This is a genomic window from Solihabitans fulvus (genome assembly GCF_008386585.1).
Lineage (GTDB): Bacteria > Actinomycetota > Actinomycetes > Mycobacteriales > Pseudonocardiaceae > Solihabitans > Solihabitans fulvus.
The window spans coordinates 114,121-165,246 of sequence record NZ_VUOB01000029.1 but is presented as its reverse complement, the minus strand read 5'-3'; the positions used below and the strand labels follow the sequence as shown (position 1 = coordinate 165,246).

Annotated in this window: 46 protein-coding genes (1 of these 46 only partly in view); 26 read left to right on the top strand and 20 right to left on the bottom strand. The window is 72.2% G+C overall.

The window, feature by feature from the left end; all coding sequences use genetic code 11:
* Positions 1-143: 143 nt before the first annotated feature.
* Together F0L68_RS18030 and F0L68_RS18025 are read right to left on the bottom strand one after the other, a co-directional pair.
* Positions 144-938 carry a hypothetical protein gene (locus F0L68_RS18030; RefSeq protein WP_149850744.1) on the bottom strand — a complete coding sequence of 265 codons (795 nt, stop codon included), beginning with the start codon at positions 936-938 and terminating at the stop codon, positions 144-146.
* Positions 939-1,059: 121 nt separating this feature from the next.
* The gene (locus F0L68_RS18025; protein ID WP_149850743.1) at positions 1,060-1,467 is read right to left on the bottom strand and encodes a PaaI family thioesterase; all 408 of its coding nucleotides are present in this window, start codon (positions 1,465-1,467) and stop codon (positions 1,060-1,062) included.
* Between the two features lie 87 nt (positions 1,468-1,554).
* Here F0L68_RS18025 and F0L68_RS18020 point away from each other — a divergent pair, with 87 nt between their 5' ends.
* Positions 1,555-2,337 carry a helix-turn-helix domain-containing protein gene (locus tag F0L68_RS18020; RefSeq protein ID WP_149850742.1) on the top strand — a complete coding sequence of 261 codons (783 nt, stop codon included), beginning with the start codon at positions 1,555-1,557 and terminating at the stop codon, positions 2,335-2,337.
* 74 nt (positions 2,338-2,411) lie between these two features.
* On the opposite strand, the gene F0L68_RS18015 is transcribed toward F0L68_RS18020, so the two are convergent.
* Complete coding sequence (locus F0L68_RS18015) at positions 2,412-2,975, bottom strand: MOSC domain-containing protein (protein ID WP_149850741.1); 564 nt, start codon at positions 2,973-2,975, stop codon at positions 2,412-2,414.
* A gap of 207 nt (positions 2,976-3,182) precedes the next feature.
* Here F0L68_RS18015 and F0L68_RS18010 point away from each other — a divergent pair, with 207 nt between their 5' ends.
* On the top strand, positions 3,183-4,754 hold the full coding sequence (locus tag F0L68_RS18010) for a beta-N-acetylhexosaminidase (protein WP_149850768.1): 1,572 nt from the start codon (positions 3,183-3,185) through the stop codon (positions 4,752-4,754).
* A gap of 96 nt (positions 4,755-4,850) precedes the next feature.
* On the opposite strand, the gene F0L68_RS18005 is transcribed toward F0L68_RS18010, so the two are convergent.
* The 3 genes from F0L68_RS18005 to F0L68_RS44560 all read right to left on the bottom strand — a co-directional run bounded on the left by F0L68_RS18005 (position 4,851) and on the right by F0L68_RS44560 (position 6,117).
* Positions 4,851-5,045 (bottom strand): DUF397 domain-containing protein, encoded by a 195-nt coding sequence (locus F0L68_RS18005; protein WP_149850740.1) that lies wholly within the window; start codon positions 5,043-5,045, stop codon positions 4,851-4,853.
* A complete protein-coding gene (locus tag F0L68_RS18000; RefSeq protein WP_240542984.1) occupies positions 5,042-5,872 on the bottom strand; it encodes a helix-turn-helix domain-containing protein in 831 nt (276 codons plus the stop codon). Before F0L68_RS18000 ends, F0L68_RS18005 begins: the two co-directional genes overlap by 4 nt.
* A 113-nt stretch (positions 5,873-5,985) precedes the next feature.
* Positions 5,986-6,117: a hypothetical protein gene (locus tag F0L68_RS44560; RefSeq protein ID WP_276313861.1), complete on the bottom strand. Its 132-nt coding sequence runs from the start codon at positions 6,115-6,117 to the stop codon at positions 5,986-5,988.
* A 164-nt stretch (positions 6,118-6,281) separates the two neighbouring features.
* Here F0L68_RS44560 and F0L68_RS17995 point away from each other — a divergent pair, with 164 nt between their 5' ends.
* The 3 genes from F0L68_RS17995 to F0L68_RS17985 all read left to right on the top strand — a co-directional run bounded on the left by F0L68_RS17995 (position 6,282) and on the right by F0L68_RS17985 (position 8,286).
* Complete coding sequence (locus F0L68_RS17995; protein ID WP_149850738.1) at positions 6,282-7,046, top strand: SGNH/GDSL hydrolase family protein; 765 nt, start codon at positions 6,282-6,284, stop codon at positions 7,044-7,046.
* Positions 7,047-7,049: 3 nt separating this feature from the next.
* A complete protein-coding gene (locus tag F0L68_RS17990) occupies positions 7,050-7,673 on the top strand; it encodes a nucleoside/nucleotide kinase family protein (RefSeq protein WP_149850737.1) in 624 nt (207 codons plus the stop codon).
* A gap of 220 nt (positions 7,674-7,893) precedes the next feature.
* The gene (locus F0L68_RS17985; RefSeq protein WP_149850736.1) at positions 7,894-8,286 is read left to right on the top strand and encodes a hypothetical protein; all 393 of its coding nucleotides are present in this window, start codon (positions 7,894-7,896) and stop codon (positions 8,284-8,286) included.
* A gap of 90 nt (positions 8,287-8,376) precedes the next feature.
* Here the strand turns inward: F0L68_RS17985 and F0L68_RS17980 are convergent, their stop codons facing one another.
* Positions 8,377-11,775, bottom strand: coding sequence for a phosphodiester glycosidase family protein (locus F0L68_RS17980; protein WP_149850735.1), 3,399 nt, complete (start codon positions 11,773-11,775; stop codon positions 8,377-8,379).
* Between the two features lie 159 nt (positions 11,776-11,934).
* Here F0L68_RS17980 and F0L68_RS17975 point away from each other — a divergent pair, with 159 nt between their 5' ends.
* Together F0L68_RS17975 and F0L68_RS17970 are read left to right on the top strand one after the other, a co-directional pair.
* Positions 11,935-12,225 carry a DUF6412 domain-containing protein gene (locus F0L68_RS17975; protein ID WP_149850734.1) on the top strand — a complete coding sequence of 97 codons (291 nt, stop codon included), beginning with the start codon at positions 11,935-11,937 and terminating at the stop codon, positions 12,223-12,225.
* Between the two features lie 103 nt (positions 12,226-12,328).
* The gene (locus F0L68_RS17970; RefSeq protein WP_149850767.1) at positions 12,329-13,075 is read left to right on the top strand and encodes a YidC/Oxa1 family membrane protein insertase; all 747 of its coding nucleotides are present in this window, start codon (positions 12,329-12,331) and stop codon (positions 13,073-13,075) included.
* Here F0L68_RS17970 and F0L68_RS17965 read toward each other — a convergent pair.
* Positions 13,017-14,048, bottom strand: a complete 1,032-nt coding sequence (locus F0L68_RS17965) for a fatty acid desaturase family protein (RefSeq protein WP_223198890.1) — start codon at positions 14,046-14,048, stop codon at positions 13,017-13,019. The genes F0L68_RS17970 and F0L68_RS17965 overlap by 59 nt on opposite strands.
* A gap of 118 nt (positions 14,049-14,166) precedes the next feature.
* The gene (locus tag F0L68_RS17960) at positions 14,167-15,813 is read right to left on the bottom strand and encodes a PucR family transcriptional regulator (RefSeq protein ID WP_149850732.1); all 1,647 of its coding nucleotides are present in this window, start codon (positions 15,811-15,813) and stop codon (positions 14,167-14,169) included.
* 123 nt (positions 15,814-15,936) lie between these two features.
* On the opposite strand from F0L68_RS17960, the gene pruA reads away from it, so the two are divergent.
* Together pruA and F0L68_RS17950 are read left to right on the top strand one after the other, a co-directional pair.
* Complete coding sequence (pruA, locus tag F0L68_RS17955; protein WP_149850731.1) at positions 15,937-17,562, top strand: L-glutamate gamma-semialdehyde dehydrogenase; 1,626 nt, start codon at positions 15,937-15,939, stop codon at positions 17,560-17,562.
* Positions 17,563-17,650: 88 nt separating this feature from the next.
* Entirely contained in the window at positions 17,651-18,580 is a 930-nt protein-coding gene (locus F0L68_RS17950; RefSeq protein WP_149850730.1) for a proline dehydrogenase family protein, read from the top strand.
* Here F0L68_RS17950 and F0L68_RS17945 read toward each other — a convergent pair.
* Entirely contained in the window at positions 18,570-19,787 is a 1,218-nt protein-coding gene (locus F0L68_RS17945; RefSeq protein WP_149850729.1) for an MFS transporter, read from the bottom strand. The two genes, F0L68_RS17950 and F0L68_RS17945, sit on opposite strands and share 11 nt — an antisense overlap.
* Positions 19,788-20,162: 375 nt before the next feature.
* Between F0L68_RS17945 and F0L68_RS17940 the strand changes: the two genes are divergently transcribed.
* From F0L68_RS17940 to F0L68_RS17915, 6 genes are read left to right on the top strand one after another with little or no spacing between them, the layout of a single operon-like run.
* Positions 20,163-21,683 (top strand): MFS transporter, encoded by a 1,521-nt coding sequence (locus F0L68_RS17940; protein ID WP_223198889.1) that lies wholly within the window; start codon positions 20,163-20,165, stop codon positions 21,681-21,683.
* Positions 21,684-21,699: 16 nt separating this feature from the next.
* Complete coding sequence (locus F0L68_RS17935) at positions 21,700-22,272, top strand: acyl-CoA-like ligand-binding transcription factor (protein ID WP_149850727.1); 573 nt, start codon at positions 21,700-21,702, stop codon at positions 22,270-22,272.
* Positions 22,273-22,324: 52 nt separating this feature from the next.
* Positions 22,325-23,728 carry a hypothetical protein gene (locus F0L68_RS17930; RefSeq protein ID WP_149850726.1) on the top strand — a complete coding sequence of 468 codons (1,404 nt, stop codon included), beginning with the start codon at positions 22,325-22,327 and terminating at the stop codon, positions 23,726-23,728.
* 39 nt (positions 23,729-23,767) lie between these two features.
* Positions 23,768-25,435: a bifunctional 3'-5' exonuclease/DNA polymerase gene (locus F0L68_RS17925; protein WP_149850725.1), complete on the top strand. Its 1,668-nt coding sequence runs from the start codon at positions 23,768-23,770 to the stop codon at positions 25,433-25,435.
* 60 nt (positions 25,436-25,495) lie between these two features.
* Entirely contained in the window at positions 25,496-26,623 is a 1,128-nt protein-coding gene (locus F0L68_RS17920; protein WP_149850724.1) for a nucleotide disphospho-sugar-binding domain-containing protein, read from the top strand.
* Positions 26,624-26,670: 47 nt separating this feature from the next.
* Positions 26,671-27,387 carry a helix-turn-helix domain-containing protein gene (locus F0L68_RS17915; RefSeq protein ID WP_149850723.1) on the top strand — a complete coding sequence of 239 codons (717 nt, stop codon included), beginning with the start codon at positions 26,671-26,673 and terminating at the stop codon, positions 27,385-27,387.
* A 19-nt stretch (positions 27,388-27,406) separates the two neighbouring features.
* Here F0L68_RS17915 and F0L68_RS17910 read toward each other — a convergent pair whose 3' ends face one another.
* The 5 genes from F0L68_RS17910 to F0L68_RS17890 form a co-directional block, all read right to left on the bottom strand.
* Positions 27,407-28,288: a hypothetical protein gene (locus tag F0L68_RS17910; protein WP_149850722.1), complete on the bottom strand. Its 882-nt coding sequence runs from the start codon at positions 28,286-28,288 to the stop codon at positions 27,407-27,409.
* A gap of 64 nt (positions 28,289-28,352) precedes the next feature.
* A complete protein-coding gene (locus tag F0L68_RS17905) occupies positions 28,353-29,315 on the bottom strand; it encodes a 2-hydroxyacid dehydrogenase (RefSeq protein WP_149850721.1) in 963 nt (320 codons plus the stop codon).
* The gene (locus F0L68_RS17900; RefSeq protein WP_188316644.1) at positions 29,312-30,493 is read right to left on the bottom strand and encodes a lactate 2-monooxygenase; all 1,182 of its coding nucleotides are present in this window, start codon (positions 30,491-30,493) and stop codon (positions 29,312-29,314) included. The genes F0L68_RS17905 and F0L68_RS17900 overlap by 4 nt, the downstream gene beginning before the upstream one ends.
* Before the next feature lie 165 nt (positions 30,494-30,658).
* Entirely contained in the window at positions 30,659-30,925 is a 267-nt protein-coding gene (locus F0L68_RS17895) for a hypothetical protein (RefSeq protein ID WP_188316643.1), read from the bottom strand.
* A 319-nt stretch (positions 30,926-31,244) separates the two neighbouring features.
* A complete protein-coding gene (locus tag F0L68_RS17890; protein WP_149850720.1) occupies positions 31,245-32,297 on the bottom strand; it encodes a tetratricopeptide repeat protein in 1,053 nt (350 codons plus the stop codon).
* A gap of 149 nt (positions 32,298-32,446) precedes the next feature.
* On the opposite strand from F0L68_RS17890, the gene F0L68_RS17885 reads away from it, so the two are divergent.
* Entirely contained in the window at positions 32,447-33,649 is a 1,203-nt protein-coding gene (locus tag F0L68_RS17885; RefSeq protein WP_149850719.1) for an MFS transporter, read from the top strand.
* A gap of 20 nt (positions 33,650-33,669) precedes the next feature.
* Here the strand turns inward: F0L68_RS17885 and F0L68_RS17880 are convergent, their stop codons facing one another.
* Positions 33,670-34,329 (bottom strand): FMN-dependent NADH-azoreductase, encoded by a 660-nt coding sequence (locus F0L68_RS17880; protein ID WP_149850718.1) that lies wholly within the window; start codon positions 34,327-34,329, stop codon positions 33,670-33,672.
* A 121-nt stretch (positions 34,330-34,450) separates the two neighbouring features.
* On the opposite strand from F0L68_RS17880, the gene F0L68_RS17875 reads away from it, so the two are divergent.
* Positions 34,451-34,948, top strand: a complete 498-nt coding sequence (locus F0L68_RS17875) for a MarR family winged helix-turn-helix transcriptional regulator (protein ID WP_149850717.1) — start codon at positions 34,451-34,453, stop codon at positions 34,946-34,948.
* A 100-nt stretch (positions 34,949-35,048) separates the two neighbouring features.
* Here the strand turns inward: F0L68_RS17875 and F0L68_RS17870 are convergent, their stop codons facing one another.
* A complete protein-coding gene (locus F0L68_RS17870; protein WP_149850716.1) occupies positions 35,049-37,067 on the bottom strand; it encodes a sialidase family protein in 2,019 nt (672 codons plus the stop codon).
* Between the two features lie 202 nt (positions 37,068-37,269).
* Between F0L68_RS17870 and F0L68_RS17865 the strand changes: the two genes are divergently transcribed.
* Both F0L68_RS17865 and F0L68_RS17860 read left to right on the top strand, forming a co-directional pair.
* Positions 37,270-37,761, top strand: coding sequence for a GNAT family N-acetyltransferase (locus tag F0L68_RS17865; RefSeq protein WP_223198888.1), 492 nt, complete (start codon positions 37,270-37,272; stop codon positions 37,759-37,761).
* A gap of 95 nt (positions 37,762-37,856) precedes the next feature.
* Entirely contained in the window at positions 37,857-39,131 is a 1,275-nt protein-coding gene (locus F0L68_RS17860) for a Bcr/CflA family multidrug efflux MFS transporter (RefSeq protein ID WP_149850714.1), read from the top strand.
* A gap of 54 nt (positions 39,132-39,185) precedes the next feature.
* Here the strand turns inward: F0L68_RS17860 and F0L68_RS17855 are convergent, their stop codons facing one another.
* Entirely contained in the window at positions 39,186-40,421 is a 1,236-nt protein-coding gene (locus F0L68_RS17855) for an NAD(P)/FAD-dependent oxidoreductase (RefSeq protein WP_149850713.1), read from the bottom strand.
* Positions 40,422-40,614: 193 nt separating this feature from the next.
* Between F0L68_RS17855 and F0L68_RS17850 the strand changes: the two genes are divergently transcribed.
* From F0L68_RS17850 to F0L68_RS43550, 5 genes are all read left to right on the top strand, one after another.
* The gene (locus F0L68_RS17850) at positions 40,615-40,818 is read left to right on the top strand and encodes a hypothetical protein (RefSeq protein ID WP_149850712.1); all 204 of its coding nucleotides are present in this window, start codon (positions 40,615-40,617) and stop codon (positions 40,816-40,818) included.
* The gene (locus F0L68_RS17845; RefSeq protein ID WP_223198887.1) at positions 40,815-41,342 is read left to right on the top strand and encodes a GNAT family N-acetyltransferase; all 528 of its coding nucleotides are present in this window, start codon (positions 40,815-40,817) and stop codon (positions 41,340-41,342) included. Before F0L68_RS17850 ends, F0L68_RS17845 begins: the two co-directional genes overlap by 4 nt.
* A 146-nt stretch (positions 41,343-41,488) precedes the next feature.
* Positions 41,489-43,642: an SDR family NAD(P)-dependent oxidoreductase gene (locus F0L68_RS17840; protein ID WP_149850711.1), complete on the top strand. Its 2,154-nt coding sequence runs from the start codon at positions 41,489-41,491 to the stop codon at positions 43,640-43,642.
* A gap of 76 nt (positions 43,643-43,718) precedes the next feature.
* Entirely contained in the window at positions 43,719-45,356 is a 1,638-nt protein-coding gene (locus tag F0L68_RS17835; protein ID WP_223198886.1) for an AMP-binding protein, read from the top strand.
* Positions 45,357-45,460: 104 nt separating this feature from the next.
* Positions 45,461-46,825, top strand: a complete 1,365-nt coding sequence (locus F0L68_RS43550; RefSeq protein WP_223198885.1) for a helix-turn-helix transcriptional regulator — start codon at positions 45,461-45,463, stop codon at positions 46,823-46,825.
* 275 nt (positions 46,826-47,100) lie between these two features.
* Here F0L68_RS43550 and F0L68_RS17825 read toward each other — a convergent pair whose 3' ends face one another.
* Positions 47,101-48,378, bottom strand: a complete 1,278-nt coding sequence (locus F0L68_RS17825; RefSeq protein WP_149850710.1) for a helix-turn-helix domain-containing protein — start codon at positions 48,376-48,378, stop codon at positions 47,101-47,103.
* 370 nt (positions 48,379-48,748) lie between these two features.
* Here F0L68_RS17825 and F0L68_RS17820 point away from each other — a divergent pair, with 370 nt between their 5' ends.
* Positions 48,749-49,264, top strand: coding sequence for a PH domain-containing protein (locus tag F0L68_RS17820; protein WP_306463156.1), 516 nt, complete (start codon positions 48,749-48,751; stop codon positions 49,262-49,264).
* A complete protein-coding gene (locus F0L68_RS17815) occupies positions 49,261-50,928 on the top strand; it encodes a PH domain-containing protein (RefSeq protein ID WP_149850709.1) in 1,668 nt (555 codons plus the stop codon). Before F0L68_RS17820 ends, F0L68_RS17815 begins: the two co-directional genes overlap by 4 nt.
* Positions 50,929-50,931: 3 nt before the next feature.
* On the opposite strand, the gene F0L68_RS17810 is transcribed toward F0L68_RS17815, so the two are convergent.
* Positions 50,932-51,126 carry the 3' end of a helicase HerA-like domain-containing protein gene (locus F0L68_RS17810; protein WP_149850708.1) on the bottom strand. The gene runs 1,350 nt beyond the window's last position, so only the last 195 of its 1,545 coding nucleotides appear in the window; its start codon lies off the right edge, out of view; it ends in the stop codon at positions 50,932-50,934.

Below are 51,126 nucleotides of genomic sequence, written 5' to 3'. Positions count from 1 at the left end.
GATGGCGTTCGACTGGGAGTGGCGTCCAGGTGGCGCGTCGCAAGGCGGAGGAGCCCCTCATGGCGGAGCCATGTGGGGCGACGACAACGCGGCGAGGCGTCAGCTGGGCGTCACTCCGTCGGACAGTCATCGTGTTAGGAGCTCTAGGGGCGAAGGGCGTGCAGGCGGTCGGCGAGGTCGGCGAACACCTCGCACCTGCGGATCCACGCCGCCGAACCGGACTGGTCGGACGGCCTGTCCCCCAACGGGTTCACCGGATCCGTCACGCCGTACTCGATGCGGTAGGCGAGCAGGTCGGTCGCCGCGTCCAGCCAGCAGGTCGGGTCGGGCGCGGTGATCTCGCCGAGGCCGACGGTGAACCACACCGGCATCCGCTCGTCGACCGCGAGCGCCCTGCCGACCCTGGTCCTGGCGACCTCGACCAGCTCGCCCCGCGCCTTGTCGCCTGCGCGCATGGCCTCCTGCCGCCAGGTCTCCTCGACGGCCTCGCGATCGGCGTCCAACCGGCCCGCCGCCTCCTGCGCCGCGGTCTCCCGCGCGCCGATCTGCCAGTCCAGCTGGTGCACGTCGTGCTCGAACCGGCCGCGCTCGATCCTGGCCACCTTGCCGCTGGCCAGCCGGTCCTGGACGTCGGCCCGCCTGGCGCGCAGGTCCGTCCACTCCTGGACCTGCTGGCGGAGCGTGTCGCGGACGGAGTCGGCCAGCACCTCCTGCTCGGCGTCCCACGCCTGGCGCAGCACCTGGGCGAGCGACCGGAACTCCTCGGCCGACGCGTCGAGGCCGGCGTCCGGACCGGCTCCCGCGCCGGCCAGGCGCCGTTCCAGCACCGCGATCCTCGCGGTGAGCCGGTACAGCTCGGCGACCAGCTCGGCGTGTCCGTCGACCAGCCCGGCGACGATCGGTTCGACCGCGTCGAGCCGCTCGATCTCCGTTGGCACGCGTGCTCCCTCCGCCGGCCGGTGGTTCGGCCGCCAGCGAACCGCACGTCCACGTCATCGCCAACCGCTGCGCAGGCCGACCACACAACCGCGCAGAAATGCCACCCGTTCGGGCAAGGGATCAGGCACGGGGTGTGCGGACCGCCTGGGTCTGGGTGGTCTGGCCGACCCGCCGGTCCGAGTCGTCGTAGAGGTCGGTCTGCACGACGACGGTGCTGCCGCCGACGTGCAGCGGCCGGCTGACGGCGCGCACCTCGCCCGCGCGCACGCCACGGAAGAAGTTCGTCTTCGACTCGATGGTCGAGGTGGTCGCGCCGGCCGGCAGGTTGAGGAAGGCGCACACCGCACCGGTGCTGTCGGCGAGCGCCATCAGCGCGCCGCCGTGCAGCACGCCGCCGACGGTGCACAGGTCGGCGCGCCAGCCGAGCCTGCCGCGCACCTCCGCCGCGTCGGCCGAGGTGAGTTCGACGCCGAGCACGGCGGCCAGCGGCATCGCGGCGGTCAGGGCGGCAAGGTCGTTCTGCTCCATGGCACGCCACTCTCGCGCGTGCGCGAAGGCAAGTCCATTACCTCACTGGTAATGGATCTGCCGCGCGACCGGACCTAGGGTGATCAGGTGATCGCAACCCAGACAGCCGTGCGAGTCGGCCCGTTACTTCGCGACTGGCGGCAGCGCCGCAGGCTCAGCCAGTTGGAGCTGGCGCTGACGGCGGGCACCTCCGCTCGCCACGTCAGCTTCATCGAGACGGGCCGCGCGCAGCCGAGCAGTGACATGGTGCTGCGGCTGGCCGAACACCTCGACGTGCCGGCGCGGCAACGCAACGCGCTGCTGATTGCCGCCGGTCACGCCCCCGTCTATCAGGAGACCCCGTTGGACGCGCCGGAGATGACCGCGGCACGCGAGGCCGTCGACAAGATCCTTGCCGGCCACGAGCCGTATCCGGCGCTGGTGACCGACGGCGCCTGGAACCTGATCGCCGCCAACAACGGCATGGGCAAGCTGCTGGCCAGCGTCGCGCCGGAGCTGGTCGCGCCGCCGGCCAACGTGTTGCGCATCGCGCTGCACCCGGACGGCATGGCGCCCAGGATCGTGAATCTCGGCGAGTGGCGGGCGCACCTGCTTGACCGGCTGCGCCGGCAGTGTCAGGCCTCCGGCAGCGAGACGCTGGCCGCGCTGTACGACGAGGCCCTCGGGTACGGCGGGGAGCACGAGGGGCCGGAGCACAACTCGGCCAGCGACCTCGTGTTGCCGATGCGGCTGCGGCACGGCGACCTGGAGCTCTCGTTCTTCAGCACGGTCGCGACGTTCGGCACGCCGATGGACATCACGCTGACCGAGCTGGCGATCGAGACGTTCTTCCCCGCCGACGAGCAGACGCGGGAGTTCCTCCACAGCTGAGCGACCGTCCCTTGTGGACGGTCACCCGACGGTCAACCGCCAACGATCGGGCGTTGACAGTCGGGCGTTGAAGGTCAGACCCAGTCGAGCGGGACGTGCGGCTCGGCCGGCAGGTCGACGTCGACCCGGTCGCCCGGCCGGACCTCGCCGCCGGCGAGCACGACGGCCATGATGCCCGCCCTGCGGACGATGGTGCCGTGCTCGTCGCGGCCGACCACGGCGGCGAGCATGCCGCGCTGGAAGTTGTCGATCTGCGCGCACGGGTTGCGCAGCCCGGTCACCTCGACCACGGCGTCCTCGCCGAGCCGCAGCACGGTGCCGGTCGGCAGGCCGAGCAGGTCGAGGCCGCGGGTGGTGACGTTCTCGCCGAGTTCGCCAGCGGACACGGTGAACCCGCCCGCGTTCAGCTCGTCGTGCAGTTCGGCGTGGATCAGGTGCACCTGCCGCAGGTTGGGCTGGTTCGGGTCGCGCGCGACCCTGGAGCGGTGCTTGACCTTCTCGCCGAGGTGCGCGTCGCCCTCGACACCGAGCCCGGCGAGCAGCCGGATGCCGTCGGCGTTCGGCTTGCTGAAGGTGTGCGTCGCGCTGCGGCTCACCGCCGTGACGACCCCGCCGTCGGTGTCCCAGATGTCCGTCATCGATCGCCCTCCCGCGCTGATCCGTTGCCTCCGCAGGCATTATCGCTGGTCGCGGGCCTTCCGTAAATTGGTCTACACCCTTGACAGTGCGTGCACCGGCTGTAACCGTAGGTCCGCTCCGCCGCCGCGCCAGGACACTCCGCCCCGCCTTGTTCCGGGAGGAAAGTTCACGTGAGTACACACAGCGAAGCACGGCATCGGCCACGACTGCGACGCACCGCAGGCACTCTCCTGCTCGCCGCCGCCCTCGGGCTCGCGGTCACCACGTTCGGCGGGTCGGCCACCGCGGCGACCCCGAGGTCGGCGTACCTGAACGTGGTGCCGGCCCCGGTCAGCGCCCAGCCCAACGCCGCGGCCGCCTACCCCATCACGGCCAACACCAGAATCTACGTCGACCCGTCGGCCAACCAGGTCGGCGACTACCTTGCCGGGATCCTCCGTCGCTCCACCGGATTTCCGCTCCCGATCACCCCGGCACCAGCCACCCCGACCGACGGCATCGCGCTGCTGCTGACCGGAGCCGGCACGCAGGTCGGCGCCCAGGGCTACCAACTCGACGCCAGCACGGCGAAGGTGGTCATCCGCGCGCAGACCGTCGACGGCCTGCGCGCCGGGGTCCAGACGCTGCGACAGCTCCTGCCGGCCAAGGCGGACAGCCCGACCGTCCAGTCCGGGCCGTGGGCGGTGCCGGGCGGGCACGTGCTCGACTACCCGAGGTTCGCCCAGCGGGGCGCGATGCTGGACGTGGCGCGGCACTTCTTCCCGGTCGGCACGGTGAAGCGCTACATCGACGAGATCGCGCTGTACAAGGTCAACGTGCTGCACCTGCACCTCGCCGACGACCAGGGCTGGCGGATCGAGATCAAGAGCTGGCCGAAGCTCGCGACCTACGGCGGCAGCACCGAGGTCGGCGGCGGGCCCGGCGGGTACTACACCCAGGCCGACTACCAGGGCATCGTCGCCTACGCGCAGTCCAGGGGCGTCACGGTCATTCCCGAGATCGACATGCCCGGCCACACCAACGCGGCGCTCGCCTCCTACGCCGAGCTGAACTGCAACGGCGTCGCCCCGCCGCTGTACACCGGCACCGACGTCGGCTTCAGCTCGCTGTGCATCAGCAAGGACGTCACCTACACGTTCCTCGACGACGTGATCCGCGAGCTGTCCGCGCTGACGCCGAGCCCCTACCTGCACATCGGCGGCGACGAGGCGAAGGTCACCAGCGACCCCGACTACATCGCCTTCGAGCAGAAGGTGTTCCCGATCCTCCAGAAGTACGGCAAGCACGCCGAGGGCTGGCACGACTTCCTCAAGGCGAACCCGCCGACCTCGGCGGTGCCGGAGTTCTGGGGCACCACCAACTCCGACGCGAACGTGACCGCGGCGGCCCAGCGCGGCACCAAGATCCTGTTGGCCCCGGCCAACAAGACCTATCTGGACATGAAGTACAACTCGAGCACGCCGCTCGGCCAGAACTGGGCTGGCTACATCGAGGTGAAGACCGCCTTCAACTGGAACCCCGGCAGCTACCTCCAGGGCGTGCCGGAGTCCGCGATCGCCGGCGTCGAGGCGCCGCTGTGGTCGGAGACGCTGGTGACCACGCGCGACATCGAGTACATGGCCTTCCCAAGGCTGCCAACGATCGCGGAGCTCGGTTGGTCGCCGGCGGCGACGCACAACTGGACGGCGTTCCGGGCGAGGCTCGGCGCGCAGGCCCCGCGCTGGAAGGTGCTCGGCATCAACTACTACCCGTCGAGCCAGATCGTCTGGGCGAAGTAGCCGCCTGGCGCGGCAGGGGCGCGGCCCTCGGGCCACCCAAACGCGACGCCGAGGGAGAGCGGTCCAACGGACCGCCTTCCCTCGGCGTTGTCGTTGTCAGTACTGGAGGTCGAGCCGACCCGACTTGACTGTGCCAAGGAATCGTTCGAAGCCGGCAGCGCCAACGTCAAGCCGGCCGCCGTCTCGATTCTTGGTATCCCGGATCCGGGTCCGGCTCGGGCTGACAGCGAGTTCGACGCACGCGTTCGCGTTGCCGCTGTGGCTACTTTTCCGCCAAGGCTGCTTTGTCATCGTCCCTCTAGTGCACTCAGTACGTTGCCGATCAATACCGCCGAGTGCGTCGGCGGGAGCGCAACGTCGCGGCTCACCTGATCGAAGGTGTCGGAGAACGCCGCGACATCCTCTTCATCCTCCAAGGATTCGCCGCCCGCCGCGTGCTCCAGATAGACGAGATCCTGATCTTCCGGATCTTCGAAACCAAGCAGAATGACCGGCCCCGACATTGCGCCGTACGCGCCCGCACCGAAGGGCACGAGCTGAATCGTCACGTTTTCCCGCGAGCCCGCCGAAAGCAGGTAACGGAGTTGCTCCGCCATCACCGCACGACCACCGACCACTCGGCGGATCACAGCTTCGTCGATAAGGGCGTGCAGTTCGAGGGAACCCGGCGCGCGCAGCAGCTGTTGCCGGGCCTGCCGCTCGACGGCGGCGCGTAACTCCCAGCCGTCCGGGCGCTGCTTGTTGAACAGCGCCGCGCCGTCGGCCACGGCCGAGGCGTAGGCGGCCGTTTGCAGTAGTCCTGGAATGGCAACGGGATCCATGGTCCGCTCCCGAACGGCGTCCGCCTCGTCCCGCCGAAAGGCCTGGTACTTAGGGGTGAAGTGGTCGGCGTGCTCGATGGTCGTGGTGTCGGAGCTGGCGTGTTCCCACAACCGCAGGGCTTCCGCGCGTTCCTCCTCGGTCACGCCGTAGACGCCGAGCAGGGAGCTGAACAGGTGAATGCGCGGCAACACCGTGCCGGCTTCCATCCTGGTCACGGTGGGTCGCGCGCACCGGGCCAACTCCGCGACCCGCTCCGGGATCAGGGTCGGTTGCCTACGTTGCCGCAACGCCTTCATGTACCTGCCGAGCTTGCGCTTACGCCGCGTCGACCCTGCCGCCATGCGATCACCATAGCCACGTCGGCACCGTCGTCGATGCCGTCCGACACATGAAGAATCCGCCAGGTGGGTCAGGAGCGTGCCGCCAACAGCGCTCTGGCGATCGACCGGACGGCGACGGCGGGCTCCGTCGTCTGCGCGCGGACGCGGCTGGCCAGCACGATCCCGGTTTTCGCTGTCGTCAGGGCAAACGGCTCAGCCACTGAGCCGGAGGGCGGACCCTGCCAGTCGGTGCTGGCCGAGCCGGAGCACGGCCGCAAGGGTGGAGGATGCGACGATCGGACCAACGGAGCCCCCCGCGTCGTAGGTCAACAACGCCGCAGCTATCGGGTGATAACGTCGTTTCGTTCGCATCCTTGGAGATCCCATGTCGCTACGCCTGACCCGGCTGGCCCAGCCGGCCGCCCTGTTCCTCCTGCCGCTTCTCGCGGCGCAGGGCTACCGGGTGCGCAGCCGCACGCCCAGGCTGCCCGAGGCGGCGACCACCGCAGGCACGGCACCCGCGAGGGACGAGCGGGACGGCGAACCCGCCCTGCGGCTCGCGGTGCTCGGCGACTCGGTGGCGGCCGGCGTCGGGGTCTCCGACAACGCGGACGGCATCGCCGGGCAGGTCGCCGTCGCACTCGCCGAGCGCACCGGCCGGGCTGTGTCCTGGCGGGTCTCGGCGCGCAGCGGAGCGACCGCCCGCCAGATCACGAAGGACCTCGTCGCCGGCCTGAGCGCGCCGGACTGGCGGCCGGACGCGTTGCTGATCTCGGTCGGCATCAACGATCTGCTGGAGCTCCGGGGCCTGACCGCGTGGCGGGCGGACCTCGCCGAACTCGTGCTGGCCGTGTGGGCACGACTCGGCTCGCGCACCCCGGTGCTGGTGACCGGCATGCCGCCGTTGGCGCTGTTCCCCTCGCTGCCACAACCGTTGCGCGGGGTGTTCGCGGCCAGGGCGCGCCTGATGGACGTCGAGCTGGCGCGGATCGGGCTGGCGCCCGGCGTGCGGCACGTGCCGATGCCGCTCGACCAGATTTCCCTTGCGCCGACCACGTTCTTCGCCAGCGACCGCTTCCACCCCTCCGCCGTCGGCTGCCGGGAGTTGGCGCAGGCGCTCGCCCCGGCGCTCGCCGAGCTGCTCGGGTAGTCCGTGCGCGTGCGACCGCTGTCCCCCGACACCCTTGCCGGCGAGCTCGTCGAGCGGATCGACGCCCTGCCGGGGTCGGACCGGGTCAGGGTGCTGATCGACGGCGCCCCGGCCGCCCACCCGGAGCGGCTGGCCGACGCGCTGGTCGAACCGTTGCGGCTGCTGGGCCGCCCGGTGCTCCGAGTGTCCACAGTGGACTTTCTTCGGCCGGCGTCGCTGCGGTTCGAGCGCGGCCACACCGATCCCGACTCCTACTACGAGGACTGGCTCGACGTCGGCGGCCTGACCAGGGAGGTGCTCGCGCCGCTCGGCCCCGGCGGCAGCGGGCGCGCGCTGCCCGCGCTGTGGAACGCCGCGACCGACCGGGCCAGCCGCGCCGAATACGAGACGCTGCCACCCGGCGGCGTCCTGGTCGTGGACGGCGCGTTGCTGCTCGGGCGCGGCCTGCCGGCCGAGCTCACCGTGCACCTTCGGCTGTCCGCCGCCGCGCTGGCCAGGCGCACGGATCCGGCGCAACACTGGACGCTGCCCGCGTTCGCGCGCTACGACGAACAGGTGGGCCCGGATCGGGCCGCACAGGTCATCGTCCGGTACGACGATCCGCTGCGCCCGGCGCTGGTGATGTGACTGTCCGGGCACACCTATTAGGCCGAGCGGGCAGCGGCGTCCGCCTTCCGAGTGATCATCGCTGCCGGACGGTGCCATCCAGCGCAAACGACTTTACGCTGTGGCCGAAGCACTTCCTGGGCAATGCCGTTGGTATCTGAGGTTCGGCCGCCTGGAAAGCGCGGACCGCTCCGGACCCCGGCGGTGTCGTCCTTCCCCAAGCGTCCGGCAGGGAAAAGCGATGCTCAGACATGACCCCAGCTTCGTCTCGACCTTGACGACGTCCTCGGCATCTCCGTCAGCCGCCTCGGACGAAACAGAGACACTTCGCGAACTTCGCGAGGCCTCGATGGCGTTCCGCGCCGTCACCGCGGCGCATTCCACCACCTGGCATAATTTCCTCGACCGGTTGCCGGCCATTCAGCGCAATGTCCTGATCGTCGTGTGCCTCGAGGGAATCCCGATATCCCGCACCGCCGAAATGCTGACGATGGAACCGATGGCGGTGGCGGCCATTCTGACCCGGGCCATGCGGACGATGATCGAACATTTGCGCGGGGAGGGCTGGTCGGACACCCGGCCGTGCCTGACGGCTCCGCTCCCGGCGGAACCGGAGCCGTCCGACACGCTCTGAGGGCCGCTACCCGGTCACGGTCAACGCCCGGTCGCAGTCAACACGTCCGATCGCAGTCAGCGTCCGGTTGCAGTCAACGTCCTGTCACGGTCAACGCCCGGTCACGGTCAGCGTGACGGAACCGGTCACACCGCCACTGGCGACCCGGACCGTCGCGCTGCCCGTCCGGTGCGTGGTGGCCTTGCCGGTCACCGCGTCCACCGACAGCACACCGGGATCGCTCGACGTCCACACGTGCGAGGCTGGTGTCGCGACGGGCAGCGTGAGCGCCGGCAGGTTGTCCCCGCCGACCGCCGTGCCGGTCGCGGCGAGCGCGACGGACTGTCCCGGCGTCAGCGGGCCGCCCGGCGCGGCCACCGCGATCGAGGACAGCACCGGCTCGACGGAGAACGAGACGTCGCCGCCCCTGGCCACGTTGACCAGCCCGAAGTGGTAGAAGCCGCCCTGGTCCGCCGGCGCGTAGGCGGGCATGCCGAGGTCGGCGAACGTCAACTGCGGCACGCCGTCGCCCGGCAGCCCCGGCGTGCCGTCCGGGTTGAGGACCTGCTCGGCGAAGCCGCGCGCGTGCCCGTAGAGCATCGCCACGTGCCGGCCGGGATGCGTCTGCTGGAAGCGCTGCGCGAGCCGCACGTACATCCGCGCCTCCCAGCGGTCGCTGAACTGGCTGTCCGCCAACGGATGCGGGTCGTAGGCCGGCATGTGCGTCACCAGCAGCACGGTCGGCGACGTGCTGTTGGTGAGCTCGTCGACCAACCACGGGTACTGCGGGCGGGCCGGCGACTGGAACGGGTCGGAGGACAGCAGCGAGCCGTGCGCGCTGTCGGTCACCACCACCCTGGCCGCGCCCTGGGTGTAGGCGTACTGCGTGTCGCCGAAGGTGGCGCGGAAGTTCTGGTTCTCCGGCGTCGCGCCCTGCCCGATCTCGTGGTTGCCGACCGCGTCGTGGAATGGCACGCCGAGCGCCGCCAGCTTCCCCTTGGCGAAGTCGAGGTTCGCGGCGTCGCCGTTGTCGGACATGTCGCCGAGCGCCTGCGTCACGACGGGTTTCGCCTGCGGCGCAAGGGTCGCGATCCGCCGCCCCACCGCGTCGAGGACGTGGCTGCCGGCGGACTCGGGGTCGCCGGCGAGCAGGTGCGCGTCGTCGCCGACCAGCAGCGTGGCGCCGCCTGGCCGGAACGCGGCCGCGTCCTGCGAGTAGTGCAGCCATGGCGGGTTCGCCGGGATCGGCACATAGGTCGGGGCCACGATCGGCCTCGGCGAGTACAGCGCCTGCAACGCGCTGACGTTCAGCGTGCCGGTGGTCGTGCGGCTCGGGCTGATGCTCAGGAAGTCGAGGAAGCTGAGCCGCAGCGGGTACTTCAGGCCCGGCGGCAGGTCGGCGACGACGAACCGCCAGTCCTGCCAGGTGACCTTGGTCGGGTACATGGTGACGGCGGCCCCGTCGACCTGGAGGTAGGACTCGGCGAGCTGGATGCCGCTGCGGTCGCCGCGCACCCACAGCCCGATCCCGGTCGGGTTCTGGCCGTTGTCCGCGCGGGGCAGCTCGATGGGTTTGGTCGAGGACAGCACGAGCTGCTTCACGCCAGCGCCCGCCGGCATCGTGTAGTCCAGCCGCAGCGAACCCGGCGCCTGCACGCCCGGCGGCAGCGCCCCGGTGTCCAGGCTCAGCGCGGCGGGGACCCCGGTGGTGTTGCGCAGCCTCCAGGTCGCGACGTCGCTGAGGTCGTCGGCCAGCTTGGCCTGCTTGCCAACGGCGACGGTGGCGGTCGCGCTGGCCCCGCCGACCGTGGCGGTCACCGTCACCAGGCCGGATCCGGTGTCGGCGGCGACGAACTTCCCGGTCGCGTCGACGCCGCCGAGCGCGGGCTGGTCGACGGTCCAGCTGGCCGCGTCCGGCGGGATCTCCACCGGGGTGTGCCACCAGGAACCGGTGCCACGCAAGGTCAACTGGACGTTCCCGCCGTTGTTGACGTCGGGGGCGGCCGGGTCGACGGTCAGCGAGTCGAGCCGGTCGACCACGGTCAGCGGTTGCGCGCCGAAGGCAAACCCGTTGCGGGCCACCAGCATGCCGTGGCCCGCGTGGTTGAGCGTCAGCCTGCCGTCCGCCCAGCTGCCGAGGTCGGGCGGCAGCACCCTGACGTCGGTGCCCCCGGTCGCCGGGTTGGCCAGCCGGTCGGTGGCGCGCACGGGCACCGGGATCGTGCCGCCGGCCACGGTGGTCACCGGGCGGCCGTCGTTGACGACGACCGAGCTGGCCGGGCCGGCGGACTGCGCGGTGCTGTAGACGAAGATCCCGTTGGCCACCGGGCGTTCCGTGCCGTCGGACGGGGAGTTCTGCACGGACACCGCCGCGTCGCCGGGCCTGCGGGCGACCAGCTCGGTCGAGCCGCCGCCGTCCAGCAGGATCGCGGAGTGCGCGCCGTGCGCGATGAGGTAGCCCGCGACCTCGTGCGGCGACACTCCGGTCGCGGTCGCCTGGCCGGCGCGCCCGTCCAGCACCGCGAACACGGCGTGCCGGCCGTCCTCGCTGATGCCGACGGCGGTCTCCGGGTTGATGCCGCCCGGCGGGGTGCCGGTCGGGTCGTCGTAGGGCTTGCCGTCCCGCACCAGCATGGTCGCGCCGCTGATCAGCTCGCGCAGCGCGCCGTCCGGCGCGACCCGCTCCGCCAGCGACACCGACGCGCCCGGCGCGAGGTGGCCGGTCAGCCACGCGCCGCCGTCGCCGGAGCCGAGCAGGCCCTCCTGGCCGGCGGGCAGCGCGGGCAGCGCGTCGAGGCCGGTGCGGACCTCGTCGACGACCAGCGTGTCGCCGACGCGGTGGCCGAGCGCGAGCACGGCGGTGGCCGGCAGCGCCCCCGCGTCGCCGAGGTCCGGTGTCACGCGGGTGACGGCCCCGTCGGCGAGGTCGTTGACCACGTTCACCGAGCGCAGCTCGTGGCTCGCGCCGCCGACGGTGATCGTGCCGGTGTAGGTCTGCGCGCCGATCACCATGCTGCCGTCGGCCCGCACGCCGAGCTGCGCGTTGTAGTCGGGGCGCGGGCTCTTGCGGAGCTGGCCGCCGGTGATGACGCCGCCGAGCGGGCGGCCGCTGGCGTGGATCTCGAAGTAGTCGCCGTTGACGCCCGCGACGGCGTGCGTGCGGTCGGCCATCGAGGACACGGTCTCGTCGGCGGGATTGCTGAGCACGTCACCGGCCTCGACGACGCCGAGCCGCAGGTTCCGGTCGCTCAGGTCGAGGTCGAGGACGTGGGTGTGCTGCCGTCCGCCGACGGTGTCGTAGGTCTCGGCGTAGGTCTTCGCGCCGCGCGTGACGGTGCGGTCCTCGGTCCTGCTCTGGTCGACCACGACCGGCCAGTTCACCGGGGTGGCTGGCAGCCAGTCGCGCGCCGAGGCCGGGGCGGACCCCGGCGGCGCGGCCTGCGCGACGCCGGCGAACAGCCCGGCGCTCACGAGCAGCGCGACACCAACGGCGAGAATCCGACGACCCATCGCGGCCTCCAGGCAGGGTTGGAGTTCCTGACCCACCATGCCCAATCGCGGGTACGCTCGCGAGGGCACATCGGGCATTTTGGGCCCGGTACACGTCATCGGGTGAAACTCGCGGTGAAGTCGTCGGGTGAAACTCGCGACGAGCGAAGGGGGAATGCCATGTCGCGTCTGCACCTGATCGTCGCGCTGCTGTTCCCCGCCGCCTTCGGCCTCTCCGTGGTCGGCGCCAGCCCGTCCGCGCTGCTCGCCGCGGCGACCGCGCTGACCGTCGCCGTCGCCGCGCTCGTGCTGATCACCAGGCCCTCGGACGACTCGACGGCTCCGGCCGGCGTCCGAGCCATCGCGCTGCGGGAACGCGCGCACCGCACGGCCTTCCTGCGGCTGCGCGATCCCGACGCGGCCGGGCGACCCCGGCCACGGGCACCGGGACGCGGCTACTCGGCCGCGTGAGTTCTTACTAGTTTCGGCACGCGGCCGTTTCCGCCTGTCCTCGTTCGCCTTTCCCTTGTCCCGGAAGGCGATCCTCGCTCGCAGAGACGACGGAGTGCTGCCCATGTTCGGCTTCCTCGACGTGCCCGTGTCCGGCGCGTTCCACCTCGTGACCATCCTCGCCGACCTGCTCGACCCGCTGTTCGGCGCGCTCGCCACCGCCACCGCGATCGTCGCGTTCACCGCGTGCGTGCGGCTGCTGCTGCACCCGCTGAGCCGGGCCGCGGTGCGCGGCGAGCTGGCCAGGTCCGCCCTCGCCCCGCAGGCCAAGCAGCTCCGGGACCGGCACCGCGAGGACCCGCAGCGACTACAACAGGAGCTGTCCGCCCTGTACCGGGCCGAGGGCACCTCGCTGTTCGCCGGCTGCCTGCCGATGCTGGTGCAGCTGCCGTTCTTCTCGGTGATGTACCGGCTGTTCTCGTCCCCGTCGGTCGGCGGAACGCCGAACGCGCTGCTGGGCCACACGCTGTTCGGCGCGCCGCTCGGCGCGCACTGGCTGACCGTGGCCACGACGTGGTCGGGCGCGGTGTTCGTCGGCCTGTTCGCCGCGCTGGCCGCGGTGGCATGGTGCTCGATGCGCTGGCAGGCGAGGCAGGCACCGGACACCGGCGCGGTGCCCGGCGGGAAACTGTTGCGGCTGCTGCCCTTCGGCACGGTGCTGGCCGCCGCGGTGCTCCCGCTCGCCGCCGGGCTCTACCTGCTGACCACGACGACGTGGACGCTCGTGGAACGGGCCGCCCTGCGTCGGCGCGCTACCGCAGCGGCGCGCCGACCGCGTGCAGGTGGCGGAGCACCTGGGCGTACGAGCTGACCAGGCTGCTCTCCTGGTAGGAGATGGTGCGCGCCGCGCAGAAGTCGCGCACCAGCAGCTGCGCGCGGCGCAGGCTCGGGCGGGGCATGCTGGGGAACAGGTGGTGCTCGATCTGGTAGTTCAGGCCACCGAGCAGGAAGTCCACGAACCAGCCGCCCCGCACGTTGCGCGAGGTGAGCACCTGCTTGCGCAGGAAGTCCAGTTCGTCGGCCGCCGACAGCATCGGCATGCCCTTGTGGTTGGGGGCGAAGGAACATCCCATGTAAAGGCCGAACAGCCCCTGGTGCACCGCGATGAACACGACCGCCTTGACCGGCGACATCACCAGGAACACGGCCGCGAGGTAGCCGAGGATGTGCACGCCGATCAGCACCGCCTCCAGCGCGCGCTGGCGGACGTCGCCGCGCACCACCGCGCGCACCCCGGACGCGTGCAGGCTCAGGCCCTCCAGCAGCAACAGCGGGAAGAACAGGAACGCCTGGTACCGCGCCATCATCCTGAGGAAGCCGCGCTTGGTGCTGGACTGGCCGAGCGAGAACGACAACGCCTTGATGTCGACGTCGGGGTCGTGGTCCTCGTGGTTGGGGTTGGCGTGGTGCTTGCTGTGCTTGCCGACCCACCACCCGTAGCTCAGCCCGACGACGAGGCTGTGCGCGAACCCGGTGACGTCGTTGGCCCGCTTGGTGCGGAAGATCTGCCGGTGGCCCGCGTCGTGCCCGACGAACGCGAGCTGCGTGAACAGCACGCCGAACAGCGCGGCGACGGCGAGCTGCCACCAGGAGTCGCCGAGCAGCACGAACGCGGCGCAACCCGCGGCGAACACCGCGGTGTTGACGGCGATCCGCACCAGGTAGTGGCCGCGCCTGCGGTCGAGCAGGCCGGCGAGTTTGATCTCCCTGGACAGTTCGGCGAAATCGCTGCCGCGCGTCTGGCCTGCCTGGCCGACGACCGGCGCCGCGTTCGGTTTGCTCACGATGGCGTCCTCACTTGGGGCTGCGGCACCGGACGGCACCAGTGTTTTGGCCATAGGCCAAAGGCGGCAAGCAAACAGAATCGGAAATCCGCACGCGCGGAGATGGCCGGGAAACGGCCTACCGGTGCTGCGGCAGGCGCAACTGTAGCTGGGCGAACAACCGCTGCTTCGGGTCGTCGAGGTCGAGGCCGCCGACCTCGGCCGCGCGGCGTACCCGGTAGCGCAGGGTGTTGGGGTGCACGTGCAACTCGCGGGCCGCCCCGCGCACGTCGCCGAACGCGTCGAGGTAGGCCAGCAGCGAGCGGGCGAGCTGGCTGCCCTGTTCCGCGTCGTGCGCGAGGATCGCGGTCAGCCTGGGGTCGCGGACCCGCTGGTGTTCGGCGAGCAGCGCGAGGGTCTCGCTGATCAGCACCTCGGCGCGCACGTCGGCGAGCGTGGCGACGTCGGTGTCGAGGTCCCTGGCCATCGCGTCGAGCACCCGGTCGGCCTCCTGCCGCGACTCGGAGACCTCGCCGAGCCAGCGCACCGAGGAGCCGACGGCCGCCTGCACGCTGGCCCCGATGTGCCGGCGGGCGGCGGCGACGATCTCCCTGGTGAGGCCGAGCACGGCGGGCTGCGCCGCGCCGGTCGACAGATCGGGCACGGCCGGCAGGTCGGGCAACAGCACGTAGGTGCGCGTGCCGAGGGGGGTCACCAGCGCGCTGCGCCGGTAGGCGGCGGCGTGCACGGAGATCAGGCCGGTCATCTCGGCGCGGCGCAGTTCGAGCTCGCTGCGGTCGGCGGCCGTGTCGCCCGCGCGCAGCGCGAACACCACCACGGCGGCGGGCTTGGCCGGGTCGGCGCCGATCTGGCCCGCGACGGACTCGGCGTCCATCCGCCCGTCGAGCAGGCCGGCGAGCAGGTTCTCCCGGAACCGCAGGCTCGCGGTCGGCTCGTTGCGGTGCCGGATCAGCCGGAGCGCGGTCACCCTGGCCGCGCCGACGAGCGCCCGCTCGGCCTGCTCGGTCAGCGGCTGGGTGCTTTCCTGCACCCAGATCGCGCCGAGCGGCTGCGCCCCTGCGTGGATGCCGACGGCGATCCGGCGCCGGATGCCCAGCTCGGGGCGTTCGTCGATGCGGACGACGTCCTCGCCGGACCGCAGCCGCTGGTAGATGCCCCATTCGCGGAGCATCGCCATGTACGGCTCAGGGCCCTGCCGGCCGAGGATGGACAGCCTGCGCAGCTCGTCGACCTCGTCGGAGGAGCGGGAGTAGGCGAGCACCCGGTTCGCGGTGTCCTCGATGCTGACGATGCCGCCGGTGAGCGCGGCGATGGTCTGGGCCAGCGAGAACAGGTCGCCCGCGACCTCGCCCGCCTCCGCCTCCGCGGTGACCCGAGCGCTGCTCACCACTCCCCTGGCCAGCGCCTCCAGCTGTTCCCAGCGCACCTCGGGGCGCACCGCGAGCAGCGCGACCCCGGCGTCGACGGCGGCCTCGCGCAGCAGGTCGGCGTGGTCGGTCTCGGCCATCTTGACGGCGACGGCGACGGCTCCCCTGCTGCCTGCGGCGCGCACGGCGGGCAGCGCGGCACGGCCGCGCGCGCCGATCACCAGCACCAGGTCGCCGGGGCGCGGGTCGGGCACGTCGTCGGGGTCCTGGATCACCACGTCGCGGACCTCGGCCTCCAGGCCGCGCGGGGCGACCAGCACCTCGACCAGCGGCTCGCCGAGCGCGATGAGGATCTGGCGCACGCTCGCGCCGACAGGCTCCTCGGCGGCGCCGTCCACACCCGGCCCCCTTTGTTCGATCGGACAAGAGACCTGCCGCAAGCCTAGCGCGCAGAACAACGGGCGTGGTCGTGCGGACACCTAACGTTCACGGCAGACACCCGACCAGCGAAGGAGCTGCCCGTGGACGCCGTGACCAGGGTCCCCAGCCCGGTGAACGAGCCGGTGCTCAACTACGCCCCCGGCAGCCACGAACGGGCCGAGCTGGAGCGCTCGCTGACCGACCTGGCCAAGGAGCCGGTCGAGCTGACCATGACCATCGGCGGCGAGCAGCGGATGGGTGGCGGCGAGCGCGTCGACGTCGTGCAGCCGCACAACCACCGCGCGGTGCTCGGCACGCTGGCCGGGGCGACGCAGGACGACGCGCGCGACGCCGTCGCCGCCGCCCGCCAGGCCGCCCCCGCGTGGCGCGCGCTGTCCTTCGACGACCGCGCCGCGATCCTGCTGCGCGCGGCCGACCTGCTCGCCGGCCCGTGGCGGTCCACGCTGAACGCGGCCACCATGCTCGGCCAGTCCAAGACGGCCATCCAGGCCGAGATCGACGCGGCCTGCGAGCTGATCGACTTCTGGCGCTACAACGTGCACTTCGCGCGCGAGCTACTGGCGCAGCAGCCGGACAGCTCCCGTGGCGTGTGGAACCGCATGGACCACCGCCCGCTCGAGGGCTTCGTCTACGCGATCACGCCGTTCAACTTCACCGCCATCGCCGGCAACCTGCCGACCGCGCCCGCCCTGATGGGCAACACGGTGCTGTGGAAGCCGTCGCCGACGCAGACCTTCGCTGCGCAGCTGACCATGCGGCTGTTGGAGGAGGCCGGCATGCCGCCTGGCGTCATCAACCTGGTGACCGGCGACGGCATCGCCGTGTCCGACGTCGCGCTGAACGCGCCCGACCTGGCCGGCATCCACTTCACCGGGTCCACCAGGACGTTCCAGCACCTGTGGGGCGCGGTCGGCGCGAACATCGCCAACTACCGCAGCTACCCCAGGATCGTCGGCGAGACCGGCGGCAAGGACTTCGTGCTCGCGCACCCGTCCGCCGACGTCGAGGTGCTGCGCACCGCGCTGATCCGCGGCGCGTTCGAGTACCAGGGCCAGAAGTGCTCCGCCGCCTCGCGCGCCTACGTGCCGCGCTCGGTGTGGAACCGGCTGAAGGACGACTTCCTCGCCGAGGTCGAGTCGCTGACCGTCGGCAACGTCACCGACCTGAGCAACTTCATGGGCGCGGTGATCGACCGCCGCTCCTACGACAAGCTCTCCGGTGTGCTGTCGCGGGCCCGCGAAGATGACGCGCTGGAGATCGCCGCCGGCGGCACCGCCGACGACTCCGAGGGCTTCTTCGTGCGGCCGACGGTGCTGCTCGGCTCCAACCCCGAGCACGAGGTGTTCACCACCGAGTACTTCGGCCCGGTGCTCGCCGTGCACGTCTACGAGGACGCCGACTTCGACACCGTGGTGCGGCAGCTGGAAGGCGTGTCGCCGTACGCGCTGACCGGCGCGATCATCGCCCGCGACCGCGCGGTCATCGCCCGCGTGCAGGAGGAGCTGCGGTTCGCCGCCGGCAACTTCTACGTCAACGACAAGCCCACCGGCGCGGTCGTCGGGCAGCAGCCCTTCGGCGGCGGCCGGGCCTCCGGCACCAACGACAAGGCTGGCGCGGTGCACAACCTGCTCCGCTGGGTCAGCCCCCGCTCGATCAAGGAGACCTTCGTGGCTCCTACCTCGGTGCGTTACCCGCACCAGGGCTGAGCTACAGCAGGGCTGAACTAACAGCGCCATCGCGGGGACGCCTGATCCGTCCCCGCGATGGCTCCCACGACCGGCAAGGACTACGCCCATGCTCCGCACCACGCTGCTGGCCGCTTCGCGGTCCCATGGCGCGCGCAAGCTCGTCGAGAGCACGCCGCTGACCCGTCCCGTCGTCGAGCGGTTCGTCGCTGGGTCCACTGTGGACGATGCCATCCGGGTCACCAGCGAGCTGGCCGGCGACGGCCGGTACGTGACGCTGGACCACCTCGGCGAGGACACCGCCGACACCAGCCAGGCCACCGCCACGGTCGACGCCTACCTGCGGCTGCTGCGCAGGCTGGAGACCGCCGGCCTGGCGCCGAAGGCGGAGGTCTCGGTCAAGCTGTCCGCGGTCGGCCAGTTCCTGCCGGCCGACGGCGAGAAGATCGCGCTGCACAACGCGCGGCGCATCTGTTCCGCGGCAGGCGTGGTCGGCACGACCGTGACGCTGGACATGGAGGACCACACCACAACCGACTCGACGCTGGGCATCCTGCGCGAGCTGCGCGCGGACTTCCCGTGGGTCGGCGCGGTGGTGCAGGCCTACCTCAAGCGCACCGAGCAGGACTGCCACGAGCTGGCGAGCCAGGGTTCCCGCGTGCGACTGTGCAAGGGCGCGTACCAGGAGCCCGCTTCCGTTGCGTACCAGAGCAAGGCCGAGGTCGACCTGTCCTACGTGCGCTGCCTCAAGGTGCTGATGGCCGGCGCGGGCTACCCGATGGTGGCCTCGCACGACCCTCGACTGATCGCGATCGCGGCGGAGCTGGCCAATGCGGCCGGCCGCGCTGCGAACAGCTACGAGTTCCAGATGCTGTACGGCATCCGGCCCGAGGAGCAGCGCCGGATCGCCGAGCGCGGCAACACTATGCGCGTCTACGTGCCCTACGGTGACGAGTGGTACGGCTACTTCATGCGCCGGCTGGCTGAGCGTCCTGCCAACGTGGCGTTCTTCCTTCGTTCGCTGGCTACTACGGCGTAGTTGTTGCGGGGTAAGGCGTTGCGGGGTTAGGCGTTACGGATAGGGCGTTGCGGCGTAGCTGTTTTTCGCGACGGTCGAGCAGGCCAGAGAACAGCGCGAGTGCAAGCCCGATTACGGCGAGGGCTGCGCCTACCCAGTTTGGCGAGGTGTAGCCGAAGCCTGCGTCGATCACGACGCCGCCAAGGAACGCGCCGCCCGCGTTGGCGATGTTGAACGCCGAGTGGTTCGCGGCGGCGGCCAGGGTCGGGGCCTCGACCGCCTTGTCCATGATCCGCATCTGCACGGTCGGCGCGGCGACGAAGGCGACGGCCCCGATCAGGAAGATCGTGATCGGGGCGAGCAGCTTGTCGTGCGCGGTGAACACGAACAGCGCGAGCACCACGGCGAGGCCGCCGAGCGAGACGTACAGGCTGGGCATCAGGGCTCGATCGGCGAACCGGCCGCCGAGCACGTTGCCGACCGTGGCACCGAGCCCGAACAGCGCGAGCAGCAGCGTCACACTGCCGGCGTCGAAGCCGGCGACCTGGGTCATCATCGGCGCGATGTAGCTGTAGGCGGCGAACACCCCGCCGAAGCCGAGCATGGCGATGCCGAGCGCGAGCCACACCTGGGGGCGGCGGAACGCGCTCAGCTCGCCGCGCAGGCCGACCTGGTGCTGGCGCGGCTGGTTCGGGACGAGCGCGACGATGGCGGCCATCGCGGCGACGCCGATCGCGGTCACCACCCAGAAGGCGGCTCGCCAGCCGAGTTGTTGGCCTAGCAAGGTGCTCAGCGGCACACCGATGACGTTGGCCAGCGTGAGGCCGAGGAACATCATCGAGATCGCCCTCGCCCGCCTGCCCGGCTCGACCATGCCGGCGGCGACCACCGCGCCGACGCCGAAGAACGCGCCGTGCGGCAGCGCGGTGAGCACCCTGGCGACGAGCAGGAAGCCGTAACCGCTCGCGAGCGCGGACAGCAGGTTGCCGACGGTGAAGACGGCCATCATGCCTAGCAGCATCGTCTTGCGGGACAACCGGACCGCAGCGGCGGTCAGCAGCGGCGCGCCGATCACGACGCCGAGCGCGTAGCCGGAGATCAGGTGCCCCGCGGTCGGGATCGACACGCCGAGGTCGCCGGCCACCTCGGGCAGCACGCCCATGATGACGAACTCGGTCGTACCGATGCCGAAGGCACCGATCGCAAGCGCCAGGAGCGCGATGGGCACGTGTTCTCCCTGGGTGGTTGATCGGGGGGTTCTTTATCGATCAACTGCATCAGAGCAGCGTGTCTTCCGGGTTACTACGTGAACAACGCCACTGGCCGTTTGGCAGGCGAGGGCGGTTTGGGCCGTTTGACGGGTGGGGGCGCTGGGGCCGTATGGCAGGTAGGACGCTCCGGCCGGCGACTCGCTTCGCTCGCTGCCCGGTTTCTGGGCTACCTGTGTTTTTTGGGCCTCGCTTCGCTCGGCCGGCGCGCACCGCGCCGTCACGAAGTGAAAAAGCGGGGCGCTGGGCGCTGGGCGTGGATGGCGGTCTTGACAGTTGGTATGTTTTGAGGGCTACCCTCACTTCAACGTAACTGTCTAATGGGGGTGGCTATCGTGGGTGACGTTGGGGCGCGGCGGTGGTGGGGGCTGGGGGCGCTGGCGCTTAGTGCGCTGGCTATTGGGCTGGATCTGACGGTGTTGAACGTGGCGCTGCCTACGCTGGCTACGCAGCTGCACGCTGATACCGCTGGGCTTCAGTGGATCGCCAACGGGTACACGCTGGTGTTGGCCGCGGTGTTGTTGCCGGCTGGTCTACTTGGTGACCGGCTTGGGCGGAAGCGGTTGATGATCGGCGCGTTGGTCGTGTTCGGGGTGGCGTCGGCGGGGTGCGCCTATGCCTCGACCACGGGGCAGCTCATCGCCGCGCGGGCACTGCTTGGCCTTGGTGGGGCGTTTCTGCTGCCGCTGTGCCTGTCCATGGTGTCGGTGTTGTTCACGGCGGATGAGCGGCAGCGCGCGCTCACGGTCTTCCTGACCGCCAACGCCATCGGCATCCCGCTCGGTCCGCTGGTCGGCGGGTGGCTGTTGGACCACTTCTGGTGGGGTTCGGTGTTCCTGATCAACGTGCCGATGGTCGTGATCGCCCTCGCCGCGGTGGCTTTGCTGCTGCCGGAGTCCCGTAGCGCGGTGCCGCCGACGCTGGACCTGCCGAGCGTGCTGCTGTCCAGCGTTGGGCTCGTCGCGTTCACCTACGGCGTGATCAGGGCGGGCCAGCACGGCTGGGGCGAGGCGCTCACGCTGACCACGCTGCTCGGCGGCGCGGCCGTGCTCACGGCGTTCGTGCTGCGGCAGCGCGGCAGGACGCGGCGCGGGACCGGCGCGCTGATCGACCTCGCGCTGTTCCGCTCGGCCAGCTTCAGCTGGGGCACCGCCCTGGCCACCATGACCTCGTTCGGGATGTTCGGCGTGCTGTTCACCGTGCCGCAGTACTTCCAAGCGGTGGGTGGAGCGGACGCGTTGGGCACCGGCCTGCGGCTGCTGCCCGTCATCGGCGGGCTGCTGGTCGGCGCGCGGGTGGCCAGCAGGTTCGCGGCACGGATCGGCGCCAAGATCACCGTCGCCGTCGGGTTCGCCGTGCAGGCCGGCGGGCTGATGCTCGGCGCGACCACCGAGGTGACCAGCGGCGAGGCGTTCTCGGCCACCTGGCTCGCCCTGGTCGGCGTCGGCCTCGGCTTCGCCATGCCGACCACCATGGACGCCGCGCTCGGCGAGCTGTCCCCGGAGCACAGCGGCGTCGGCTCCGCACTCATCCAGGCGCTGCGGCAGGTCGGCGGCGCGATCGGCGTCGCGCTGCTCGGCACCGTGCTCAGCGCCACCTACCGGAACGGACTGGACCTGACCGGCGTGCCCGCGACGGCCGCCGACACCGTGCGGGACAGCGCGGCGGGCGGGATCGCGGTGGCGCACCGGCTCGGCTCGACACCGCTGCTGGACTCCGTGCGCGGCGCGTTCACCAACGGCATGGATGTCATGCTGTGGGTGTGCGGCGGGGTCTCCGTGCTCGGCGTCGCGTTCGCGCTGGCGTTCCTGCCGGTGCGGGCGGCTCGGGCCGAACCTGAGCCGGCGGTCGTCTGAGGAGGGTGCACGTTCGATGGTTGGCCTGCGGGAGCGGAAGAAGGCACGGACGCGGTCGGCGATCCAGCAGCACGCGCTGCGGTTGTTCCTCGACCAGGGCTACGCCGCCACGACCATCGACCAGATCGCCGAGGCCGCCGAGATCTCGCAGAGCACGTTCTTCCGCTACTTCCCCACCAAGGAAGACCTGGTGCTGCACGACGACTACGACCAGCTGATCTTCGAGGCGATGGTCGCCCAGCCCAAGGACGTTCGGCCGATCCAGGCTCTGCGCAACGCCATCCGCGCGGTCTACGAGGAAAGCCCGCCGGACGAGCTGGAACTGGCACGGCAGGCGCTGGTCATGTCGGTGCCCGAGCTGCGGTCCGCGCTGCTCAACCAGTTCACCGAGCTGATCAGGATGGTCTCGGAGGTCCTGGCCGAACGGCTTGGCCGCCGCCCGGACGAGCTGGAGGTGCGGACGATGGCCGGCGCGCTGATGGGCGTGGCGCTGTCCACCATGATCGTCGCCGCCGAGCGGCCCGGCGAGGACCTGCTGGCCCTGTTCGACGCCAGCCTCGCGCAGCTCGATGCCGGACTGCCGCTGTAGTTGAGTAGTTCCACCGTGGTTCGCCGCTGGACGCGACGCTTAGGTTCTGCCGGTGATCAACGAACCTCCGTTAGCTGAACCGCCGAAGCCTGCCGCGCCGTGGATCCTGTCGTTGCTCGGCGCGGTTGCCGGGTGCGCGACGCTCGTGCCGGTCGGCGGCATTCTGGGGAGCAGCGGGCCGCTGTGGCTCAAGTCGATCGACTCGGTCGGGCGTGTCTCGGGGACCGACTACCTGCTGGTCGGTGTGCTCGCCACGGTGCTGGCCACCGTCGTCGCACTGCTGACCGTCCGGTGGTGGCCGTGGCTGCTCACGGTCGGGGCCGCGACGGCGATGGGCGGGGTTGGCGGCGTGATCGCGGCCACGGCCGGGCAGCCGACGATGAACCCTGCGGACACGGCGACGCCGAACCTGCTGCTGTTGGCCGGGGTCGCCGCTGCGGGTTTCGCGCTGGCGTTGATCGGCGTGCTCGGGGCGGCTCAGCAGCTGGTCGCCTCGGGCCGGGCCGGGCTCGGCGCGTTGGTCGCTGGTCTCGCCGTGAGCGTCCGGTTCTTCGGGTTCGGGCTGACGACCACCACCGGCGGTGACGCGCAACAGCGGCAGTTGTTGGTCTTTCTGGGGGTGGGGTTGGCCGGCGGGATCATCGCGACGATCGGCTCGCTGTTCGGCCGGGGGACCGCCCGACCCGGCACGGTCGGGGGTCGCCACGTCGCGCTGGCCGGCGGCGTGGCGGCGCTGCTGCCGCTCGTGCCGGTGCTGATCGGCTTCACGAACTCGGTCCACCCGACCACCGGCTGGGTCGTCGACGTGGCGGGGCTGCTGGTGCTCGGCGGCACGATCGCGCTCGCCGTGTGGTCGGGGCGCGGGGCGCTGCCCGCCGCGCTCGTCGCCAGCCTGACGATCATCGGCCTCACCGGCCCCCTGCTGCTGACGACGATCACCGTCGGCATGAAGGGAATCGACACCGGGGCACGAAGCGCGCCGATCTGGCCCGCCTTCGCCGGCGGCCTCGTCGTGGGCGGCCTGCTCGCCCTGCCCCGCAGGCGCGCCTGGCTCGCCGCCGGAGGCTGCGTCCTCGCGGGCGGCTTCGTCCTGGTCGCGTTGACCGGCATGCAGGCCACATGGCTGAAGCACATCCCGGTGCAGCTCACGGTGGGTGTGTTGGTCGCGGTGCCGACCCTCGCGGTGGCCTCGGCCGCGGGCAGCGCCGGGGCGCGGGGCCGGCTCGTCGTCGCGCTCGGTCCGCTGTTCGGCGGGTTCATGGTGGCCGGGGACCTGCTGGAACGGAGGGCCTCCGGCGGCGGCGTCGCGCACGACCTCCAGTACACCTTCGCCGGGTTCTCCTTCGGCCTGTCGACGCTGATGGTGCTCGCCGGGCTGGTGCTGCTCGTGGCCGCCGTCCTGCTCGGCACCTTGATCGCGGACCGGCGAGAGGTGGCGGCCGTCCAGCCGGACTGACCGGCCGACACTGTCGGTCGGACGGAGCACAATCAGCCCGTGTTGGCAGCGGTGGTGCCCCAAGGCGAGAACGGCGGCCGGTTGCGGCTGCTCGCCGACGACGGCACCCCGGCCGGCGACGTCGGCGTGGTCGGCGACCTGGCCGCCGCCGTGGCCGAGACGGAACGGCAGCACCGGCCCCGCTGGCTGTGGTCGAGCACCGCCGAGGTCTACCCCGGCCTGCTGCGCGCCGGGGTGCGGGTGGAGCGCTGCCAGGACCTGTGGATCGCCGAGGGGCTGCTGCTCGGCCACCAGGGCCGGCATCGCGAGCCGCGCGGGCTGCCCGCCGCCCTGGCGCGGGCGCTTGGCCTGCCGGTGCCGGCCGACGTCGCGCCGCGCAAGCGGGAGAACCAGCCGACGCTGTTCGAGCCGGAGCGGGAACCGCTGCCTGGCAACGCCGATCCGCTCGACGCGCTGGCCGCCGTGCACGCCGCGCAGCAGCGCACCCTGGCCGGCCTTGACCGCCCCGACCTGCTGCGGCTGCTGCTCGCCGCCGACTCGGCCAGCTCGCTCGCCGCCGCCGAGATGACCCAGCACGGCCTGCCGTGGCGGGTCGACGTACACCTGGCGCTGCTGACCGAACTGCTCGGTCCCCGGCCCGCGCCGGGCGCCCGCCCGCGCAGGCTCGCGGAACTCGCCGACGAGATCACGGCGGCGTTCGGCGGCAGGCAGGTCAACCCCGACCACCCGCCGGGCCTGGTGAAGGCGTTCGCCCGCGAGGGCATCGACATCCCGTCGGCCAGGGCGTGGGTGCTGCGCGAGGTGGACCATCCCGCGGTCGCGCCGCTGTTGGAGTACAAGGAACTGGCCAGGCTGTACGTGGCGCACGGCTGGTCCTGGCTGGACTCCTGGGTTCGCGACGGCCGGTTCCGCCCCGAGTACGTGGTCGGCGGGGTGGTGTCCGGGCGGTGGGCGACCAACGGCGGCGCGGCGCTGCAACTGCCGAGGGTGCTGCGCACGGCGGTGCGCGCCGACCCTGGCTGGACGCTGGTCGCGGCGGACGCCTCGCAGCTGGAGCCGAGGGTGCTCGCCGCGCTGTCCGGGGACCGGCGGCTGGCCGAGATCTCCGGGGCTGGCGATCTGTACACGAGCCTGGCCGCCGACTCCTTCGACGGGGACCGGGGCCGGGCGAAGATCGCCATGCTGTCGGCGATGTACGGCGGCACCAGCGGGGAGGCAGGTCCGCTGCTCGCCGTGCTGCGCAGGAGTTTCCCGGAGGCCGTCGGCTACGTGGAGGCGGCGGCGGTCGCCGGCGAGCAGGGTCAGCTGGTGCGGTCGAGGCTCGGCCGCACCAGCCCGGCGCCGTCGGAGTCCTGGCGGGAGCTGACCGGCAGCGCGGACGAGGACTTCGCCGGACGGGCGCGGCGGGCGTCGCGGGAGTGGGGCCGGTTCACCCGCAACTTCGTGGTGCAGGCCAGCGCGGCCGACTGGGCGTCGGCGATGCTCGGCGCGCTGCGGCGACGGCTGGCCGCCTCGGCGCCCGAGGCGCAGCTGGTGTTCTTCCAGCACGACGAGGTGTTGGTGCACTGCCCGGTCGAGCTGGCCGAGGCCGTCCGCGCGGAGGTCGGCGCGGCGGGCGAGGAGGCGAGCAGGCTGGTGTTCGGCGCCACCCCGGTGCGTTTTCCCCTGCTCGCCAACGTGGTCGACAGTTACGCGGACGCAAAGTAGCCGTTCGCCGCACGGAGTACGTTGGGTGGCAACGATGATCGCGAGAGAGGGCACCCTTCCATGCGCGTTCTGTTCGTGTCCACGCCAGGTATCGGGCACGTCTTCCCGCTCGTCCCGCTCGCCTGGGCGTTGCGCGTGGCCGGCCACGAGGTGCTGGTCGCCACCACGGGCAGCGCCCTCGCCGTGGCCGACGCCGGGCTGCCGGTCGCGAACCTCGCCGACGGGTTCGACTTCAGGGCGGTGCGCGAGCAGGCCCGACGGGACCACCCGGAACTCATCGAACGCCTGCGCAACACGCAGATGACCGACCTGAGCCAGGCGTTGTTCATCTTCTCCAGGATCTCCAAGATGATGGCCGACGGGGTGGTCAAGATCGCCGACGACTTCCGGCCCGACCTGGTGGTGCACTCGCCGATGAACGGCGCCGCGCTGCTGGTCGCCGGCAGGCTCGGTGTGCCGGCCGTCGAGCACGGCTTCGGTTTCGCGCGCACCGCGCACCTGCACGACGCGATGTACGACAGCCTCGTCGAAGAGTTCGCCGCACACGGTGCCGCCGGGCTGCCCGAGCAGCGGATCTCGCTCGACGTCGCGCCGCCGAGCATGCTAACCGAGCCGTCCACCGGGTGGCCGACGCAGTACGTGCCCTACAACGGCGGCGGCGTGCTGGCCGACTGGCTGCGGGAGCGGCCGGCCAGGCCGAGGATCGCGGTCACCCTCGGCACGGTGGCGGTGGAGACGAACGGCCTCGGTCCCGTCGAACGCATCGTGACGCTCGCGCCGAAGATCGACGCGGAGTTCGTGCTGGCCCTCGGCAATGCCGACCTCAGCGGCCTCGGCGAACTCCCGCCGAACGTCCGCGCGGTCGGCTGGGCTCCGCTCGGCGCGCTGCTCGAGACGTGCTCGGGCGTCGTGCACCACGGTGGAGCCGGCACCACGCTCACCGCGTTGGCCGCCGAGGTCCCGCAGGTCGTGCTGCCCAGCGGCGCGGACCGGTTCATCAACGCGGGCGCGGTGCGGGACCGGGGTGCCGGGCTCGTCGCGACGGCGGAGGACCTGGACGTGCCGCTGCTTGAGACCCTCCTCCGCGACGACGGCCTGCGGGCCGCGGGCGCAGAAGTGCGCGCCGAGATCGCCGCGATGCCCTCCCCCTCGTCCGTGGTCCCCCGGCTGGCCGCCGCCCTCGGCTGACCGGCCCGCGACCTGCGACGGTCGGTGCGACTTGGCAGGATGAGGGCGTGAACAGCTACCAGGAGCGGCCGGCGCCCGGTGGGTTGTCCGTCGCCCTGGACTGCCTGTGGACCAGGACCGTCGACGAGCCGGCCGCGTCGCAGCAGCGGGTCGTGCCGGACGGCTGCACCGACCTGATCTGGTCGCGGGAGACCGGCGCGCTGTTCGTCGCCGGGCCGGACACCGCGCACCAGCTGGCCACGGTGCGTCCCGGCACGTTGGTCGGCGTCCGGTTCCGTCCCGGCTACGGCCCGGCCGCGTTCGGCGTGCCGGCGCACGCGCTGCGCGACCTGCGGGTGCCGCTCGGCGAGCTGTGGACGCCCGACGCGGTCGGCAGGCTCGCCGACGGCCTCGCCTCGGCGACCGACCAGTCCACTGTGGACGATCTGTTGCTCGACACGATGCTGGCACGGCTGCGAAACACCGCGCCCGACCCGGCGGTCGGCGCGCTGGTCTCGGCCGCGGCGGGGCCGATCGGCGTCGCGGACCTCGCCGACCGGATCGGGTTGAGCGAGCGGCAGCTGCACCGCCGCTCGCTGGCCGCGTTCGGCTACGGCCCCAAGGTGTTGCACCGCGTGCTGCGCTTCCACCGGGCCGTGGCGCTGGCGCGGTCGGGGACGCCGTTCGCGGACGTCGCCGCCAGCACCGGCTACGCCGACCAGGCGCACCTGTCCCGCGAGGTGCGCGCCCTGGCCGGCGTGCCGCTCGGCGTGCTGGTCAGCTGACTGCTCACAAGCTAGCTGCTTACAGGCGGCCGAAGGCGCGCAGCTTCAGCAGCGCGTCGATGGTCACGACCGGCCGCCACTCGAACTCGGTGACCGGCGTCCACACCGTCCAGAAGAACCGCCACGCGCCGTCCTCCTGCTGCCCGGCCGCCAGGTCGTCAAGGCTGCGCTCGAACTCCGCGTCGGTGAACCACCGACGGGCCAGGCTGTCCGGCGTGCGGGCGTAGTCGTGCGGCTTGTGCACCTCGCCCTCGGCGTAGCCCTCGGGGCGCGGGGCGCCGTCGCCGAGATCGACCAACCGCCGCTCCCGCACCATCGCGCCGAGGCGCTCGGCCGTCCGCTCGGCACGGTCCCGGTCTGGCGCGTGGTCGAGGAAGTCGACGCACGCGCCGACCTCGTACGGGTGCGGATCGGTGATCGCGTCGACCGCCCGCCAGCAGAACTCGGTGGCCGGGGCCAGCCAGGGGTGCTCGATCCGGTTCTTGTGCAGCAGCCCGACGATCAGCCCGGTCGGCAGGATTGCGCCCGGCGGGTCGTCCTGGATGACCCACCACGGCGCGCGCGGGTGGTCGCGCATGGCGGGGTGCACGTTCGGCACGCCGCCGTCGGGGGTGCTGACCGAGGCGAGGTAGTCGCACATCCGTTGCGTGGTCGGGGAATCGGCGAGACCGACCTCGTCGAGCAGCCGGAGCGCCATGAACACGTGCAGCGGCTGGCTCGACGGCCCGCGCCCGTCAGGTTCGAGGGCGTGCCCGAAGCCGCCATCGGGGTTCTGGTAGGCGAGCAGCGCCCGGAGCACCGCGTCGGTGCCCGTATCGCCGGGGCCGAAGTGGCAGGCAAACCGGTGCTGTTCCAACACCCTGGCGTTGTGCCAGATGAAGTCCTTGGCGCGTTCGATCATGTCCCGAGCGTAGGGAGTCGGGGGCGGCGGGGTCTTGAACGAATCGGACACCACCCCTCGGGTGTCACCCCTCCGTGACGCGGTCGGTCGGCTGCTCGCCGGCCGCGTAGCGCCGCACGTTGTCCAGCGCCGCAGCCGCGATGCGCAGCACCGTCTCCCTGGTCACCCCGGCGGCGTGCGGGGACAGCACGACGTTCGGCGCGCGCAACAACGGCAGGTCGGCGGGCGGCGGCTCCGGGTCGAACACGTCGAGCCCGGCCCCGGCGAGCCTGCCCTCGGTCAGCGCCTCGGCCAGCGCGTCCTGGTCGATCAGCGCGCCGCGCGCGGTGTTCACCAGGATCGCGGTCGGCCTGAGCAGCGCGAGCCGCCGCGCGTCCAGCAGGTGGCGCGTCTCCGGCCGCAGCGGCACGTGCAGCGACACGTAGTCCGACTGCGCCAACAGCTCGTCGAGCGGCAGGCGGGTCGCGTCGTACTCGCCCTCGACCGGGGAGACCTTCGGGTCGGTGTAGACGATCCGCAGGTCGAACGCCTTCGCGCGGCGGGCGAGCTGCTGGCCGATCGCGCCGAACCCGACGATGCCGAGCGTCTTGCCGAACAGCTCGGTGATGCCGGACTGGAGCCTCGGCAGCGCCCAGTCGCCCTCGCGCAGTGCGTTGTGGCCGGGAATGAGTTGCTTGGCCAGCGCCAGGATCAGGCACAGCGCGTGCTCGGCGACGTCCTGCGCCTCGGCCGAGGTCGAGCCGATGTTGGACACGGCCACCTTCCCCCTGGCGGCCGCCACGAGGTCCACGTGGTCGTAGCCGTGGCTGGCGCACTGCACGAAGCGCAGCTTCGCCGCCGAGGCAAGGTGTTCGGCGGTCACCGGGGCGAGCGCGGTGACCAGCACCTCGGCCTCGCGCAGCGCCTCGGGGTCGGCCCCGGCGTCCTCGACGGCGGTGACCTCGAACTCCGGGCCGAGCGCGGCGGCGACGGCCAGCGCGACCTTGGCCCCGCCGACGTGCGGCGAGATGACCACCAGCGTCCTCATGCGCGCTCCCACAGTGCGTCGCGGTTCAGCTCGGCCGGGCTGCGGAAGCCGGCGAGCCCGAGGGTCAGGTCGAGATCGGCGAGGACGCTGCGCACCACGTGCCGCACGCCGCCCTGCCCGCCGTGCGCGAGCCCGTACACGTAGGGCCTGCCGAGCAGCACCGCCCGCGCGCCGAGCGCCAACGCCTTCACGATGTCCGCGCCGGTGCGCACCCCGGAGTCGAACAGCACCTCGAGCTGCTCGCCGACGGCCTCGGCGATGCCGGGCAGCGCGTCGAGCGAGGCGATCGCGCCGTCGACCTGCCGGCCGCCGTGGTTGGACACCACGATGCCCTGCACCCCGGCGTCCACGGCCTTGCGCGCGTCGTCGACGTGCTGGACGCCCTTGAGCACGATCGGCCCGTCCCAGTGTTCGCGCAGGAACGACAGCTGCGCCCAGCTCTTGTCGGTGCCGGTGAACATCGGCACCCAGCGCAGGATCGCCGAGGGCATGTCCTCCTCCGGCGGTTTCGCCAGCCCGGCCCGGAACGCTGGGTCGGAGAAGGGAATCGCCACGCCGGTGCCCCGGATGAACGGCAGGTAGGACTGGTCGAGGTCGTGCGGGCGCCAGGCGAGCGACCAGGTGTCGAGGGTGACGACCAGGACGCGGTAGCCGGACTCCTTGGCACGGCTCAGGATGCTGACGCACACGTCGGGGTCGTTCGGCCAGTACAGCTGGTACCAGCGCGAGCCGTCGCCGTTCGCGGCGGCGACGTCCTCGATGGTGTGCGAGGACGCCGTGGACAGGATCATGGTGAGGCCGAGCTCGGCGGCGGCCCGCGCGGTGGCCAGCTCCCCGTCGGGATGCACGATCGACTGCACGCCGACGGGCGCGAGCAGCACCGGCGCCGGCATCTCTGTGCCGAGCACGGTGGTGCCGAGGTGTCGGGTGGTGGCGTCGCGCAGCATCCTCGGCACGATCCGCCTGCGGTCGAACGCCTCGCGGTTGGCCCGCACGGTGGCGCCCGAGCCTGCTCCGCCTGCGACGTACCAGAACGGTCCAGGGCCAAGCCGGCCGCGCGCGGATCCCTCCAGCGCGTCGGGGTCGGTGGTGAACGGCGGCAGCTGGCCGCCAAGCCCCTGGAGGTAGATCTCGTTCTGGTACGCGCCGAACGGCATACCGGCTCCGGGTGCGGTCATGGCGGGCTCCTCTCGATCGCCACGAGTGTGCCTGGGGTCGCGTGACGCGTCCACGGATGCCGGTGCGGGCCGCACGCCAGCGGGCCGCCCCCCCGGCTCCGGCGNNCCCCCCCCCCCGGCGCCCCCCCGCCTGGACTCAGGCGACGGGCCGCTGGGCGAACGAGGTCACGCGCTCGGGGTCTGGCCCTCGGCGGCGTTGGGCTGGCCGGGAGCCTGCTGCGGCAGCTGCGCGGCCTGCGCGCCGCCGGACTGGCTCTTCTTGAGCAGCGGGCCGACGACGACGATCAGGATGCCGAGCAGGCCGAAGCCGATGCCGATGTAGGGCTGGTAGTCGTCCGCCCAGGCCAGCAGCCGGAGCCGGTAGTCGGTGAACTCGAACAGGACGGTCGAGCCGAAGCCGAGAATCATCAGGAACACGGCAAGACGAAGCATGATCTCCCCCTGGGTGGGCGTCGAAGTGGCGACTGTGGTCCACGACCGCAGTGCGACGCTGGCGAGACCCTGCCGGTTCCAGATCACGGCACCGACGCGAAACGGACTCAGTTTCGCCAGGAGACGGATGGCGCGCCGAACAGGCAACGCGGGCCGCCCGCCAGGGCAACCGGCGCAGCCTCAGTTCCGGCTGACGGAATGCGTGCACACGATCGGGGCAACACGTGCGGCCAACCGGGGCAGCGGCACGCCGACGGCCGACGGCCGGTGGCGTGCGCGCGAGCTACTCCGACAACCGCCCAACGTCGACGCCCCCGGTTCAGTTCCTCCCCGAGGACAACGCGCCGCCGACCAGGCACAACACCCCGCCGACGGCGGCGCACAGCACGCCGAGGACCAGCGGCTGGAGCGTGTGCGCGCCGAGCGCCAGCAGGACCGTCCAGAGCAGCAGGAACACCGAGGCGAGGCAGAGCACGCCGAGCGCGACGCCGACCAGCCGCCGCAGCTTGGGCAGCCGGAACAGCAGCCGCCGCCACTGCCTCGGCACGTTGTAGAGGAAGCGTGCCAGCACGACGACGCAGCACAGCACCAGCAGCGCGCTGAACCAGCCGATCAGCGGCGTCGGCGTCGGCATCCCGGCGAGCAGCAGCAACAGCCCGCCGCCGACCAGCATGACGGCGACGCGGCCGAGCACCGGCCACAGCGCCGACTCCGCCCCGGCGATCGCCGTCGCGGCCGCCCTGGTCTCCGGGGTCCGCCGCTGGAGGCCGCCGCCGTCGCGACCCGCCCGCACACCGCGCGGGCGGTGCTGCTGGCGGAGGTTGGCGAGGTTGGCCCGCACCTCGTCGTCGCCGGGGTCGAGCCGCAGCGCGGCCCGGTAGGCCCGTTCCGCGGTGTCCCAGTCCTGCGCGCGGGCGGCGGCGTCGCCGAGCACCTGGTAGGCGCGGGACTCGTGCGGGGCGAGCCGCACGGCCTGCTCCGCGGCCTCGATCGCCTCGCGCCGGTTGGCCGGGTCGGCGTCGAGCACCTCGGCGAGCACCACCTGGCACCGCCAGTCCGACGGCTTGCGCCGCACCGACTCGCGGGCGGCGACCACCGCCTCCTGCTGTCGGCCGAGCTCGCTGAGCGCGAGGGCGGCCAGCCGCTGCGCCCAGGCGGGGTCGCCGCCGAGCACCAGCGCCCGCTTGGCCGCCGTCAGCGCCGGGTCGGGCTCGCCGGCGTCCAGGTGCGCGGCAGCCAGCCGGCACCACGCCTCGGCGTGTTCCGGGTTCGCGACCAACGCCGGCCGCAACAGGTCGACGGCCTTCTTCGGTTTTCCTGCCGCGGTCAGCTCAGCGGCTCGCAACAGCACCGCAGTGATCGGCTCGGCCATCGCGCCCTCCCGAAGCCTCATCCTCGATCGCGCACCAGTGTTGCATTCGTGCAGGCCGTCCACGGTCGGGCGACACCAACTCATTCATCTTGCGTCGAATCTGCTCAACTATCTTGCGGATCTTGACTCAACTTTGACAGGCTCGGCGCATGGGCGAATCCCGATCGGTGCTGAAGGAGCGGAATGTCCAGCTCTACTTCTCCGGACTGCTGCTGTCGTACTTCGGCACCACCGCCATGTCGCTGGTGGTCGGGGTGTGGGTCAAGACGCTGACGGGCAGCAACTCCCTGGCCGGACTGGTCGGCCTGTGCATGTGGCTGCCGGTCCCGCTGGCGCCCGCGATCGGGCTCGTCGCCGACCGGGTGCGGCGGCGCAGGCTCCTGGTCGTCACCAACCTGGCGATGGTCGCGGTGCTGGCCCCGCTGCTGCTGGTCGACGGACCGGCCATGCTCTGGCTGGTCTTCGCGGTGATGACGCTCTACGGAGTGGAGGGCGTGCTGGTGACCGCGGCCGAGCCGCCGCTGCTCACGGCGATGCTGCCGGCGGACCAGCTGACCAGGATCAACGGCCTGCGGATGTCCCTCCAGGAGGGCATGAAGCTGGTCGCCCCCGCCGCAGGCACCGCGCTGTTCCTGGCGTGGGGCGCGCATCCGGTCGTCGTCCTTGACGCGGCGACGTTCGCCGCCGCCGGGCTGGCCACCATGTCGATCAGGGTCGCCGAACCCGCTCCGACCAGGCGCACCGAGCGCTGGTCGACGCAGGTGGCCGAGGGTCTTCGCTACCTCGTCGGGCAGCCGGTGCTGCGCAGGATGATGATCGGCTCGCCGGTGGCCATGTTCGTCGCCGGGGTGGCCGGCACGGCCGGGTGGGCGCTGGTCGACCAGGGCATGCACCGCGCGCCGACCTTCATGGGCGTGCTGGCCCCGGTGCAGGGCGCTGGCTCGGTCGTGGCCGGCCTGCTCGCGGCGACGCTGGCCAGGCGGATCGGCACCGCGCGGCTCGTGGGCGTCGGCATGGCGATCGTGGCGGGCGGCGTCGCATTTCGCGTGTTCCCCACGCTGCCGACGGTGCTGGCCGGCACGGTGTGCAACGGCGTCGGGCTGGTCTGGGTGATCATCGGCGCGCTGACCCTGGTGCAGCAGATCACGCCGAACGAGCTGCTCGGCCGGACCTCCGCGACGATGAGCACCCTGGTCTACGGCGGCACGCCGGTCGGCATCGCGCTCGGCTCCGGCCTGGCCGGGGTGCTGGACTTCAGGGTGATCTTCGGCGCGCTTGCGGTGCTGGCGGGCGGGGCCGCCGCGCTGCTGCTGCGCCGCGCCGGCACGCCAGCGGAGCCCGTGCCGGCGTAGCGCGGCGGCCGGCGCGGTTACTAGGCCGTCGCCTCGATCGGTTCGGCGGCGGCCAGTTCACGCACCGTCCGGTGCGCGTTGGCCAGCGAGTTCGCCGCGAAGGTCCGGAACTCGGCCAGCTCGGGGATCTCCCCAGCCATCGTCATCTCGGTGTGCACGAACTGGAGGTGCTCACCGAGGCCGATCGTGCCGAACACGCCGCGCAGGTAGGGCTCCTGGAAGTCGAGGCCCGCGCGCGGGGTGCCCGGCGCGTAGGAGCCGCCGCGCGCGGAGGCCACGACGACGCGCGTGCCGGTGAGCACGCCGCGACCGGTGACCCGGTCGGCGAAGTGCGCGTGGATGGAGATGCGGTCGATCCACGCCTTCACCGAGGACGGGATGGCGTAGTTGTACATCGGCAGGCCGAGCAGGATGACGTCCGCCCATCGCACCTCGGCCACCAGCGGCTCGGTGATCGCCCAGCTGGCGCGCTGCTCGGCCGAGCGCTCGTCCGGCGCGACGTGCTGGCCCTGGTGGTGGGCGAGGTCCACGTGCGGCACGGGGTGCAGGCCGAGGTCGCGGTAGGTGTAGCCGCCTTCGGGGTTGACCTCGCGCCACTGCGCGGCGAACGCGGCGCTCACCTCTCGGGACACCGACTTCTCCTGGCGAATGCTCGCGTCGAGGTGCAGCAGGTTGGGCATGAGCTCGGTCCTCTCTGGGAAGAACTTCTCGACTCAGAACTTACGAGTCAAGAAGTTCTCAGTCAAGACGTTCTCAGGGCAGAATATCTCGCACCGGCGTTTCGCGGGTACGATCAACGACATGAACGCGCCCGCCGAGACGCCGCCGGACAGCGGGATCGCGTGGCACTGCGCCAAGCACGAGGACCTCAACTGGCTGCTGCACCGGGCAGGACAGAAGCTCGCCGCCGCGCTCCAGGAGGAGTCCGCGAAGGCAGGCCTCGACATCAGGGGCGCGCTCGTGCTCAGGGCGTTGGCGCCGGACCTGCACGGCGTGCAGCGCACCCAGCTCGCGCTCGGCGCCGCCATCGGGCTGGACAAGACGACGCTGACCACCGTGCTGGACCGGCTGGAGAAGCAGGGCCTGCTGACCCGCAAGCCCGACCCGAGCGACCGCCGCGTCCGCATCCCGGAGATCACCGACGAGGGGCGCGCCGTCGAGGCGCGAGTCACCGCGGCGCACCGCGAGGTCGAGGCCCGGCTCGCCGGGGACCTGTCCGACCAGGAACGCGCGACGATCTACACCCTGCTGCGCCGGTTCATCGGCACCGGGGCCCCCGAGCACGGCTCCTGCGTCTGACTGTTCCGCCGCGGACCGTTCCATCGCTGACCCCGACAGACGGCACGCGGCCCCGCGACGCCGTGGCGTCGCGGGGCCGCGTGGAACGCACCGGCTCGACTCAGCAGAGCCGCAGGCGGTAGACCCCCGACTGGAGGGTCCCGGCGAACAGCCAACGGCCGTCGCCGCTGACCGCCAGCGACAACACCCTGCTGTCGGTCATCTTCGTGGACATCGCCGACCAGGTGCGGCCGGCGTCGGTGCTGCGCAGCACGCCGATGCCGTCGGCGGCGACGCGCGCGGCGTACCAGACCCGCGAGTCGCGCGGGTTCACCGCCACCTGCCGGATGTCACCGCCGCCGTCGCGGACCCGCTGGAACGAACGCCCGCTGTCGGTGCTCAGCAGCAGGCCGTTGCCGCCGACCAGGACCCGCTCGGAGTGCTTCGGGTCGACGGTGATCGTGCCCACCGGGTCCGTGCTGACGTTCGTCCAGGTCAGGCCGCCGTCATCGGACCGGAACAGGCCATCGTTCTCGTTGCCGCCCCAGACCCGCTGCGGGTCGCGCGGGTCGCCGGCCAGCGCGGTCAGGCTGGCCGGCATCGACACGGTCTTCCACGTCTTGCCCGCGTCCGTGCTCAGGTAGAGCACGTCGCCGTTCTCGGTGAAGGCCGTCACCAGCAGCCGGTCCGGGTCGGCGGGATGCGCGAGCAGCGTCCTCGGGGTGCCGGTCAGGTGCTTGCCGAGCAGGCTCCAGGTCGCGCCGCTGTCGGAACTGCGCGAGACGTCGACGGCCAGGCCGTCGAGGGCGAGCTTCCAGACCACCTCGGGCCGCTTGGGCGAGACTGACAGCCTCGGGTGATCCTGGAGGAGGGGGTTGACCTGCCGCGCCCAGTCGCGGCGGGTGCCCGGCGTGATCTCGTCGCGCGGCAGCTCGGTGCGGAAGACGTCCTGCACCCCGCCGGCGAGCAGCTGCTGCCGACGGCCGGAGCCCGCGGTGATCAGGCTGCCGATCGTCTCGCCGGGCAGGCCGAGCGACCGGTAGCCGCCGCCGTCGATCGCGTAGACGCCCCGGTAGACGGCGGACACCAGCGTGGTGGCCGGGCCGCCGTGCTCGCCGGGCAGGTCCGCGATGTCGCTGGTGCCCTCCCCCGCAGCCGGCACGCCGTGGCGCGCCCAGGTGCGCCCGCCGTCGGCGCTGACGTCCAGGGCGTCGTAGGTGCCCGCGTACAGCTTGCCGTTGACGGATCGCAGGCCGTGCAACGGCTTCTTGTCCGGATCGGTGCGCAGCACCTGCCAGGTGCGGCCGTTGTCGCGCGAGCCGCGCACCTGCGCGCCGACCGTCACGACGAGCTGGCGGCCGTTCGCGACCACCTGCCCGACCTGCTCGCCTGCCGGCTGGTAGACCCGCTCGCTGCGCGGCGAGGCACCGGTCGCGCCGTGGATGACCCACAGCGAGTACTCGGGGTCGACGGTCACCACGTAGACGTCGTCGCCGACCAGCGACATCATCGAGTCGCCGAGCCCGGCGGCGAAGGTGCTCCGGTTCCACTCGCGCGGGATGTCGCGCCAGTTCGCGCCGCCGTCGGTGCTGACGCTGGTCACGTCCCTGCCGCGGACGACCAGCGTGCGGCCGTCCTTGCCGGCGGTGAGCTCGAAGGCGCCGTCCGGCCGCCACTCCCGCAGCACCTGCCAGCTGCGCCCCGCGTCGTTCGTGCTGAGCAGGTAGCCGTCCCAGTCGGTCAGCGACCCGTCCAGCCGCTTGTTGAGGGTGACCAGCATGTGGTCCGGGTTGTTCCGGTCGACGACGAAGCCCGACGCGGAGGCCATGTGGGCCAGGTCCGCCGGCAGGGTTCGGCGCGCCGCCCAGTTGCGGCCGCGGTCCTCGGACACCCACAGCGTCGGCGGCCCCGGCTGCATCACCGCGAGCCGGTTCGGCGACGCGGACACCCCGAGCAGGCCGCCGATGCTGTTCGGCCCGACGGCCGACCAGTCACCGCGCGGCGCACCGGTCGCGTCGACCGTCCCCTCGTCGGCGGCGGCGAGATCCGGGTCGGCAGCGGCGACCGAAGCCCCGCCAACCAGCAGCGACGCGAGCAGCCCGATGGCCACCAGCCGCGCTCCGGACGTTCTGAACCTCATGCACTCTCCCTCACGACGCGGCGGCGGCTTTCAGGACAGCGTGTACTTGACGGGGCAAATTAAAGATCATGCAAAGCCGATCGGTCCAGCCGGCAGAAGAGTGATCATGATCCGGGGTGCGCCGCGTTCACATCGGACGTCTCCCCCGCCCGTCGCGTGCGCCCCCGATAATCCGTTGACCTGGGATGACACCCTTGACAGGGTGATCACACACTGGGACGGCGAGGCCGACCTCGACCGCCTCCTCGCGGTGTCCGACGCCGCCGACGGGCTGTTCGCCGAGCACGGCATCACGCTGCCGCCGGACGACGCGACGGACCTGCTGCTGGCCGCCGCCACGGTCCTGGTCGCGGGCGCGCCGCCGGTGGGCTTCGCCGCGATCGGCGAGCTGGACGGGTTCGCCCACCTCGAGGAGATCTGCGTGCACCCGGACAGCGGGCGGCGCGGCGTCGGCAGCGCCCTGCTCGCCGCGACCATCGCCGACGCCAGGGAGCGGGGATACCCGGCGCTGACCCTCACGACCTTCCGCGACCTGCCGTGGAACGCGCACTGGTACGCCAGGCACGGCTTCCGCGTGCTCGCCGAGCGGGACTGGGGTCCGCAGCTGCGGGCGCAGTGGCAGCGGGAGGTGGCGGCCGGCATCGTGGTCGCGCCTCGGGTCGCGATGATCCGCCAGAGCGATCCACCGGAGTGATCCGCCAGAGTGATCCGCCAGAGTGATCCGCCGGAGTGAGATGTGACTCAGGCAAACCCGGAACAGCGTGCGAGCGCAACAGGTTGCCCTCTGTCGTGAGGGCACAGAGTTCTGCGAGCACATCGCGCGAGGTCACGGCGGGTCGCACCAAGTTCCTACTGATCCTCGGCGGCCTTTCGGCGTTCGGTCCGCTGTCGATCGACATGTACCTGCCGGCCCTGCCGACCATCGCTGGCGACTACGGCACCGGCGCGGCCCAGGTGCAGCTCACCCTCACCGCGTTCGTGATCGGCCTCGCCTTCGGGCAGCTGGTCGCCGGCCCGCTCAGCGACGCGTACGGCCGCCGCCGCCCGCTGCTGATCGGCCTGGTCGCCTACGCGCTCGCCTCGGTCCTGTGTGCGTTCGCGCCGTCGGTCTACGTGCTGACCGGGCTCCGCCTGGTGCAGGGCTTCAGCGCGGCGGCCGGCATCGTGATCGCCAGGGCCGTGGTCAGCGACCTGTTCCGCGGCGTCGCCGCCGCGAAGTTCTTCTCGATGCTCATGCTGGTCAGCGGCCTCGCGCCGATCCTGGCCCCGGTGCTCGGCGGCCAACTGCTCGCGCTGACCTCGTGGCGCGGTGTGTTCGCGGTGCTCACGGTGTTCGGGGTGCTGCTGCTCGGCGCGAGCGTGTTCGGCCTGCCCGAGACGCTGCCGGCGGACCGGCGCAGGCACGGCGGGTTCGGCGACACCGTGCGGACCTTCGGCAGCCTCCTCGCCAACCGGGTGTTCCTCGGCTACGCGCTGGCCGGCGGGCTCGGCTTCGCCGCGATGTTCGCCTACATCTCCGGCTCCAGCTTCGTGCTCCAGAGTGTCTACGGCCTCAGCCCGCAGGGGTTCAGCGCCGTGTTCGCGGTCAACGCGGTCGGCATCGTGATCGCCGGCCAGATCAACGGCAGGCTGGTCGGCAGGGTGTCCACCCGAAAGCTGCTCGCGATCGGCCTCGCCATGATCGGCGTCGGCGGCGTTGTCCTGCTGCTGGCCGCCGCCGAGGGCCTCGGCCTCGTCGGCATCCTGCCGCCGCTGTTCGTGCTGGTGGCCGCGATCGGGCTGGTCATGCCGAACTCGACGGCGCTCGCGCTCAACGAGCAGCCCGGCGCCGCCGGCACCGCCTCGGCCCTGCTCGGCACGCTCCAGCTGGCCATCGGCGGGGTGACCGCCCCGCTGGTCGGGCTCGGCGGCAGCGGCAGCGCGGTGCCGATGGCCATCGTGATGGCCGCGCTCGGCGTGCTGGCGATGCTCGCCTACGTCACGCTCGCCAGGGGCGGCAGGGAACTCACCGAGGAACCCGAACTCGCCCAAAGCGCCGAGGCCACGCCAGAACTGACGCACTGAGACGTCACGAAGGGTCCCTTCAGGACATCCGGTGTCCTGAAGGGACCCTTCATGTCACACCAGGGCGGCCAGGTCTGCGGTGCGGAGCTGGTCGGGCGAGAGCGCGGCCTGCGCGTCGACCAACGCCTGGAGGGCGTCCCCGTCGTCCCACAGGTTCACGTTCATCGCGGCCTGCAAACGACCGTCGCGCAACCAGAACGCGATGAACTCGCGGGTGGCCGTGTCGCCGCGCACCACCAACTCGTCGCGCCCGGGATCGGCTAGACCCCGGTACTCCATGCCGAGGTCGTACTGGTCGGAGAAGAAGTACGGGCTCGCCTGGAACGGCTCGGCCGCGCCGAGCAGGTTGCCGGCCACGTGCGCGCCCTGGTCCTTGGCGTTGGCCCAGTGCTCGACCCGAACCCGCCGCCCGTACCGGGGATGCGCGTGCGCGGCGATGTCGCCGGCCGCGTAGATCTCCGGCACCGAGGTGCGCAGTGCCGCGTCCACCGCGACGCCGCCGCCGGGCACCTCGTCGGTCAGCTCGATGCCGGCCCGCTCGGCCAGTCCGAGGCGGGGCGCGGCGCCGACCCCGAGCACCACCAGATCGGCGGGCACCTCGTCGCCGCCGGCGAGCCGGACCGCGCGCACGCGGCCGTCGTCGCCGCCGAGGAATCCCTCGACACCGGCGCCGAGCCGCCAGGCCACGCCCTGCTCCGCGTGCAGGTTCCGGAAGACCTCGCCGATGGTGTCGCCGAGAACCCGTTGCAGCGGCAGCGCAACGGTGTCCACGACGGTGACGTCCGCGTCGTGCCGGATGGCGGCGGCCGCCACCTCGCAACCGATCCAGCCCGCGCCGACGATCACCACCCGCCCGGCCGCCTTGAGCTCGTCCCGCAGTGCCAACGAGTCGTCCAGCGTGCGTAGCGTGCGCAGGCCGGCCAGCTCCGCGCCGGGCACGGGCAGGGTGCGCGGCTGCGAACCGGTCGCCAGCAACAGCCGGTCGTAACTGTGCGTCGCGCCGGCAGAATCCACCACCACCCGATCGGCGGGCCGCACCTCGCGGATCTCCGTGCTGTGCCGGCGATCGATGCCCTTGTCCGCGTAGAAGTCCTCCTCGTGCACCCAGGCGGGCTCGTCCGCGTTGCCGAGCAGGATGTCCTTGGACAGAGCGGGCAACTCGTATGGTCGGTGCGATTCCTGGCCGAACAGCAGCACTTCGCCGTCGAACCCGCGCTCCCGTAGTGCCCCGGCGGCGGATGCCCCCGCGAGCCCCGAGCCAACGACGACGATGCGTTGCGGATTAGCCATATTTCACCCTCCTAGGTGACGGCACACACGTCTCATGCGACGCTATCGGCAGCTCGGCAAGGTCGCCCGGCGGGTTCCTCGACAAACCACCGTCGGGAACGTCGTCACGGCACCGGCCGGCGTTCGTCTCACCCGAGCAAGCGCCCGCGAGTTGGTCGAGCGGCCGTGCCGACGTAGTTGGAGGTTGGGGGCAGTGGCAGTCCAGCAGGAGTGGCAGATCAGTTGCCGCGACATCGCGTCCCGCAGACGCGACATGACCGTGTTCGTGAGCCAGGGCCACATCGTCGTCACGGTGCCACCGGGCGAGGCCGCCGTGCTCACCCCGTTGGAGGTCGGCAGGCTGCGCGCCGCGCTGCGCGACGCGGTCGTGGACGCATCCGGAGCCGTGGGCCAGTGACGGCGGGCACGACACCGATCACGCACACCATCCGCCCCGGCTCGATCGCGGACGTCGACACGGTCGTCGCGCTGTTCGACGAGGCCGTCCGCTGGCTGGTCGGCCAGGACCGGACCGGCCAGTGGGGCACGGACTCCTTCTCCGGCAGCCCGAAGCGCGTCGAGCAGGTGCGGACGTGGGCGGCGGGCGGCGGAATGTGGCTGGCCGAGAACGACGGACTGACCACAGGCTCGGTCACCCTCGGCGAGGCGCCGGACTACGTGCCGCCGACGGACGTCCCCGAGCTGTACGTCGCCGCCCTCGTCGGCGGGCGCGAACCGGCGGCGCGGGGTGCTGGCCGGCAGCTGCTGGCGCACGCGCGGGCCGAGGCCGAGCGGCTCGGCGTCGAGCGGGTGCGGGTGGACTGCTACGCGGGCGACGACGGCGCGCTCGTCCAGTTCTACGTCTCCGCGGGCTTCACCCCCACCGACACGTTCCTGGTCGGCGACTGGCCCGGCCAGGTCCTTGAGCAGCGCCTCGGCTAGTCGTCGAGCAGCGGCCCCTGACCATCTCCCACCCGGCAGCCCCGGCGCGTCGCGCGCCGGGGCTGCCGCGTTGTTCGGGGCAAATCGACGCCACCCCTTCCTACTCGCCGGTAGGTAATGCGAGTATCAGGACAGAGGAGGTGGCCGTGAGCACCTGTTTCGTCACCGGAGCCACCGGCTTCATCGGCCGTCACCTGGTCGCGCGCCTGCTCGCCCGACCGGACTGCGAACGGGTGTACGTGCTGGTCAGGAGCCAGTCGAGGGAGCGCCTCGCGGCCATCACCGCGCGCTGGCCCGAGCAGCGCAAGGTCGTCCCCGTCGTCGGCGACCTGACCGCGCCTGCCCTCGGCGTGGACCTCGGCGAGCTGGCCGGCGCCGTGGACCACGTGCTGCACCTCGGCGCCGTCTACGACCTGACCCGCGACCTGGACAGCCACCGCGCCGCGAACGTCGACGGCACCCGCAACGTGATCGACTTCGCCGGCGCGGTCGGCGCGCGCTGGCTGCACCACGTGTCCTCGATCGCCGTCGCAGGGGCGCACCGGGGCCGGTTCGCCGAGACCGACTTCGACCTCGGGCAGCGGCTGCCAACGCCGTACCACCAGACCAAGTTCGCCGCCGAGAAGCTGGTGCGGGAGCAGGACGTCGTGCCGTGGCGGGTGTACCGGCCAAGCGCCGTGGTCGGCGACTCGCGCACCGGCGAGATGGACAAGATCGACGGCCCGTACTACTTTTTCCCGGCCATCGCGCTGCTCGCCGGCCTGCCCGTCGCCCCGGCCTGGCTGCCGCTGGTGGCCCCCGACCTCGGCGCGACCAACCTCGTCCCGGTCGACCACGTCGCCGCCGCCATCGACCACCTCATGCACGCCGAGGCCCCCTCCGGCAGCACGTTCCACCTCACCAACGCCGAGCCGCAGTCGATCACCGAGGTGTACAACGCGCTGGCGGAGGCGGCCGGCGCGCCGAGGGTCGCGCTCACCGCGCCCGGCTGGCTGTCCGCCCCGGCGCGGGCCGCCGTCGCCGCGCTGGCCAGGACCTCGGCCGACGACCCGGTGCGCGCGGCCGTGCTGACCGAACTCGGCGTGCCGCCCGAGGTGTTGCCGCACCTGACACTGCCGACGACCTTCGACAACGCGGCCACCCGCGCGGCGCTGGCCGGCACCGGCATCGAGCCGCCGCCGCTGCGCGAGTACGCCGGCGCGCTGTGGCGGTACTGGGCCGACCACCTCGACCAGGACCGGGCCGGCCGCCGCCGCAGTGCGCGCGGCGAACTAGGCCATGTCCCGCGGATCTCTTTCCTGCTGCGCGGGGCCCAGGCGCCGCCTCGCCGCGTTGCGCCCACGCCCCCATCCAACACCGGGATGGGGACGCGTGCGCGCCTTGCGAGACGACACCTGGATCCCCGCTCGCGACGGAAAAGACCCACGGGACACGACCTGGCCGGCCGCCGGGTGCTGATCACCGGCGCGTCCTCGGGGATCGGCCGGGCCACCGCGCTCGCCGTCGCCAGGCACGGCGCGGTGCCGCTGCTGGTGGCGCGGCGGGCCGAGGAGCTGGACAAGGTCGTCGCGGAGATCGTCGCCGCAGGCGGCGCCGCGGTCAGCTACCCGTGCGACCTGACCGACGGCGAGGCCGTCGACGCGCTGCTCAAGCAGGTCCTCGCCGAGCACGCCGGTGTCGACATGGTGGTGAACAACGCCGGCAGGTCGATCCGGCGCTCGGTGCTGCTGTCGGTCGACCGGCTGCACGACTACGAGCGGACCATGGCGCTCAACTATTTCGCGCCGCTGCGGCTGATCCTCGGGCTGCTGCCGCACATGGCCGAGCGCCGGTTCGGCCACATCGTGAACGTGTCGACCATGGGCGTGCAGACCAACACGCCGAGGTTCTCCGCGTACCTCGGCTCGAAGGCGGCGCTGGACGCGTTCAGCCGCGTCGCGGCCGGCGAGACCGTCGGCGACGGCGTCACCTTCACCTCGGTGCGGATGCCGCTGGTGCGCACGCCGATGAGCGGGGCGACGAAGGTGTACGACGCGTTCCCCGCGGCCACCCCGGAACGCGCGGCCGACCTCGTGGTGCGCGCCCTGGTGGAGCGCCCCGAGGAGGTCAACCTGCGGTCGGGGGTGCTCGCCGACCTGGCCCGCCGGGTCGCGCCGAGGACCGGGCGGGCCGTCGCGCACCTCGCCTACCGCGCGCTGCCCGAGTCCGCGCCCGAGGCGCGCGGGCGACAGGCCGCCGTGCCGCCGCTGGCATCGGTGGCCGCCGGCCTGACCCGTCTGCTGCGCAACGCAGTGCGATGACCAGTCGTCCTGGCCGCCGGCGCCCCCTGCCCCCGGCGGCCAGGACGACCACCCAACGGAATGCGAGGTGGAGTCGGTGCTCCTGCGGACCTCCAAGGTGACGGGCGTGCGGTCCCTGCTCGATCGGCTCCTGCAACCGGCGCGGGACGTGCTGATCCTGGCCAGGGCAGGCGTGGTCCGCCCGATGCGGCCGGACCGGCTGCTCGGCGTGCTGGACGGCTACCTGCGCTGGGACCTCACGGTGCCGTGGGGTTACGCGATGGGCGCGGCCCGGCACCCCGACCGCGCGGCCATCATCGACGAGCTCGGCGAGCTGACCTTCGCGCAGGTCGACGAGCGCACCACCCGGCTGGCCAACGGGTTGGCCGGGCTCGGCGTCCGGCCGGGCAGCAAGGTCGCGGTGCTGTGCCGCAACCACCGGGGCGTGATCGAGACGCTCACCGCCTGCGTCAAGCTCGGCGCGCACACCGTGCTGCTCAACACCGGCCTGAGCGCCACACAGCTCGGCGTGGTGCTGCGCGAGCAGGACGTCGCCGTCGTCGTGGCGGACACCGAGTTCGGCCCGCAGCTCGCGCAGGCGCCCGCCGAGGTCCGCACGGTGACCGCCTGGGTGGACGACGAAGCCCGGGGCACGACGCTGCGCGGGCTGATCGAGGACTCCCCGGCGACCCCGCTGCCGCGCCGACCGCCGCGCGGCAGGCTGATCGTGCTGACCTCCGGCACCACGGGCGCGCCGAAGGGGGCGCGCCGGCCGGAGCCGACCGGCCTCAGCCCGGCGGCCGCGCTGCTGTCCCGGATCCCGTTGCGCGAGGGGGAGATCGCGCTCGTGCCCTCGCCGCTGTTCCACACCTGGGGGCTCGCCGCGTTCCAGCTCGGCCTGGTGCTCGGGGCAACGCTGGTGCTGCAACGGAAGTTCGAGCCAGCCGAGACGCTGGCCGCTGCGCAGCGGCACCGCTGCACCTCGCTGTTCGTCGTTCCCGTGATGCTGCAACGGATCCTGGAGCTGCCAGAGGCGGAGCGCGCGCGCTACGACCTGTCCGCGCTGCGGGTGATCGCCTCCAGCGGCTCGGCCCTGCCCGCCCCGGCGGCGACTCGGTGCCTTCGCGAGTTCGGACCGGTGCTCTACAACCTCTACGGCACGACCGAGGTGTCCTGGGTGAGCATTGCGGGCCCCGCCGACCTTGGCGTCAGCCCGAGCACGGCAGGGTATCCGCCGCGCGGCACCCGGCTGGCCATCCTGGACGAGCACGGCAGCCCGGTGCCGGTCGGCGAGACGGGCCGCATCTTCGTGGCCAACGAGTTCCTGTTCGAGGGCTACACCAACGGCACCGGCAAGGAGGTGCGCGGTGGGCTCATGTCAACGGGCGACCTGGGTTACCACGACGATTCCGGGCTGTTGTTCGTGGCGGGCCGGGACGACGAGATGATCGTCTCGGGCGGCGAGAACGTGTACCCGCGCGAGGTGGAGGACCTGCTCGCGGCGGTGCCGGAGGTGCGGGAGGTCGCCGTGGTCGGGGTGGCGGACGAGGAGTTCGGCCAGCGGCTGGCCGCCTACGTGGTGCCGACCGCTCCCGGCGCCCTCGACGCCGAGGCGGTGCGCGAGCACGTGCGCGCGCACCTGGCCAGGTTCTCGGTGCCGCGAGATGTGGTGTTCCTCGACGCGCTGCCGCGCAACGCAACCGGGAAGGTGCTCAAGCGTCAACTTGGGAGGTGACTCGGGCGTACCGGGCTATCCTCTAGTTGAGGGATCCTCATATCCATGGTGCGCGCGGTGCCAGGAGGTGGACCGTCGACAGGAACACAGGGGGACTTCGCGCGGTGACCGCTGTTCGCAGCTCCGTCGACCCTGCCCAGTACGTCGACGCTCGCAGCACGGCCAGACAGAACCTGCACGGGGCCCAGGCCGCGCTGGAGGAGGGGCGGCCGGGCGAGGCGCTGGAACTGGCCGAGAAGGCCGTGGCCACCTTCAGCTGGCTGGACGACACCGAGGGTGTCGCGGAGGGCGTGCTCGCCCAGGCCGTCGCGGTCGGCAAGCGCGGCCTGTGGCCCGCGGCGCTGGACACCATCGACAAGGTGCAGCAGATCGCGACGGCCAACCGGCACGTCAGCCTCGAGGCGCGGTGCAGCTACTCCCGCGCGCTGGTCGAGCTGCGGCTGGACTCGAGCGAACGCTCGTTCAACTCGATGTCAAGGGCGCTCGGGCTGGCCGAGCTGACCGGCGAGCCCGAGCTGATCGGCGCCATCCTGTTCCAGCAGGCCCAGGTGATGCGGACGCAGTACCACGAGCACTGCATGCAGCGGGTCGCCTCGGCCAGGTGCAGCCCCGGCGGGGAGCCGTGCACGCTCAAGCTGCGGCGGGCCGAGCGGCTGAGCAACAACGCGCGGGACCGGTGGAAGCAGGTGGACGCGCCGGTCCGGCTGGCCAGGGTCAACATCCTGCTCACCCACATCCGGCTCGACCTCGGCGAACCCGACCGCGCGCAGCGCACCTACCACCGCGCCGAACGGCTGCTGACGGGCGTCGACCGCCCCTCGGTGCTGGCCGAGCTGCGGATGGCGCAGGCACGGCTCAGCGGCGTGCGCGGCCGCGTCGCCGAGCAGATCGGCCAGCTCACCGAGGCCGCGGAACTCGCGAGGGGCTGCCTGGCCAGGGAGCTGGCCGCGCAGGCGCACGGCGCGCTGAGCCACGCGCACGAGACGGCCGGCGAGCTGGCGGACGCGCTGCTGCACTCCCGGCTCCAGCTCGAGCACTACCGGCTGTGGCAGCTCCAGGAGGGCAGGGACCTGCTGCGGATGCGGGACCACGACGCGTCCGCCCGGTTGCTGGAGCAGCTGGCCAGCCGCCGCTTCGAGCCGCGCCGCGAGGATGCCGTCACCCGGGTGGGGCCGCGCAGGACCGAGCCGGGCGCGCTGCGCGAGACCGCGACGGCCGAGCAGATCAACACGCGCATCGCGCACGCGCTGCGGGCGGGCCTCACCCGCCGGGGCATCGAGATTCTCCAGCTGGTGGTGGACGGGGTCGGCACCGGCGCGATCGCCGAGGACCTCGGCCTGTCCCCCAAGACCGTGCAGAACCACCTCCAGCGCATCTACCGCACGCTGGAAGTCCGCGGCCGAACCGGTGCCGTGCTGTGGTGGATCAACCTCGGCGAGGCGCAGGACGACGGTCAGCCCGCCGACTGAGCTGGGCCAATGCAGGTGGAATGACCAAAAGGGCAGTACCGGTGGTTCGTCGACGCCAGTCAACCTGAGCAATTCTCACGTTTCTCGGGCATGCCGACAGCACCCACGCGGCAATGGTGGGTTTTCACCCAAGCGGGTGAGTCAGAAGTAGGTAATGAACCACTCAATCCGCTGTGTCATGCTCGCCAACACGCCTGACAAGTCACTCACACGTCACTGACGCGGTGAGACGGCAGAAATGACAACGCTGACAACTCGACGGACCGTGGGGGCCGCTAATGGCGACGCAGTGCGAATCGCGCTATGTCCCGCCAGAGCAGCGGGTCGACCGCGTCCGGGCTGAGTTGGTCGAGCAGGGCGGCCAGGGCGGTCCGCGCCACCTCGAACCGCTCCCCGTGGCCGAGCTGGTCGGCCGCGCGCACCAGCAGCAGCCGACAGCGCAGCAGGTCCTCGTCGTCGAGCGCGCCGGTGCCGATCGCGTGTTCCGCCAGCGTCCAGCCGCGCTCCGGATCGTCCTCGCACAGCGCGAGTTCCGCGCGCATCGACTCGGCCTGCGCGCTCAGCTTCGCCGGTCGCGCCACCAGCTCGGCCTCGACCAGGTCGAGAATGCCCGCGGCCGCGGCGAGGTCGGGTTCGGTGGAGCGGAGCGCGAGCGCAACCGACGCGAGCCGCACCTGGTTGCGGTAGACCGGGTCGCCGTCGAAGCTCTCGAGCAGGTCGAGCGCGTGCTGGATCGAGCGCTCGGCGTCGGGGCGGTCCCCCAGCCGTTCCTTGACCTGCGCGCGGACCCACCACGCGGAGATCGCCAGCCTGCCGGGTTTGAGATCGGTCAGCTCGCGGGTGAGCTGGTCGACCGACTGCTCCGCCTCGGACAGCCTGCCGGTCCGCGCGAGCTGGCCGGTCAGGCTGACCAGGGCGCGGGTCCTGACGTGCTGGCCACCCGCGCTGTCGTCGCCGTCGGCAAGCTCCACTGCGGCGCGCAGCGCCTTGATCGCGTCGGCGGGCCTGCCGAGTCGCCACAGCGCCTGACCCCGCAGCACCTCGACCAGCGCGTCCACCGTGGGGCCTGGCGACCAGGACGACCGCAGCCGTTCCACCGTGCTCAACAGCGCGTCGACATCGGGCTGCCTGGTCTGCAACACCGCCCTAGTCCAGCGGATCGACCAGGCGAACAGGTCGCTCTCCGCCTGGTCGTCCAGTTCGCCGAGCAGGTCCCTGGCCCGGCCGAGATCGCCGTCGCGGAAGGCCAGCGTGGCCTCGCACCAGGTCAGCGCCTCGTCCTGGGCGAAGCCGTGGCCGGCCGAGCCGACCAGCTCGATCGGGTCGACGTCAAGCACCTCGGACAGCCGCGCGACCACCGCAGGAGAGGGCACCCGGTCGCCGGACTCCAGCCGCGACACGTAGCTCATCGACACGCCGGGACCGGCCAGGTCCTTCTGCGCCAGCCCACGGCGCTGCCGAACAGCCCGCAGGCGGGCGCCGAAGCCGTCGCCTGCCCTACCAGTCAGCGGAGATGACTGAGGACGCCCGCTCGTGTCATTGCCCTCATGCACAGTTACTACCCATCGAACGGAGCTTGACTATGACCGTGAACTCTATCTCCAGAACTCTCGCAGTGTTCGCGCTTTCTCTTGGCATTGGTGTGGTAGGAGCGGCCACCGCATCCGCCGCCACGCCGTCGACGGGCACCCCGAGCTCGGCACACCACAAGCCCGGCGTCGCGGGCATCGACTGGCCTGAGGACACGGTCGTGCAGCCGCACCACCGCTCGCACCACCGGCACTCGCACCACCAGTCCCACTAGGCCTTGCCCCGCGCACTGACCTCGGCCAACGCTCTTCGGCTTTGCCCTGCCGCCATCCGGAGGCACGGCAAAGCCGACGTTCGGCCCTGTGCGCCGCCGGGGTGCGGCACAGTATCCCCGTGAGCACCGACGCCGTTCCCGAACCAGGCCGTCTGCGGCTGCGCATGCCAGAACACCAGGTCAGCCGCAGAGCCGTCACGTGGTGGCTGCTGCGCGCGCTGGCCGGCTGGCTGGTCGTCGTCCTCCCCCAGCTCGCGGTGTGGCTGCTGGTGGACGACGCACCCGGCTGGCTGTCCTGGACCCTGGCGGCCAGCGCGCTGATCGCGGTGGCGCACACCGTGGTGATGCCGTTCTGGCGCTACCACGTGCACAGGTGGGAGACCACTCCCGAGGCCGCCTACACGCTGACCGGCTGGATCAACCGCGAGTGGCGGGTCGCGCCGCTGTCGCGCATCCAGACCGTGGACACCAAGCGCGGGCTGTTGCAGCAGGCGCTCGGCCTGGCGACCCTCCAGATCACCACGGCGTCGGCGGCCGGTCCGCTGCACGTGGCCGGGCTCGACCACGAGGTCGCGATCCGGCTCGTGCACGAGCTGACCTCCGCGACCCAGGCGACGCCGGGGGACGCGACATGACCGAACCCGTTGCGCCGCAGGAACAGTACGGACCGCAGCCGGTCACCCAGCAGCCCTACACCCAGCAGCCCTACACCCAGCAGCCCTACGAGCAGCAGCCCTACGAGCAGCAGCCGTACGGCCAGCGGGGACCGTTCGAGCAGGAGCCGTTTCCCGCCGCGCCGGAGCTGGTCGAGCCGGAACCCGTGTGGAACCGACTGGACCTGCGCATGCTGGTGGTCAGGCCGCTCAACGAGGCCGTCGGCCTGATCCCGCTCATCCTCGGGCTGCTGGTGTACGGCACCAGGAACATCTGGCAGACGGTGTCGGGAATCGCGGCCGTCGTGCTGCTGGTCTCCGTCGGCCTGGTGCACTGGCTCACCACCAAGTACCGAATCACCGGCGACCAGGTGCAGCTGCACAAGGGCCTGTTCGTGCGCAAGCAGTTCTCCGTGCCGCGCGACCGCATCCGCACCGTCGACCTCACCGCCAAACTGGGGCACCGCCTGTTCGGTCTGTCCGCGATCCGCATCGGCACCGGCGAGAAGGCCCATACACAGCACCACGAACTGACCCTGGACGCGGTGTCCTCCGCCGAGGCCGAACGCCTCCGCCAGGTGCTGCTCCGCAAGGTCGCGCCGAGCACCCGACAGTCCGAAGTGGACGACTCGGCGCCGGTCGACGTCGAGGAGACCCCCGGAACCGTGCTGGCCCAGCTGAAGCCGGGCTGGCTGCGCTACGCGCCGCTGACGCTGTCCGGGCTCGTCGCGGTCGGCGCGGCCTTCGGCATCCTGATGAACTTCGCCAGGGAGCTGAACCTCGATCCCGGCCACTACGGGCGGGACACGGTGCGCTGGCTGGCCGACGCCCCGGTCGGGCTGATCGTCGGGATCATCGCCGGCGTGGTGCTGGTGGCCGCGGTGTTCGGCTCGCTGATCGTGTACGTGTTCCAGTTCTGGGGCTACCGGCTGACCAGGGAGACCGACGGCACCGTCCGGGTGCGGCGCGGCCTGCTCACCACGAGGTCCGTCTCGGTCGAGGAGAAGCGGCTGCGGGGCGTCGAGGTGCAGCAGCCGCTGCTGCTGCGCGCCGGCCGGGGCGCGCGCGTCAAGGCCGTCACCACCGGGTTGTCCCACCACCGGGAGGGCAGCCTGCTGCTGCCGCCCGCCCCCGCGGCCGAGGCGCACCGGGTGTCGGCCGAGGTGCTCGGCGTGTCCGCGTCGCCGACCACCGCGCCCCTGGTCCGGCACCCGAGGCGGGCCCTGTGGCGGCGCCTGGTGCGCGCGGTGCTGCCGGTCTTGGTGATCGCCGGCGCGCTCGGCGGCCTCGCCTCGCTCGGGCAGCTGCCGTCCTGGCCGTGGCAGGTCGCGCTCTGCCTGGTGCCGTTCGCCGCGCTGCTCGGCGTCGACCGCTACCGCAACCTCGGGCACGCGCTCACCGACCACTACCTGGTCAGCCGGAACGGGTCGGTGGTGCGGGAAACCGTTGCGCTGCAACGCACCGGCATCATCGGCTGGCGGATCTCGCAGTCGGTGTTCCAGCGCAGGGCCGGCCTGGTCACCGTCGCGGCGACCACCGCGGCCGGCACCGGTGCGTACCACGTGCTCGACGTCGCCGAGGACGACGGCCTCGCCCTCGCCGAGGCGGCCGTTCCGGACCTGCTGCGCCCGTTTCTGGTGCGGTAGCGGCTACTTCCTGCGGCGGGCGGTGCCGAACACGCCCCTGGTGATCTCGCGGCCGAGCACGCTGGCCGCCGAGCGAAGGAACGACTTCACCGCCGAGTTGCCGAGCACCTGCTCAACCACGCTCGGCTCGTCCCTGGCCGGCGCGGGCTCCGGCCGGGACTCCGGCTCCGGCTGGGGTTCCTCCTGCGGCTGGCCGCC

Coding starts and splice junctions, on each gene's coding strand:
- F0L68_RS17870 (WP_149850716.1), bottom strand. CDS start 37,067: ATGAGGTTCAGAACGTCCGGAGCGCGGCTGGTGGCCATCGGGCTGCTC.
- F0L68_RS17980 (WP_149850735.1), bottom strand. CDS start 11,775: ATGGGTCGTCGGATTCTCGCCGTTGGTGTCGCGCTGCTCGTGAGCGCC.
- F0L68_RS17935 (WP_149850727.1), top strand. CDS start 21,700: ATGGTTGGCCTGCGGGAGCGGAAGAAGGCACGGACGCGGTCGGCGATC.
- F0L68_RS17815 (WP_149850709.1), top strand. CDS start 49,261: ATGACCGAACCCGTTGCGCCGCAGGAACAGTACGGACCGCAGCCGGTC.
- F0L68_RS17920 (WP_149850724.1), top strand. CDS start 25,496: ATGCGCGTTCTGTTCGTGTCCACGCCAGGTATCGGGCACGTCTTCCCG.
- F0L68_RS17900 (WP_188316644.1), bottom strand. CDS start 30,493: ATGACCGCACCCGGAGCCGGTATGCCGTTCGGCGCGTACCAGAACGAG.
- F0L68_RS18000 (WP_240542984.1), bottom strand. CDS start 5,872: ATGAAGGCGTTGCGGCAACGTAGGCAACCGACCCTGATCCCGGAGCGG.
- F0L68_RS17950 (WP_149850730.1), top strand. CDS start 17,651: ATGCTCCGCACCACGCTGCTGGCCGCTTCGCGGTCCCATGGCGCGCGC.
- F0L68_RS17880 (WP_149850718.1), bottom strand. CDS start 34,329: ATGCCCAACCTGCTGCACCTCGACGCGAGCATTCGCCAGGAGAAGTCG.
- F0L68_RS17895 (WP_188316643.1), bottom strand. CDS start 30,925: ATGCTTCGTCTTGCCGTGTTCCTGATGATTCTCGGCTTCGGCTCGACC.
- F0L68_RS17910 (WP_149850722.1), bottom strand. CDS start 28,288: ATGATCGAACGCGCCAAGGACTTCATCTGGCACAACGCCAGGGTGTTG.
- F0L68_RS17985 (WP_149850736.1), top strand. CDS start 7,894: ATGCTCAGACATGACCCCAGCTTCGTCTCGACCTTGACGACGTCCTCG.
- F0L68_RS17855 (WP_149850713.1), bottom strand. CDS start 40,421: ATGGCTAATCCGCAACGCATCGTCGTCGTTGGCTCGGGGCTCGCGGGG.
- F0L68_RS17885 (WP_149850719.1), top strand. CDS start 32,447: ATGGGCGAATCCCGATCGGTGCTGAAGGAGCGGAATGTCCAGCTCTAC.
- F0L68_RS18005 (WP_149850740.1), bottom strand. CDS start 5,045: ATGACAAAGCAGCCTTGGCGGAAAAGTAGCCACAGCGGCAACGCGAAC.
- F0L68_RS18025 (WP_149850743.1), bottom strand. CDS start 1,467: ATGGAGCAGAACGACCTTGCCGCCCTGACCGCCGCGATGCCGCTGGCC.
- F0L68_RS17890 (WP_149850720.1), bottom strand. CDS start 32,297: ATGGCCGAGCCGATCACTGCGGTGCTGTTGCGAGCCGCTGAGCTGACC.
- F0L68_RS17875 (WP_149850717.1), top strand. CDS start 34,451: ATGAACGCGCCCGCCGAGACGCCGCCGGACAGCGGGATCGCGTGGCAC.
- F0L68_RS17970 (WP_149850767.1), top strand. CDS start 12,329: ATGTTCGGCTTCCTCGACGTGCCCGTGTCCGGCGCGTTCCACCTCGTG.
- F0L68_RS17975 (WP_149850734.1), top strand. CDS start 11,935: ATGTCGCGTCTGCACCTGATCGTCGCGCTGCTGTTCCCCGCCGCCTTC.
- F0L68_RS17905 (WP_149850721.1), bottom strand. CDS start 29,315: ATGAGGACGCTGGTGGTCATCTCGCCGCACGTCGGCGGGGCCAAGGTC.
- F0L68_RS17995 (WP_149850738.1), top strand. CDS start 6,282: ATGTCGCTACGCCTGACCCGGCTGGCCCAGCCGGCCGCCCTGTTCCTC.
- F0L68_RS18015 (WP_149850741.1), bottom strand. CDS start 2,975: ATGACGGACATCTGGGACACCGACGGCGGGGTCGTCACGGCGGTGAGC.